This is a genomic window from Amycolatopsis sp. NPDC059021, from assembly GCF_042739895.1.
Lineage (GTDB): Bacteria > Actinomycetota > Actinomycetes > Mycobacteriales > Pseudonocardiaceae > Amycolatopsis.
Genome location: NZ_JBHYIQ010000048.1, coordinates 26,036 through 70,531 on the forward strand (window position 1 = coordinate 26,036; position 44,496 = coordinate 70,531).

Genomic DNA, 44,496 nt, shown 5'->3' on the forward strand with positions numbered 1-44,496 from the left:
TCTTTGCGGTGCACCCCGGGTGTAACATTCTTCGATTCAGACTAAATAACACCCAGTGCGCGCTGTGAAGGAGGCCTTCACGGCACGTCACCAGCCGGTGGGCAGCGGGCGGCCCTCGGCGAAACCGGCGGCCGACTGGACGCCGAGCACCGCGCGCTCGTGGAACTCTTCGAGCGTGCGCGCGCCCGCGTAGGTGCACGCGGACCGGACGCCGGAACCGATCGAGTCGAGCAGGTCCTCGACGCCGGGGCGAGCCGGGTCCAGCGCCATGCGCGAGGACGAGATGCCCTCCTCGAACAGGGCCTTGCGGGCGCGGTCGAAGACGTTGTCGGTGCGTGTCCGCGCACCCACCGCGCGCTTCGAGGCCATGCCGAACGACTCCTTGTACGGCTTGCCCTGCTCGTCGAACCGCAGGTCACCGGGCGATTCGTAGGTACCGGCGAACCAGGAGCCGACCATCGCCATCGACGCGCCGGCGGCGAGCGCCAGCGCGACGTCGCGGGGGTGGCGGACACCGCCGTCGGCCCAGACGTGCTTGCCCAGCTCGCGCGCGGCGGCCGCGCAGTCGGCGACGGCGGAGAACTGCGGGCGGCCCACGCCGGTCATCATCCGCGTCGTGCACATCGCGCCGGGGCCGACGCCGACCTTCACGACGTCCGCGCCCGCCTGGATGAGGTCACGGGTGCCCTCGGCGGTGACGACGTTCCCGGCCACGACCGGAACCCGCGGCGAGACCGAGCGGACGGCCTTGAGCGCGGCGATCATCTTCTCCTGGTGGCCGTGTGCCGTGTCCACCACGAGCACGTCGACGCCGGCCGCGAGGACCGCCTCGGCCTTCGCCGCGACGTCGCCGTTGACGCCGATCGCCGCGGCGACGCGCAGGCTGCCCGCGTCGTCGAGCGCGGGGGTGTAGATCTCGGAGCGCAGCGCGCCGACCTCGGTGAGCACCCCGGCGAGCTTGCCGTCGGAGTCGAGGCCGAGCGCGAGGCGGCCGCCGTGGTCGTGCAGCCGCTCGAAGACCTCGCGCGGGGACGTGTTCAGCGGGACGCTGACGACCGCGGGCTCCGCGACGTCGGCGAGACGCGCGAAGCGGTCGACACCGGCACAGGACGCCTCGTCGACGACGCCGACAGGGCGGCCGTCGTCGTCCACGACGACCACGGCGCCGTGGGCACGTTTGTGGACCAGGTTGAGGGCGTCCGCGACGGCGTCACCACCGGTCAGCACGAGCGGGGTGTCCCACACCGGGTGCCTGCTCTTCACCCAGGCGACGATGTCGGTCACGGCGGCGCTGTCGACGTCCTGCGGCAGCACCACGAGCCCGCCGCGGCGGGCGACGGTTTCGGCCATGCGGCGCCCGGCGACAGCGGTCATATTGGCCACCACGATGGGGATCGTCGCGCCCGTGCCGTCCACAGTGGACAGATCGACGTCGAACCGGGACTCCACGGCGGACCGGTTCGGCAGCAGGAACACGTCGTCGTAGGTCAGGTCGTGAGCGGGCTGATGCCCAGTGAGAAAGCGCACGAGTCGCCAGGATACCTGCATGCCACACTAAGGGCATGAGCAACCGGGATCGCGACGATGCAGGCCGCGCCCGCAACGCCCGCCCGCGCGACGGCCTCGGCAGGCCATTGCCCTACGGCGCCGAAGGGGTCGAGCGCCAGCCCGAGGGGATCGCCCGGACCCCCGCCGAGACCGTGATCGAGGCGCAGCGCCTGCTCGACGAAGGAAAACCGTTCCACGCGCACGAGGTGTTCGAGGACGCCTGGAAGGCCACGGACGGACCCACCCGGGAGCTCTGGCGAGGCCTCGCGCAACTCGCCGTCGGCCTGACGCACGCCGCGCGCGGCAACTGCGTCGGCGCGGCGGCGCTGCTGGAGCGGGGCGCGGCCAATATCGAACCGTTCCGTGCGGAGCCGCCGCACGGGATCGACGTCGCGGGGCTGCAGGAGTGGGCGCGCTCGCTCGCCGCGGAGGCGAAGGACCGGGTTCGGGTGGAGCCGGTCGTGCCGCGGCTGAGTCCCGGCGCGCAGCGATAGCAAAGGTCCCTCGCTACCCCGCGACGGTAGTAAAGGTCCCTTGCTCCGCCCCGGCGATAGCAAAGGTCCCTTGCTCTCTTTCCGCAGGTCAGGGCGTCGGCCATGTCGCTGATCGGGCCTTCTCGGCGCCGATCGTCGTGCTTTCACCATGGCCGGTGCGGACGGAGGTCGCGTCCGCCAGGGCGAACAGCTTGTCCCGGATCGAGCGCACGATCGTCGGGTAATCCGAGTACGACCGCCCTGTCGCGCCTGGCCCGCCGTGGAACAGCGTGTCGCCGGTGAAGACGATGCCGAGGTCCTCGGCGTGGAGGCAGACCGCGCCCGGCGCGTGGCCCGGTGTGTGCAGCACACGCAGTGTCGTGCCCGCGACGCTCAGCGTCTGCTCTTCGGCGAGGTCGCCATCGGGCGCGCGGTCGGGGTGGGTCAGGTTCCAGACGACGCGGTCCTCGGGGTGCAGGAGGATCGGTGCTCCCGTCTTCGCCGCCAGTTCGGGGGCCGCGTTGACATGGTCGTTGTGCGCGTGCGTGCAGACGATCGCCAGCACCTTCCGGCCGCCGACGGCGTCCGCGATGGCCGCGGCGTCGTGGGCCGCGTCGATCACGATCACCTCGGAGTCGTCGCCGACGAGCCAGACGTTGTTGTCGACGTCCCAGCTGCCGCCGTCGAGTTCGAAGACGCCGGAGGTCACCACGTTCTGCACCGTTGCCGTCATGGGGCGACCCTATCCAAGGTTGACATACCGACGGTATCTACCGGAAGGTATTCTTACTGCCAGTAAGAACCGGGTCAGGGAGCGTGTGATGACGGCCGTCCGAGAACTCCTGTCCGAACCGCTGAAGCTTCGCTGTGGCGCTGTTCTTCCGCATCGGATCGCGAAGTCGGCGCTGAGCGAGCAGCTCGGCGACCGCCGCAACCGCCCGACCCGTGAACTCGCCGAGCTGTACCGGACGTGGGCCGCCGGTGGTGCCGGAGTGCTGGTGACCGGCAACGTCATGGTCGACCCCACCGCGCTCGGCGAGCCACGCAACGTCGCCTTGCCCGAGGAGCCCGATCCGGCCGACTTCCGGCCGTGGGCGCGCTCGGTCGAGGGGACCGACGCGCAGTTGTGGGTCCAGCTCAACCATCCCGGCAGGCAGAGCCCGCGGTTTCTGTCCCGGCAACCGGTCGCGCCCTCGGCGGTGCCGTTCGGCGACCGTGGCATCCGGACCGCGTTCGCGGCGCCGCGCGCGCTGACCGGCGATGAGATCGAGGCGATCATCGATCGGTTCGCGCTCGCGGCACGGGTGTTCGTCGATGCCGGATTCAGCGGAATCCAGCTCCATGGGGCCCACGGCTACCTGATTTCGCAGTTCCTTTCGCCGCTGACGAACCTGCGGACCGACGAATGGGGTGGCGACGCGGCGCGCCGCCGCCGGTTTCTGCTGGAGTTGGTGCAGCGGGTCCGGGCGGAGATCGGCGACGGCGTCCCGTTGTCGGTCAAGCTCAACAGCGCGGACTTCCAGCGGGGCGGGTTCGACGAGGGCGAATCGCTCGAAGTGGTTCGTCTGCTGGGCGAGGCAGGACTCGACCTGCTGGAGATTTCCGGTGGCACGTATGAGAAAGCCGCGATGATGGGCGCAGGCCGGGCGAGTACGCGCAGGCGCGAGGCGTACTTCCTGGACTACGCGGCCAAGGCGCGCGAAGTCAGCGATGTCGCGTTGATGGTGACTGGCGGTTTCGCGACGGCCGAGGGGATGGCTGACGCGCTGGGCTCGGGCGCGCTCGACGTCATCGGTCTCGGCAGGCCGATGACCGTCGATGTCGGCCTCCCGGGACGTCTGCTCGCCGGCGAGGATGTCGAGGCCGAGCGGCTGTGCCCGAAGACGGGCATCCGGCTCGCCGACAGCCTGCTCGAAATCCAGTGGCACACGCAGCAGATGCACCGCGTCGCGGCGGGGAAGCTGGTCGATCGGCGGCGTGGGCCGCTCCGGACCCTGGTGCAGGGCGGGCTCGCCGACCCGCTCAACGCGTTCCGGCGGGTCCGCGGCTAACCCGCATCCGCGGCCTCGGGCTGCGCCGGGGTTTCCGCGACTGCCCTGGAATCGGCGCGGCGAGTGAACAGCCGGTCGAGCCACAGCGCCCCGATCGCGAGTGCGATGAAGAACAAGCCGATGATCGCGCAGTTCAGCGTGATCCGGCCGTAGCCGAGCTTGGTCGCGGCGATGAACGGGTATGGGTAGTAGCCGATGATCGCGCCGCGAATCAGCGTGAAGGTCACCCAGGCGAGTGGGTAGAGCAGCGACCACCAGACCGTGCGCCAGCGCATGAGGCCGTGCGGCCCGCACAACAGCCAGCCGAGCACGCACATGATCGGCGAGACCTTGTGCAGCATCGTGTCCGCGAACAGCGCGAGCCCGTGCAGGTCGTATAACCCGGCGAGCGCGACCTGGTAGACGACGCCGGTCACGGTGATGCCGACGAGCGCACACAGCCACAACACCGGGAACAGGCCGGTGGCGCGGGCGAGGCCGAGCGCGAGCAGTGCGGTCGTGATGGTGACCAGGACGTTCGAGTCGATGGTGAAGAAGCACAGCAGGTTCGCGACCCGGCCCGCCGCGGTGGCGAAGCGGCCCTCCGTGGCGTTCGAGGTGGCGATGACCTGGGTGACCAGTCCCGTCAGCGCGGCCAGCGCGGTGAGCGCGAACCAACCACGGGCGATCTTCGACTCCGGCATTCCTGGGACCGTACCGGGGGTACGCCCGGACACCCGTGGGCCTCACCCGATCGGCGCGGCAGCGGTCCAAAAGGGAGCAAGGGACCTTTGCTATCGTCCGTGAGCACACCAACGATTAGCGCGCTAACGAATGCGAGCAAAGGTCCCTTTGTGACCTGGGAGTTTTCCGGAGACACCTTCTCGCCTGCATGTTTTCGGTGTCAACCGCGAGCACTACCGCGCGTCGCTCTGCACTCCTGCGCGTGAACGCGCGGCCTGTTCCCACGAGTTCCCACGAGTTCCCACGTGGATCAGGTCTGTCCGCGGTTGGCGGTCATGGCGCCAGTCTCCCTGTTACGGCCCGGCTTGGCGGATCCGGCGGCCGGTTTGATCACCGGGTGGTGATCCTGGAAGTTGCTGGTGGCGTCGCCGCCGCGCAGGGAACGGCTTCCGCCGCCCCGTTCAGCGTGTGCGGGAGCTGCTGGTAAACCGAGAGCAACGCCTTCCTGAGGGGCCGCTGGGCCGGCTAGTGCCGCATCAAGCAACGTTGGGTAGGTAATCCGGTCGGCGGATCTTGGAGTTGACGGCGAAGTGGCGTTTGGGGTGGCAGCGGCGGTTGCGCCAGCGCAGGTAGCCGGCGATGGCGGCTTCCTGAGCGACGTGGCTGGGGTAGTCGCTGCCGTCGAGGGTGGTCAGGCTCCAGGCCGCGATGCGGCAGATCTGGTCACGGGCGACCGACCCGAACCTACGGGGTCGGCCGCCCTTCAATTTTGGGGACAGCGCCGCGAAGCCGGAGGTGTTGAACGCGTGGACCACCTCCCGCACATACCCCGCCGTCGCCGCGAACATCACCGCGATCTCTCCCACGTCCACGAACGCAGCCGACGTCGCCCCGCTTCCTTCGATTAAGCTCCCTTGCTCCTCATTGCGGCCGATGCGATGCCTGACCAGGGTGGGGGCGAAGACCGAAGTGCTCCAGTTCCCTCTCTACGACATGTCGGTGACCTCCGCCGGCCCTCCGCGCAACAGCCCTCGCACGGTGTCGATTGTGTCGGCCTCGCCAGGGTCCTTGTCCGGCCGATAGCGGACCACCCGCGCGAAGCGCAGTGCGAGCCCGCCCGGGTACCGGGTGCTCACCTGCGCGCCGTCGAGTTCGATTTCGACCACGACCTCCGGCCGCACATACACCGTCCAGTTGTCGCGGTGGGTCTCGATTTCCTGGAACTTCTCGGTCTGCCAGGCCAGCAACTCGTCGGTCATGCCCTTGAACGTCTTGCCCACCATGATCGGCGGACCGCCGTCGGGGTCGCGCGCGCCGAGATGCAGGTTCGACAACGTGCCGGTCCGCCTGCCGTGCCCCCATTCGGCCGCGAGCACCACGAGGTCGATGGTGTGCACCGGTTTCACCTTGAGCCAGGCGCGGCCTCGCCTGCCCGCGGCGTACGGCGAGGCGAGGTCCTTCACCATCACGCCCTCGTGCCCGGCCGTCATGGCCCTTTCCAGCACCGAGGCCGCGTCCGCCGGCGCCAGTTCGCCGGGGATGACATGGTCCCCGGCCACCTTCCGCAGTGCCGTGTTGCGTTCGGACAGTGGTGCGTCGAGCAGGTCGACCCCGTCGAGATGCAGACAGTCGAAGAAATACGGCCGCAGCAGCAATGCCCGCACCTGCTCCTCCCGCGTGCTGCCGAATCGGCTCATCGTCTCCTGGAACGGCCGCGGCCGCCCGTCGTCGGTCAGCGCGAGCGTTTCGCCGTCGAGGACCACCGATTCACACGGCAGCCCCCGCACCAGCTCGACCAGTTCCGCGACGCTGCCGGTGATCTCGCGCAAGGTTCTCGTGTAGACGTGGACCTCGTCGCCGATCCGGTGCACCTGTATCCGTGCACCGTCCATTTTGTACTCGACGAGCGCGTGCGTGTGCTCGGCGACGGCCTCGTCCAGCGATTCGGCGGGGGAAGCCAGCATCGGCCGGATCGGCCGTCCCAGTGCGAGCCGGAACTCCGCCAGCCGTGCCTCACCGCCGGTCAGCGCGGCCAGCCCGGTGACCGGCAGCCGCCCGGAAAGCATGAAGGCCCGCCGCACGTGCTCGATGCCGACATCGGCGGCGACCGCGATCGCCTCGACCATCACCCCCTCCAGCGCACCCTGTCGCAACTCGCCGGTGACCAGCCGGAACAGGAACTCCTGCTCGGCCTTCGTCAGCCGCGCGAACAACGCACGCAGAACGTCGGACCGGCGTTTCACCGAGCCCGCGCCTGACGCCGCGGCGACCTCGCCCAGCGCGACGTCCACCTCGGCGACCGTGACCGCTGGTTCGGCGGCGGGCGGGGTGGCGAGCTCGGCCAGCGTGCGCCAACCCGCGCCGAGCCGGTCCTGCGCTGTCTGGCCGGTGAGGTACGCGATCACCGCGGGCAGCTCGTCCTCGCCGGAGGCGCGCAGCAGCGCGGCCAGGACGGCGATCTTCGCCTTCCTGGACCTGGTCGCCGTCAGCTCGGCGGACGCGGTGACGATGTCGGTGAGCAGCACGTCCATCATCATGACCCGGACCACCGACATTTTCCGGCTGAAGTGCCTCGTCAGGTGTCTGGGCGCAGGCGGAGCTGGTCCGGCAGGGTTCAGCCGGTCGCGATCCGATCGACAGCGGCGCGGAGCCGGTCCGGTGGGAGCGCCGCGTAACCCAGCACGAGCCCGGGAAATGGTGGCCCCGCCGGGTTGTGCGTGAACTGCGACAACGCGGGTGCGTTGACACCGCGCTCGGCGAGCACGGCCTGCGTGGCGGTGTCGTCCGTGCCTTCCGGGAGACGGACGACGACGTGCAGACCCGCCGCGATGCCGACCGGCCGCCACTCCGGGCGCCGCTGGGCGAGCGCGCCGAGCAGCGCGTCCCGGCGCTGCCGGTAGAGCCGCCGGGTACGCCGCAGGTGCCGGTCGTAACCGCCGGAGCCGATGAGCCGCGCGAGCGCCGCTTGGGGCAACGGCGCGCAGCCGAGGTCGTGCATGTGCTTGGCGGCGACGATCGACTCCCGCAGCCGGGGCGGCGGAATCAGCCAGCCGATGCGTAGCGCCGGGGCGAGCACCTTGCTGACGCTGCCGACGTAGCAGACACGTTCCGGATCCAACGCCCGCACGGCACCCAGCGCGGGCCGGTCGTACCGGTGTTCGGCGTCGTAGTCGTCTTCCACGACCAGGCCGTCCACCTCGGCCGCCCAGCCGAGCAGCTCGCGCCTGCGGTCGGGATGCAGGGCGACGCCGAGCGGGAACTGGTGGGCCGCGCTGACCACGACCGCACGGCAGTCCGAAGTAGACAGACGGGTGACGTTGATTCCCTTGTCGTCCACGGGAATGCCCACCGGCTGAAGGGATTGTCGGCGGAACAGGTCCGCCTGCCCGGGATGGCTCGGGTCCTCGACGGCGATCCTGCGCGTCCCCTGTTCGCGCAAGGCGGCGCCGAACAGGGAAAGTGCTTCGGCGGCCCCGCTGGTGATCACCAGGTCGTCCGGCCGGGTGGGCAGCGCCCGGACGCGGCCGAGGTAGGCGGCGAGTTCGGCGCGCAGCGCCGGATGTCCCGCCGGATCGGGGTAGCCGAGTGCGGAATCCGGTGCCGTGGCCAGCACCTCACGTTCGGCGGCCAGCCATTCCGCGCGCGGGAACGCCGACAGCGCGGGCAACCCGGGTCGGAGGTCGAAATCCCAGCGGGCCCGTTCCGGCGGAGGCGCCGACGGCGGTGTCCCGGTGTCCCCGAGCGGGGCGACGTGGGTGCCGGAACCGCGTTTGCCGATCAGGTATCCCTCGGCGATCAGCTGCTCGTACAACGCGGTCACGGTGCCGCGGGCCAGTCCGAGCTGCCCGGCGAGATCCCGGCTGGAGGGCAGGCGGGTGCCGGTCGCCAGCGCGCGGGTGCGGATCGCCTCCCGCAGGGCCGCTTCGACCGCGCGGCCTCGCCGCCCGCCCGAGGCGGACACGGCGGGCAGGAGCAGCTCGCGCAGAGTGGTCCATTCGGCGTTCATCGCGAGGTAGCCTACGCATGGACCGCCTGAGTCAGGGGCGAATACGTTCCTCCTCGGGGGTCGTGGTGGAGTCGGTGATCCAGCTCGCGAGCAAGCCCAGCGCCCGCTCGGTCTCCGAACCGGGCTGCGCTGTGTAGACGACCAGCGCCAGGTCGGGATCGTCGGGCAGGCGCAGCGTCTCGTAGTACAGGTCGAGTTCCCCGACGATCGCGTTGCGGACGATCTTGCGGCCGCGTGCTTTCTCGTGCACTGCGTGTGTCGCCCACAGCTTGCGAAAGTGCTCGCTGCCCAAGGAAAGTTCGCCGATGAGCTGGGCGAGCCGGGGATCATCGGGATACTTCCCGCTCTCCGCGCGCAGGTTCGCGACGATCTCGCCCGCGACGGTGTTCCACTCGGGATGCAGATCCTTGGTGCTCTCGTCGAGGAAGAACATCTTGGGGATGTTGCGCTCGCCGGGCGGGATGGCGGGCAGGTCGAAGCTGAGCGCGCCACCGAGGGAGTTCCAAGCCAGGACGTCGAGGTAGCGGCCGAAGACGAACGCCGGCGTCTGGATGGCGTCCAGCATGAGCCGGAGTTCGGGCCGCACGTGCTGGGGCCGCTGCCGGACGGGACGGCGCCGTTTCGGGGCGACGAGGTTGCGGAGATAGGTCACCTCGTCGTCCTTCAGCCCCAGCACCCTGGTGAGCGCGTCGAGGATCGAATCCGAGACGTTGCGGGCACGGCCCTGTTCCAGCCGCGTGTAGTAGTCGACGCTGATCCCCGCGAGCTGCGCGATCTCCTCACGGCGCAGCCCGGCGACCCGTCGCTTGCCTGCCCCGTCAGGCAGGCCGAGGTCGACGGGGTCCAGCGCGGCGCGACGGGCCTTGAGGAAGGCGCCGAACTCAGCTGCGTCACTCATGGCACCGAGTATCCATGCCCGCCCGGCGCGCTGCCTGGTACTGCCAGACCTAGGTTGACCGTGACCTGGTCCGGCGCTTCCGTCGCGCCCACAGTGGAGCTTGCCAGACCGACGACGAGGAGGAACAAGGTGCGACGGCGAATTCTGGGTGGCACGGGTATCTCGGTGAGCGAGTACGCGTTCGGCGCGATGATGCTGGGGAAGTGGGGCAACCCGGACCACGAGGACGGGGTCCGGATGGTGCACGCCGCGCTCGACGCCGGCATCAACTTCGTTGACACCGCGGACATGTACTCCGACGGGGAGAACGAGCGGATCATCGGGAAGGCGCTCAAGGGGCGGCGCGACGAGGTGGTCCTCGCCACCAAGGGGTTCTTCCGGATGGGAAAGGACCCGAACACCGGCGGCGCGTCGCGCCGCTGGCTGACCAGGGCGCTCGAGGACAGCCTGCGCAGACTGGACACCGACTACATCGACCTCTACCAGGTCCATCGCCCCGATCCGACGACCGACATCGATGAGACGCTGTCCGCGCTGTCGGATTTCGTGCGCTCCGGGAAGGTGCGTGCGGTCGGTTCGTCCGATTTCCCGGCCGAACAGATCGTGGAAGCACAGTGGGTGTCCGAGAAACGGGGACATGTTCGGTTCCGCACCGAGCAGCCGCCGTACTCGATCCTCAGCAGGGCGATCGAAGCCGCGGTGCTGCCGACAGCGCAGAAGTACGGGATGGGGGTGCTCACGTGGAGCCCGCTCGCCAGTGGCTGGCTCTCCGGCCGGTACACCTCGGCGTCCGATGTGGACCTCAGCGAGGGGAGGAAAGTATTGCAGCAGCACAAGTTCGACCCGGCACTGCCCGCGAACGCCGCCAAGCTGGCAGCGGTGGCCGAGCTGACGAAGGTGGCCGCGGACCTGGGACGCCCGTTGACGCATCTCGCGCTGGCGTTCGTGCGGGCACACCCAGGGGTGACCTCGGCGATCATCGGACCGCGGACGCCGGAGCAACTCGGCGACCTGCTGGCAGGCGCGGACCTCGTGCTGGGCGACGACGTGCTGGACCGGATCGACGAGATCGTGCCACCGGGTACCGATCTCAACCGGCTCGACGCCGACTACGTGCCACCCGCGCTGGCCGACAAGACGCTGCGCCGCCTATGAGGTGGTCCATTTTGGTGAAAGGAGAGTGGACCTGGAAGCTGGACCACTGATGCGGCGAGGCTGTCGGCATGGCAGTACTGACCCGACCCAGGGGCGCTCGTGCCGGCGTGGCGTACGGGGTGTCGACCGCGGTGATCGTCGGTGGTTCGGTGCCGGTGACGGGCATGCTCGACGGCTATCCGGTGCTGACCGGCCAGGCCCTGCGTTACGCGCTAGCCGGCCTTTGCTCCTGAGCTGGGCGCGGCTCACGCGCAAGCCATTGCCGCTGCCGCGGCTTCGGGACGTTCCGACGTTGTTCGCGCTGGCCGCGACGGGAATGGTCGGTTTCCAGGCGTGTCTGTTGCTGGCTCAGCGTTATGCCGAACCGGGGCTGGTCGCGGCGTTTCTCGGCGGGAGTCCGCTGGTGCTGGCGATTGTCGCGCCCTTGCTGGCGCGGCGACGCCCGTCCGTGGCACCGATTGTCGGTGCGGTGCTGGCCGGGCTCGGTATCGCGGTGCTGTCGGGCGGGGGAGCGGCGCAAGGGCCGGGCCTGCTGCTCGCGGCGGCGGCGATGGTGTGCGAGGCCTTGTTCACGCTGCTGGCGGTCGGGCTCGTCGCGCGGCTCGGTCCGCTGGCGACCTCGACGTGGAGTTGCTGTGCCGCGGCGATCGGTGGCGCGGTGCTCGGCACGGTGGCAGACCCGGCCGGCGCCTGGCGGTGGCCGGACGGGCGTCAGTTCGCCGCGATGCTGGTCCTCGCCGTCCTGGTCACCGCGGTCGCGTTCGTGCTGTGGTACTCGGCGGTGGCGGCGCTCGGTGCCGACCGCGCCGGTGTGCTGATCGGGCTCATGCCGGTGGCCGGACTGATCGTGTCGCTGGTGCTGGGCGCGCAGGACTTCCGGTTCGGCCAGCTCGCCGGTGTCGCGCTGGTGTCACTGGGGGTGGTGGCCGGCCTTCGCCGTGGCAAGGCCGGTCAGCGCGGAGCACTTCCGGTCGAAGTTCCGGACGACGTCACCGGCGATGATCCACACCATGACGGTCCGCAGGGGCCCGTGGAGGGTGATGTGCTGGGTGAACTCGGTGTTCCCGTCACCATCGGCGGCGAGGGTGAAGCCGAGGTCCATGTGCCCGAGGGGGATGGGCTGGCGTACCGCGATCTCACTGCCCGGAGTGCAGGCCGTGACAGTGAAATCGTCCGCGAGCAGTGAGTGGCCGCGGCCACGTATCCGGCCGGTGGGGTGGAAGAAACCCCTCGAGCCCGTTGTGAGCGGTCCGCGGAGCACCACGCGTGCGAGGTCGGGATCCCAGCGCGGCCAGCTCTCGATGTCGGCGAGGACGTCCCAGAGCGCGGCTGTGTCCACGGGAAGGGTGCGGGTCGAGGTTCTGGTCCAGGTCATGGCCCGACGATATACGGAACCGACAGTCTCGTAAACTGTGACCCATGACGGACAACCGGCGTGGGCGGCCGCGGGAGCGGGGAATCGACGATGCCGTGCGATCGGCGGTGAACGACCTGCTCGGGGAAGTCGGCTATCAGCGGTGCACGGTCGACGCGATCGCCGCACGGGCCGGTGTCGGCAAGGCCGCGCTCTACCGGCGCTGGAAATCCAAGGCGGAACTGGTTTTCGCGGCCGCCATCCACGACGACGCGCTGGCTTCGCCGGCGGACACCGGGACGCTGCGGGGAGATGTGGGGGAAGTCCTGGCGGCCATTCAGTCCTCTTTGGATGGACCGCAGGTGCGCAGTGCCCTGCCGGGGCTGCTGGCCGATGTCCAGGCCGACCCCGGACTGGCGGCGCGGTTCGGCGAGGTGTTTCTGGCGCGAGAGCGGGCATATCTCGTCGAGATGCTCGACAGAGCTGTCGCGCGTGGCGAGCTCACGCGGCAACCCGACCTCGTGGCCATACACGCGATGCTGCTCGGGTCGGTTTTCGCCTGGCTCCACTTGTTGCAGGAGCCGACGCCTTCAGCGGGCCTGGCGGACGTGCTCGCGAAGCCGATTCATGCTGGGCTTCGCGCCCTCGCGGACGAGCCGGAATAGCAAGGGACTTTTGCTATCGCTCGGCGATAGCAAAGGTCCCTTGCTTCGTTTCCGGTCCCAGCTACTTCCCGCCGCGTGCCATGCGGAGGACGTCGAGTGCCTCGTCGAGCTGGGCCTCGGTGAGCTTGCCGTCCGCGACATAGCCGCGTTCCAGCACGACCTCGCGGATCGTCTTCAGCTCCTTCAACGCCTGCTTCGCGACGGCGGCGGCCTCTTCGTAACCGATGTACTTGTTCAGCGGCGTCACGATCGAGGGCGAGCCCTCGGCGTACTGCCGCGCGCGGTCGACGTTCGCGGTGACCCCGGCGAAGACCTTGTCCGCCAGCAGCCGCGACACCGCCGCGAGAAGTCGCGCGGACTCCAGCACATTGCGGGCGATCACCGGCAGGTTCACGTTGAGCTGGAAGTTCCCCGCCGCGCCCGCGAACGCCACCGCCGCGTCGTTCCCGATCACCTGCGCGACGACCTGCAGCGTCGCCTCCGGGATCACCGGGTTCACCTTGCCGGGCATGATCGACGAGCCCGGCTGCAGATCCGGCAGCGCCAATTCAGCGAGGCCCGTGCGCGGACCGGATCCCAGCCACCGCAGGTCGTTCGCGATCTTGTTCAACGACACCGCGACGGTACGCAGGTGCCCGGAGGTCTCGACCACGCTGTCCTGGGTCGCCTGTGCTTCGAAGTGGTCGCGGGCTTCGGTGAGCGGCAGGCCCGTCTCCTCCGCGAGTTGCGCCGCGACGGCCGCGCCGAAGCCGTCGGGCGCGTTGAGCCCGGAACCCACGGCGGTTCCGCCGATCGGCAGTTCACCCAGCCGTGGCAGGCCGGAGCGCAGCCGCTCGACGCCGAACCGCACCTGCGACGCCCACGCTCCCGCCTCCTGCCCGAGCGTGATGGGCACCGCGTCCATCAGGTGCGTGCGGCCGGACTTGACGACGTCCGCCCATTCCGCGGCGCGTCCCTCGATCGCGGCGGCGAGGTGCTCCAGCGACGGGATCACGTCGGTCAGCACGGCCTCGGTCGCGGCGACGTGGATCGTGGTCGGGAACGTGTCGTTGGACGACTGCGACGCGTTGACGTGGTCGTTCGGGTGCACGTCGCGGCCGAGCGCGCGGCTGGCCAGCGTCGCGATGACCTCGTTGGCGTTCATGTTCGACGAGGTGCCGGAACCGGTCTGGAACACGTCGATCGGGAAGTGCGCGTCGTGGGCGCCCCCGGCGACCTCGTCGGCGGCTTTCGCGATCGCTTCGGCGAGGTCGGCGTCGAGCACGCCGAGCTTGGCGTTGACCCGCGCGGCCGCCGCTTTCAGCAGGCCGAGCGCGCGGATCTGGGCGCGTTCCAGGCCACGGCCGGAGATCGGGAAGTTCTCGACGGCGCGCTGCGTCTGCGCGCGGTAGAGGGCGTCGGCCGGGACGCGGACCTCTCCCATGGTGTCGTGTTCGATCCGGTATTCCTGTTCAGCCATGGTCCCAGTCTCGCGCAGCGGCGACGGCCCCGCCTCGTGTCCTTGGGCACCCGGTCGGGAGTAGGGTCGGACGTGTTCTCGATCACTGCCATCCACCACTGGCTGGAGCGAGCCCATGACACTGCCTTCTGGGGAACCCTCTTACGACCTCGTGATCATCGGCGCGGGCCCGACCGGCCTGTTCGCCGCGTATTACGCCGGATTCCGTGGCCTTTCCATGGCCGTAGTCGATTCACTGCCGGAACCCGGGGGACAGGTCACCGCCATGTACCCCGAAAAGATGATCTACGACGTCGGCGGGTTCGCCGCCGTGCGCGGACGCGACCTCGTCCAAGGACTGGTCGACCAAGCCGCCCCGTGGAAACCGGACTATCTCCTCGGCCGCAAGGCGGAGAAGCTCGAAAACGCCGACGGCGGCGGGCTGATCCTGACCCTCGACGGTGGCGACACCCTGCGTGCCGGAGCGGTCCTCATCACCGCGGGCATCGGCGAGTTCACCCCGCGCCCGCTCCCCGCCGGGGACGGCTGGCTCGGCCGCGGCATGGTGCACTTCGTCCCGGCGCTGCAGGCCCACGCGGGCCAGCATGTCGTGGTCGTCGGCGGCGGTGACTCGGCGTTCGACTGGGTGCTCGCACTGCACCCGATCGCGGCCAGCGTGACCCTGGTGCACCGGCGCGCGAAGTTCCGCGCCGCCGAGTCGATCGTGCGGCAGGCGCGGGAACTGGGCGTGCGGATCATCACCGACGCGGAGGTCGCGCGGTTCGTGGAGACGCCGGACGGCGCGCTGACGGCGGTCGACGTCCAGATCAAGGGCGCCGATGACGAGCGGCTGGCCGCCGACACGGTCGTCGCCGCGCTCGGCTTCACCGCCGACCTCGGCCCGATCGAAAGCTGGGGGCTGGAGATCGACCACCGCGCGATCAGCGTCGACACGACCATGGCCACCGCTCGCGAGCGTGTCTACGCGGCGGGCGACGTGGCGGCGTACCCGGGGAAGGTGAAACTCATCGCCACCGGGTTCGGCGAGGCCGCGACGGCGGTCAACAACATCGCCGTCGCGCTCGACCCGGACGCGCACCTGTTCCCCGGTCACTCCAGCAACGCCGACTAAGCCCCGGAGCGGAGCAAGGGACCTTTGCTATCGTCCGTTAGCGTGCTAATCGTTGGCATGCTCACGAGCGTTAGCAAAGGTCCCTTGCTCTTCTTCCGCAGGTCAGGAGGCAGGTTTCGGGGGAGCCGGTGGCGGTTTCGGCGCGGTCTTCTCGGCGATCCACGACGTGTACGCGACCGCTGAGGTATAGATCGACGGCCCCGTCGCGCAGGTCGCGTCGCCGTTGCCGGGCCGGCTGGTCAGGCCGAGCAGCAGCCACCGGTCGCCGTCCTTCGCGATCTCCGGGCCACCGGAATCGCCGTAGCACGAACCGGCCTTGCCGCCGGGGTTCTCGGTGCACAGTTCCGTCTTGGCGTCGAACGGCGCGATACAGCCCTTCGCGTCGACGACGTGCGTGTCCAGCTGCTGGAGGGTGGCGGGCGGTTTCCCGCAGTCCAGCGTCGGGCAGGTCTGGCCCCAGCCGAGCAGCCGCGTCGCCGTGCCAGGGGCGGTGACCGTGCCGAGCGGGATCGGCGCCGTCTTGACCGGGGCGGAAAGCCGCACCAGCGCGATGTCGCCACCGGGGACGTCCGGCTTGTCCGGTTTGAATGCCGGATTGACCACGACCTCGGCGAGTTGGGCCGTTTCGCCGCCCTGGCCGCTGTCGTTGCTGCCGGCCCGCACGTTCAACACCGCCGGGTTCTTGCCGTCCACACAGTGCGCGGCGGTGACGAACCACGTCGGCGCGATCAGCGCGCCCGCGCAGAACAGCTTCCCGCCCGCGGTGTGCAGCGACACCGTGAACGGGTACGGCTGATCGGCGTCCTTGCCGCCGACGATGTCGTTGTCCGCCGCGGCGGTGCCGGTGACCAGTGCCAACGCGCCCACGAGCGCCAGGAGCAGCACGAGCGGGCGCGGCGGCTTCGCGCTCGTGGCGGGGGAACGTGCCTCGAGCTCGGTCACCGGGACTCCTTACGGCAGCGGGGGTACGACGTCGGCGTCGGGCGAGTCGCCGAGGTGACCGTCGAAGTCGACCGAGGCGTACGCCCGCAGCTTGTTCAGCCGGTGGTAGCCATCGATCATTCTGACCGTTCCGGACTTGGAGCGCATGACGATCGACTGCGTCGTCGCGCCGCCCGCCCGGTAGTGCACCCCGCGCAGCAGGTCGCCGTCGGTGACGCCGGTCGCGCAGAAGAACACGTTGTCACCGCGCACCAGGTCGTCGGTGGTGAGCACCCGGTCGAGATCGTGCCCCGCGCCGATCGCCTTCTCCCGCTCGGCGTCGTCCTTCGGCCACAGCCGACCCTGCAGCTCGCCGCCGAGGCATTTCATCGCGGCCGCCGCGATGATGCCCTCGGGGGTGCCGCCGATCCCGATCAACATGTCGACACCGGTGGTCGGCCGGGCCGCCGCGATCGCGCCCGCGACGTCACCGTCGGAGATGAAGCGGATCCGGGCGCCGGCCTCGCGGACTTCCTTGATGATCTGCTCGTGCCGCGGCCGGTCCAGGATGCACACGGTCACGTCGCTTTTGCTGCTGTTCTTCGCCTTCGCGACCCGGCGGATGTTCTCCGCGATCGGCGCGGACAGGTCGATCGTGCCCGCGGCCTCCGGGCCGACGGCCAGCTTCTCCATGTAGAACACCGCGGACGGGTCGAACATCGCGCCGCGCTCGGCGACGGCGAGCACGGCGAGCGCGTTCGGCATGCCCTTGGCCATCAGCGTCGTGCCGTCGATCGGGTCGACCGCGACGTCACAGGCGGGACCGTCGCCGTTGCCGACCTCCTCGCCGTTGTACAGCATCGGCGCTTCGTCCTTCTCGCCCTCGCCGATGACGACGACGCCGCGCATCGAGACGGTCGAGACGAGCTGGCGCATGGCGTCGACCGCGGCGCCGTCGCCGCCGATCTTGTCTCCTTTGCCCACCCAGCGTCCGGCCGCCATCGCGGCGGCTTCGGTTACTCGGACCAGCTCCATCGCGAGGTTGCGGTCGGGCGCTTCGCGACGGCGCGGGGCGCTGGCGGACTCGCTGACGGTGGACATGCGGGCCTCCCGGGTTCTGAGCAGGGCGGGTGCCCAGTCTCTCAGATCGCGAACCCGCTGCGGTCGCCCAGCGGCATGGTGAACGTCACTGGGAGTCGTCGCCGGTGTCCTCCACCGAGGCCAGCGCGGCCTCGATCCGCTCGCGCGCGCCCTCGAGATGCCGTTCGCAGAGCTTCGCCAGTTCCTCGCCCTTTTCCCACAAGGCAAGCGATTGCTCCAGGGACAGGCCACCCGCCTCGAGCTCGCGCACGACCTCGACCAGCCGGTCGCGGGCCTGCTCGTAGCCGAGTTCGGCGGTCTCGCTGCCAGGTTCGCTCACGCTCGAAGATCTCCCACCCTGCGGTGTTTCGCGGTGCCTGCCGCCTCCGCGTCGGCAGCGGCGGCGGTGTGAGCGCACACTACCGCGCTGGCCATCGCGTGGTCGTACCCCACGAAGGCGAGCGCGAACTCCTGGCCGTCACCGTCCGCGATGGCCTCCTCGATCTGCTCCTGCGCGCCCGCGACGCGGCGCCGGTGACCGGTACCCTCCGCGAACCACCATCGGGTGCCGACCTGCATCGACGTCGCCTCGGACAGCCTGCGCAACTGCGGGCCCAGCTCGCGTCGCGCGGCCGTGCCGCATCCCGCCAGCAACGCCGTCCAGCACGCGCTGGCCGCCTGATCGGTCGTGATCGCCTGCCGCAGCAGCGGTACCGCGTCGAGCCGGGCCGCGGCGTCCACGGTCAGCGGGAGAAACGCCGGTGACCGGTGGTTCACGACCGTTCTCCTTCCGCGGGCGGCGAGCTGTCGACGACGGCACCCACCGCTCCGTCGCCGACGCGAATGCGAAGCCGGGCACCGTCCTCGATGTCGGAGACGGAGCGCAGTACCTGGAGGTTGCCTTCGTCGTCGGTGAACTGCACGACGGCGTAGCCGCGGGCCAGCGTCGCGGCCGGGCCGAGCGCGGTGAGCCGGGCCCTGGCGCTCGCCAGTTCCGCTTGATCCTTCGCGAGCAGGCCGAGCACCGCGCGGCGCGCGCGTTCGCGGTGGACGTCGACGTCGTCGGCGCGACGCTCGATCGGGCCTAGTGGATCGGCCAGCGACGGACGGCTGCGCAGCTGGTTCAGCAGCCGCGTCTGGGTGTCGACCCAGCCGTGCAGCGCGCGGCGCCCGCGATCGCGCATCTGCCGCACCCGCTCGGTCTCCTCGCGTACGTCCGGGACGATCCGCTTGCTCGCGTCGGTGGGCGTCGAGCAGCGCAGGTCCGCGACGTGGTCGAGCAGCGGGGTGTCCGGCTCGTGCCCGATCGCGCTGACGACCGGCGTGCCGGCGGCCGACACCGCGCGGCACAGCGCCTCGTCGGAGAACGGGAGGAGATCTTCGACGCTGCCGCCGCCCCGCGCGATCACGATGACGTCGATCGCCGGGTCCCTGTCCAAAGTGGAGAGTGCGCGGATGATCTGCGGGACCGCCTGCGGTCCCTGCACCGCGGTGTTGACGACCTTGAACAGCACATGCGGCCAGCGTGCCTGCGCGTTGACGAGCACGTCGCGCTCGGCCGCGGACGCCCGGCCGGTGATGAGGCCGACCCCTTGCGGCAGAAAGGGAATCCTGCGTTTGCGCGCCGAGGAGAACAACCCTTCGGCGGCCAGCAGCTTACGCAGCCGTTCGATGCGGGCGAGGAGTTCGCCGATGCCCACCGCGCGGATTTCGTTGGCCCGCAAGCTCAATGTGCCGCGCCCGAGGAAGAATGACGGCTTCGCGTGCAGCACCACGCTCGCGCCTTCGCGCAGCGGCGGGTCGATCGAGCGCAACAGCCCGATCGGGCAGGTCACCGACATCGAGACGTCCGCGGACGGATCGCGCAGCGTCAGGAACGCCGTCGATGTGCCGGGGCGCGCCGAAATCTGGGTCACCTGGCCTTCGACCCACACCGCGCCGAGGCGGTGGATCCAGTCGCCGATCTTGCGTGCGACCGTGCGGACCGGCCAGGGGTGCTCCGCACTCGTCGAGGGAGCCGCCGATGCGGCGGCGGAGGATTCCGTGCTCACCGGCCTTCCGTGCCGTTCCCTTCTTCGCCGCCGTTGCCGTCGTCCTCGGCCTTGCGCGCGTTCCCGATGCGCCGCGCGAGCATTCCGACGAACGAGGGCCGGTCGGCGTTCGCCCGCTCGTAGGCGAGCAGTTCTTCGAGCTGCGGGACGGACAGCTTCCGCAGCCGGGCCCGCAGCTGGGGCAGCGTCAGCTGGTCGTAGTTGGACAGCCCGGCCGGGCCGGAGCCGGTCGATTCGCCGGTGCTGTCGAACTCGCCGTCGAGGTGCTCCGCGGCGAGCGCGCGCTCTTCTTCGGCCCACGGATCGCCGAGCTCCGCTTCGAGGTCAGCCGGTGACACAGGGTGACCGTTGACCTCCGCGCGTGGCTCCGGGACGTCCGCGACCGGCGTGAGCGTCGGCCGGGCGGGCGGAAGGTCCGGTTCGAGGTCTTCGTCGAAGGTCGCCCAGCTGGGCGTGTCCTCGATGGGGCGGAGCCCGGCCAGCGCGTCGTCGCCCTTGATGGCCAGCTCGGTGACGTGCTGCTGGACACGCATGGAGAACTGGAGCACCTGGCTGACCACGGTGACCGGGAGCCCGGTGAGCTGCTTCGGGAGTTCGCGAACCCGCTCGGCGGTGGTGACGGCGAGGCCCGCGGCGACCCGGAGGGGGAGCGGGAGAGGCTTCATGCGTCTAGCCTGCCGCATCTACGCCATCCTGCCCAACCGAACGGGTGGGTCCGGTATGTCGACGTGACGGTGGGCACAGCCCGGAAGAGGGACGAGGGTCACTCGAACGGGACTTCGAGTGGGCCCCGGGGCTGCCCGTACCCTGGGGGCATGAGTTCTGCGAGTCCCGGAATCGAGCAGGCGGACACCCCGACGATCAGTGACTCCGGCGCGACCGGCAAGCGAGTGCTGCTCGCCAAGCCCCGTGGTTATTGCGCCGGCGTCGACCGCGCGGTCATCGCCGTCGAGAAGGCACTCGAGGTGTATGGCGCGCCGGTGTACGTGCGCAAGGAGATCGTGCACAACAAGCACGTCGTGGAGACGCTGCGCGAGCGCGGCGCGATCTTCGTCGACGAGACCACCGAAGTGCCCGAGGGCGCGCTCGTGGTGTTCTCCGCGCACGGCGTTTCGCCCGCGGTGCACACCGAGGCCGCGGACCGGAACCTGCGCACCATCGACGCCACGTGCCCCTTGGTGACCAAGGTGCACAAGGAGGTCAACCGGTTCGCGAAGGACGACTACGACATCCTGCTGATCGGCCACGAAGGGCACGAAGAGGTCGAGGGCACCGCGGGCGAGGCCCCGGAGAAGGTGCAGCTCGTCGACACCGCCGAGGACGTCGACAAGGTCGAGGTCCGCGACCCGTCCAAGGTTGTGTGGCTGTCCCAGACGACGTTGAGCGTCGACGAGACGATGGAGCGCGTAGACCAGCTTCGCGAACGCTTCCCCGGCTTGGCCGACCCGCCGAGCGACGACATCTGTTACGCCACCACGAACCGTCAGGTCGCGGTCAAGGCGATGGCCGCCGAATGCGACCTCGTGCTGGTCGTCGGTTCGACGAACTCCTCGAACTCCAAGCGGCTGGTCGAGGTCGCGCTCAAGGCCGGTGCCCGCGACGCGCACCTCGTCGATTTCGCTCGCGAAGTCGACGAGAGCTGGCTCGAAGGCGTCACGACCGTCGGCGTCACCAGTGGTGCCTCGGTGCCCGACATCCTGGTGATGGACCTGCTGGCCTGGCTCGCCGAACGCGGCTGGGCCGACGTCGACGAGGTCACCACGGCCAACGAGAAGATCGCGTTCGCGCTTCCGCCGGAGTTGCGCAAGGCCCTGTAACAGGCGCTGAAGAAACAATTCAGCCGCAAGGTCTCCGACGAGACCTTGCGGCTGAATGCGTTTTCCGGGCTCGGTGTCCCCCGAGGACTCAGCGCTCGTCGTCCCACGGCCGCGGGCGCCGGGGCTGTGGACGGCCCTGGGTGCGACGCGGAGGCGGGGCGTCCCCACCGCGAGGATCTTCGCGCGGGATGCGGCGACGAGGTGGTTCGCCCCCTCGCGGCTCGCGGCGACGCGGGGGCTCACCGTCCATGGGCCGCGGAGCACGCGGCTGCCGGGCACCTCCTGGCGGCGGAGTGCGCGCGGCCCGCGTGCCCGGCTCGCGGTCGAGCGGTTCCCGGCCGCCACGCGGCGCGCGGCCACCACCCTCGACGGGCGGGCGGGGACGCCGCGGTGGTTCGCCGTCGCGACCGGCGCCCCGGCGCGCGTCCGGCGGCAGCGGTGTCTGCCCGGTCCTCGAGCCCGGCGGGCGCGGGCGGCCGGCGGCCGCGGCGCGCGAGGGCGGGCGCTCCTCGTCGTCGCCGCGGCGACGTTCCGGTTTGGCCTTGCCCTTGACGGCGATCGGCGCGTTCGGGTCGCGTTCGCGATAGATCCGGAAGAAGCCGAGTGCCAGGGTCAGCACGGTGGCGATCGCCATCACCGGGAAGCTGTTGATCAGCGGCTGGCCGATGTTGAAGATCCGCGAGAACATGTCGCCGCCGCCGTTCTCCGAACCGGAGGTGAGCAGCACGACGACGGGCACTGTCACGGCCAGCACCAGCGGCGGCTGCACCATCGGGCCGAACAACGCGCGGCGCTGCACCACGACGACCGCGGCCACGGCTCCCACGACGTAGCAGACCTGGAACAGGATGCCCAGGTCACCGGTGGCTTTCTTGGCGACGAAGGCGCTCACGACGGCCAGGCCGAGGCACACCAGTACCGCCCCCCACCAGGGGAGGCCTCGCCTCGCCCCCACGAGCGGACGCTCGTCCCATGGCACAGGTACGTCGTCGGCATCTGGATCGCTCTGGCGATCGCGTATCGCGGTCACAAGGCAACACCGTATCCGGTAGTTGTAAAGATCTTGCTACCCATCCGCGCACATGGCGGACTCACCACCCGGCGGCGTGACGCCTCGTGCGTACCGGGAGGCCGGCTGGTCTGGTGCCCGGTGTCAGCTCGCGGCCAGCTCGTCCCCCTTCCTGACCTGCGGGACTTCCGCGGGACTGCCTGCCGCGTCGGTGAGTGGCGCGACCGTGGCGCGGAAGTTCTCCAATGCCTCCAGTTCCCGGCGCCGGGCGGAGATGAAGCGCTGCAGATGTGTGCCCGAAAGGTTAAGAGCTTCGACCGCGTTGCCCGCCGCCCGGTGCGCCGCCGCGGCCCCAGCCCGGACCTGCTCGACGTCCTCCACCAGTGCCCGGTCGCTCCCGGCGAACAGCGCGGCCGAGGCCAGCACGCCGAACCCGGTCGGCCCGCACAGGAACACCCGGCGGTCGATGAGCCAGCGCAGCAGCTCGGGGTCGGTGTCGAGCGCCGCGACCACGGCCGCGTCCGACGGGACGAACATGATCGTGCCGTAGATCGCGTCCGCCCAGCGCTGGTAGCCCTTCCCGGCCAGCTCGGCGGCCCGTGACCGCAGCTGCCGGACGTGCACGCGCAGCGCGTCCAGCCGCTCCTCGGGGTCGTCGGTCTCCACCGCCTCGGCCCAGCACGCCATGCTCGCCTTGGCGTCCACCGGTACCGTGCGGCCGCCGCCGACGCGCAGCACCATGTCCGGTTTCGCCGCGCCGCCGCCCGCGAGGTCGGTTTGCAGGGTGAAGTGCAGTTCCTCGCGCAGCCCGAGCGCTCGCGCGGTTTCCACCAGTACCTGTTCGCCGAGCTCGCCCCGCCCGCTGATGGAGGCGAACGCGACCTCGTAGCGCCGCAGCGCCAGCTGCTGCTGATCGCTGCGCGCGCGCTCGGCCGCGACCAGCTTCGCCGCCGCGTCCGCCCGCCGCATGCCGTCGTTGTACAGCCGCCACAGCACGGCGATCGCGACGAGCAGCAGCAGTGCGAGCACCACGGCCGCGGTGGTGATCACCGTGCTCACCGATCCTCCTCATTCTTTCCGGGTCTTCCGGCTCGGCACCCGCCGAACGCGAGGGGGCCATCATGGCGGACGGCACCGACAAAACGCGGAACCGGCTGGTCGCACTGCGTAGCGGTGCCGGGAATCCGGCGCCTTGCCAGTGTGTCCGTCCCGGCCGGGTTCCCGGCGTTCGCCACGCCAGGCAAGGCCGCTCGAAGCAAGCGATTCGGACATTCGGCCGCTCACCAGGGGACCTGGACGAAGTAGCTCACACGTTCGAGTGGAGCAGGCGGCGTGCCTCCCCCTTCTTGTCGGCCTCAGGTCCTACCTTGGGCCGCGTGAGACTCCTCCACACCTCCGACTGGCACATCGGCCGCACCTTCCACGGGGCCGATCTGCTTGCCGAGCAACAAGCCGTGCTCGGGCACCTCGCCGACCTCGTGGTCGACGAGGCGGTCGACGCCGTGCTCGTGGCGGGGGACATCTACGACCGCGCGGTGCCGTCCGCGGAAGCGGTCCGGGTCGCCACTGCGGCGATCGGCCGGATCCGCGCGTCCGGTGCCCAGCTGGTGATCACACCGGGAAACCACGATTCGGCGCCACGGCTCGGCGCGTTCGCCGAATTCGCCGCGGCGGGCGGGCTGCACCTGCGAGCCACGGTCGCGGGGATCGCCGAGCCGGTGCTGCTGGCCGACGAACACGGCCCGGTGGCCTGCTACGGCATCCCGTACCTGGAGCCGGAACCCTCCCGGCACGCGCTCGGAGTGCCGGAGGCGCGCGGTCACACCGGCGTGCTCACCGAGGCGATGCGGCGGGTCTGCGCCGATCTCGCCGAGCGCGCCGGGACACGGTCGGTGGTGCTCGCGCACGCGTTCGTCACCGGTGGCGAGGCGAGCGAATCGGAGCGGCCGATCGCGGTCGGCGGGGTCGAGCAGGTACCGGGCTCGGTCTTCGACGGTGTCGACTACGTGGCGCTCGGCCATCTCCACGGCCCGCAGACGCTGGCCGAGCACCTGCGGTACTCGGGCAGCCCGCTGGCCTACTCGTTTTCCGAGGCACGGCAACGTAAATCGGTGTGGCTGGTCGATCTCGACGAGCACGGCCTCGCCGAGGTCCGCAGGCACGAACTGCCGGTGCCCCGGCCGCTGGGCACGTTGAAAGGCGAGCTGGAGGAACTGCTTTCGGCCCCGGAGCACGACGAATGGACCGAGCACTTCCTGTCGGTGACGGTGACCGACAGGGTGCGTCCGGTCGACGCCATGCGCAAACTGCGCGAACGGTTCCCGTACGCGGTGCACATGGATTGGGAGCCCGAAGGCGGCCATGCGGGCAAAGCGCTGAAGTACGCGGAAAACGTCCGTGGCCGGTCCGATATCGAGATCACCCGCAGCTTCCTCGAGGACTGCCGGGGCGCGGGGCCGAGCGAGCGGGAGGAGCGGCTGGTGTTCGCCGCGCTGGAAGCGGCCGATCGTGGGGCGATCGCGAAATGAGACTGCATCGCCTGGAGGTCGCGGCGTTCGGTCCGTACGCGGGGCGCGAGGAGGTCGACTTCGACGTTCTCGGTGCCGACGGCCTCTTCCTGCTGCACGGGGAAACCGGTGCCGGCAAGACCACGCTGCTCGACGCGATCGCCTTCGCGTTGTTCGGTGTGGTGCCCGGTGCGCGCGGCGAGGTCAAACGGCTGCGGTGCGATCTCGCCCAGCCGGACCAGCTGACCGAGGTCGCGCTCGAACTGACCGTGCAGGGCCAGCGTTTGCGGATCGTGCGCAGCCCGGAGTACCAGCGGCCGAAGCGCCGGGGCGAGGGCACGACGACGCAGCAGGCGAAGGTGTCGCTGACCTGGATCGGTGACCCGCCGCACGGGTTGCCGCCGGAAGGCCTGATCCGGATCGAGGAGGTGGCGCGGACCGTCGAGCGGCTCCTCGGCATGACGGCGCACCAGTTCTTCCAGGTCGTTTTGCTGCCACAGGGCGAGTTCGCGCGGTTCCTGCGTTCGGACACCACCGAGCGCGAGAAGCTGCTGGAGCGGTTGTTCGGCACCGAACGATTCTCCGACGTCGAACGCTGGTTCGCGGATCTGCGTGCCGAGCGAGGCCGGGCGTTGCAGGAGCGCCAGCAGTCGGTGCGCGAACTGGTGGCCCGGTACGCGCAGGCGGCACAGCAGGATCCGCCGGAGGAGGGGCACGCCGCGTGGGTCGACGACGTGCTGCGCGAGGTCACCGAGCGGGTCGAGTCGCACAAGGCCGGGCACGAGACGGCACGGAAGGCCGCGGAACGCGCGGAGTCCGTGCTCAAGGAGCGTGAGGCCGACGCGGAGCGGGTGCGCCAGGTCCGGCGGGCTCACACCCGGCTGGCCGAGCTCGAGGAGCAGGCGGGCCAGCGCGCGGAATGGGCGGAGGAGATCGCGGCCGCGCGGCGGGCCGCCGGGGTGATGCCCGAGGCCGAGGCGCTGGACCGGCGCACGGCCGAGCTGGAGGACGCCGAAGAGAAGGCGGAGGCCCGTCGCGGAGATCTCGCGAAGCTGGGATCCGACGCCGCCGGGCTGGACCACACCGGCCTGCGAACCAAGGCGGGCACGGTACGCGAGGAGGCCGGTGCGCTCGCCGAACTGGTCGCCGAGGCCGAGCAGCAACGCGCGGACGTCGCCCGCCGCGCGGAGCGGCAGCAGGTCGCGGAACGGGCGGCCGACGAGGCCGGGGAGCTGACCCGCGGGCAGGCCGAAATTCCGGCGAAGCTGGCCGAGCTGCGCGAGGCCGAGCAGGTCGCGGCCACCGCGGTGGCCACTGTGGACAGTGCGAAGGCGAGAGTCGAGGATCTCACGGCGGTGGCCCAGGACGTCGCGGAGCTGCCCGCGGCTGAACAGAAGGTCGGGCGCGGCGAGGCCAAGCTGCGGGAGGTCGTCGACGCGCATCAGGCGGCCCGGCAGCACCGGCTCGACCTGCGCGAGCGGCGGCTGGAGGGGATGGCGGCCGAACTGGCGGCGGGACTGGCCGAGGGTTCGGCTTGTCCGGTGTGCGGATCCGCGGACCACCCGGCGCCCGCGAACCATGAGGCGCCGCTGGTCGACCCGGCGGAGGAGCGTGCCGCCGAAGAGGCCGAGCAGCAGGCGGAAGCGTTCCGCCAGCGGGTGTTGTCCGCGCTGCACGAAGCCAAGGCGCGGCTGGAGGAGCTGCGGAAACGAGTGGGCGAGCGGACCGCCGAGTCGGTGGCCGCCGAACTCGCGCAGGCGCGGGAAGAGGTCGCCTCGCTGACCGGACAGGCGAGCCGCAAAGCCCGGCTCACCGAGCGAATCACCGTACTGGAGCGGGAGGCCGAGCAGCAGTCCGAACGGCTGCGGCTGGCCGAGCAGGCGAGGGCCACCGCGGTGGCCGAGGTCGGCGCGCTCGACGAGCGGATCGCCGAACGCGATCGGCGGCTGGCCGCCGGGCGTGGCGAGTTCCCCGACGTCACCGCGCGGCGGCGGCATCTGCTCGCGCTCGCCGGCGCGCTCGACGCCCTGGCCGAGGCCGAAGCGGCGGTCGAGGGAGCGGGCAAGCGGCTGAGCGAACAACGCATGATGGTCGAGGTCGCGTTGCAGGCCAAGGGGTTCGCGACCCTGGACGCGGCACGCACCGCGCACCGCACCGAGGAACAGATCAAGAAGCTGGAGCAGGGCCTCGCCGAAGCGGAGGCGTCCGCCGCCTGGGCGCGGGAGGTGCTCGCGCAGCCCGAGCTGTCCGGCGTTTCCCCGGATGACGTCATCGACGTCGCGTCGGCGGCCGAGGCCGCGCGGCAGACCCGGGCCACGGCCGAGTCGGCGTTCGCGACGCTGCGGGCGGTGATCGAGCAGCACGGCGAGCTGACCCGCCTGGCAGGCCGGATGAAGGCCGCGCTGGCCGAGCTGGCGCCGGTCGAAGAGGAGTACGCCGAGCTGAAGGCACTGGCCGAAGTGGTCAACGGCCGCGGGCAGAACAGCCGGAAGATGTCGCTGCGGTCCTACATCCTCGCGGCCAAGCTGGAGGAGGTCGCGATCGCCGCGACGGCCCGGCTGCGGACGATGAGCCAGGGCCGGTACTCCTTCGTGCATTCGGACGCGGTCGGCGCGCGCGGCACGCGGGGCGGGCTCGGGCTCGACGTGCTCGACGACTACTCGGGCTCGGTCCGCCCGGCGAAGACGTTGTCCGGCGGCGAATCGTTCCTCGCCTCGCTGGCGCTCGCCCTCGGCCTCGCCGACGTCGTGGCCGCCGAGACCGGGGGCGCGCTGCTCGACACGTTGTTCGTCGACGAGGGGTTCGGGACGCTCGACTCCGAAACCCTCGACATCGTGATGAACATCCTCGACGAGCTCCGCGCGGGCGGCCGGGTGGTCGGCCTGGTTTCGCACGTCGAGGAGCTGCGCCAGCGCATCCCGACCCGGCTCCGGGTCCGGAAGGCACGGGCGGGTTCGACGCTGGAGGTGGTCGCCTGCTGAAGATCAGGCCAAAATGGAGGCATGACTCAGCCACCGAACGGTGAGCCGCGCTATCGGCTGCTCACGGGACCTGACGACGCGCACTTCTGCCGCAGGGTCAGCGAAGCGCTGGACGCCGGATACATGCTCCACGGTTCACCGGCGGCCACGCACGACGGCAACCAGGTGATCGTCGCGCAGGCCGTGGTGTGGCAGGGGCCGGAGAGCACCCCGGTGCAGGCGGCGGTCGCGCACGAACTCGAGGCGATGGAAGACGAGCTCAAGAGCGGCGACTAACCGGTCGAGCCAGCGACCCCGCTCCGTCGTCAGGCGGCTTCGTGGTCGAGCAGCCAGCGCTTGGTGTCCACGCCCCAGCGGAAGTTGCCGATCGCTCCGCCGGTCTTCACGACGCGGTGGCACGGTACGAACAACGCGGCGGCGTTGCGTGCGCAGGCCGAGGCGGCCGCCCGGATCGCGGCCGGGTTCCCGGTCAGTTCCGCGTAGCCGGCGTAGCTGACCGGCTGCCCGGCGGGCACCGTCCGCAGCACGTCCCAGGCGTGCTGGCGGAAGGCGCCCGAACGCTGCCGGACCTCGATGCCGTCGACCGCGTCCAGTTCCCCGGCGTGGTAGCGGCGGATCGCGGTGGTGACGGGGCCGAGGTCGCGCCGTTCGGTCAGCTCACCGGGAGCCAGCGACGGTGAGATCAGCGGCGTCAGCTCGGCGACGTCGCCGGTCCAGCCGGAGGCGAGGACGGCCCCGTCCCCGGCCACGACCGCGCTGAACGGCCCGGCCTTGGTGTCCACAGTGGACCAATACGCGATGCTCACGAAAACTTCTCCTTGGCGGTGAAACAGAATCAGGTGAATCAGGCGGGACGAATCAGAGATCGGCTCGCCACAAGTACATACCGGCGTAGGAACACCACGGCTGCCAGCCCCGGGCCCGTTCCGCGAGCGTGGCGACGTCGATGCCGAGCGCTTCCGCGCCGCGCCGCAGCGCCAGGTCGCCCGCCAGAAGCACGTCGGGCGCGCCGAGTACGCGCATCAGCACGTAGCCGGCAGTCCACGGCCCGACGCCGGGGCAGGCGAGCAACTCGTCGCGCAGTTCCTCGGACTCACGGCCGATGTGCACGTCGAGGGTGCCTTCGGCGAGCGCGGCCGCTACCGAGGTGATCGCCTCGATACGCTGCTTCGGCCCGCGCAGGATGTCCGTGCCTTCGGCGGCGACGCGGGCGGCCGTCGGGAAGAGCCGCTCCAGCGGGGCGTCCCCGCCGGGCACCGGCTCGCCGAGCGCGTCCGCGAGCGAACCCGCCGCCGTCCGCGCGGCGGCGACCGAGACCTGCTGCCCGAGCATGGCGCGGATGACCAGCTCATCCCCGTCGACCGCGCCAGGGACCCGCATCCCGGGCACCGCGGCCACGAGCGGGGCGAGTGCCGGGTCGGCGCCCAGCACCCGGGTGACCGCCTCGGGGTCGGCGTCCAGGTCGAGCAGCCTGCGGACGCGGCTGACCGCACTGCTCAGATCACGCAGGTCGGTCAGGCGCAGTTCGCAGCGCACGTGATCCGGCCGCGGGCTCAGCCACACCGTGCCGCTCCCGTGCGCGAGCCGCAGTGTGCGGCCGTAGCCGGTGATGCCGTTGTCGTCGCTCACGACGTGCTCGACACCGGGAATCGCGCGATCGGCCAGGAATCGCAGGATGCCGTCCGCGTCGAACGGGGGACGGAACGGCAGGCGCAGGCTCAGCCGCGTGGCACCGCTGAGCCCCTCGGTGTCCTGACGGCCGCGACGCAGGCTGGCAGCGCGAAGCTGCGAAGGCGTCGTCGCGAACACTTCGCGGATGGTCTCGTTGAACTGGCGGACGCTGGAGAACCCGGCGGCGAAGGCGACGTCGGTCAGCGGCAGTTCGGACATCTCGATGAGCAGCCGCGCGGAGTGCGCGCGGTGGGCACGGGCCAGTGCCAGCGGCCCGGCGCCGAGTTCGGCGGTGAGCACCCGGCCGAGCTGCCGTTCCGAGTAGCCGAGCCGTCGCGCCAGGCCGGGGACGCCCTCGCGTTCGACCGTGCCGTCCGAGATCAGCCGCATCGCCCGTGCGGCGAGATCGGCGCGGATGTTCCAGTCCGGCGACCCGGGCACGGCGTCGGGCAGGCACCGGCGGCACGCGCGGTAGCCGTTCGCCTGCGCGGCCGCGGACGTCGGGTAGAAGCTGACGTTCTTCGCCTTCGGCGTCAGCGCCGGGCACGACGGACGGCAGTAGATGCCGGTCGTGCGCACGGCCATGATGAACTGGCCGTCGAAGCGGGAATCGCGGGCGGCCACCACCCGGTAGCAGCGCTCGGTGTCGCGCCAGATCGCCTCAGGCGTCGGCGTCCTGATCGACACGGTGGTGGTTCGCTGGGTCATGACTCCAATGATGCCAGCAGGTCAGGCGCGTGACTGGCGGAAATCCGACGGGACGTTCGCGGGCGCGGGGATACTGTGGCGGTATGACGATCGCCGGGCATCCATGGGAGTGGGACGAACCGGAGTGGCGTGGCCAGGTGGGCCGGGTGCGCGCGGGCAGGCGGCTGGTGCCCGAGCACTGGCCCGGCGGGGCCAAGGTCGCGGTGGCCCTGTCCTTCGACTCCGATCACGAGACGATTCCGTTGCGGGACAAGGAATTCAGTCCCTGTCAGTTGTCGCAGGGCGAGTACGGCAGCCGGGCCGGTGTGCCGCGAGTGCTGCGGCTGCTGGCCGAGCACGGCATCACCGCCACGTTCTTCGTCCCGGCGGTGTCGGCGCTCCTGCATCCCGGTGACATCGCGGCGTTCGTCGACGGCGGGCACGAGGTCGCGTTGCACGGCTGGATCCACGAGCGCAACACCGCCCTGCCGCCCGGCGTCGAACGTGAGCTGACCTTGCGCAGCGCGGACACGCTGGAGCGGCTGGCGGGCGCGCGGCCGGTCGGCCTTCGCACGCCGTCCTGGGACTTCAGCGCCGACACACTCGACGTGATCCGGGAGCTCGGCCTGCGCTACGACTCCTCGCTGATGGCCGACGACGAGCCGTACGAGGTGCTGGCCGACGGCGAACCGACCGGGCTGGTCGAGATCCCGGTCGAATGGATCCGGGACGACGCGCCGTTCTTCCCGCGCGACCCCACGCGGCCCGCCATGGCGCCGCGGCAGGTCCTCGAGATCTGGCGTGACGAGTTCGACGCGGCCTACGCCGAGGGTGGGGTGTTCCAGGTCACCATGCCCCCACACGTGATCGGCCACCGGTCACGGTTCGTGGCACTGCGAGCACTTGTCGAACACATCGCAGGTCACGACGGAGTCTGGTACGGCTCGCACGCGGAAGTCGCCGACTGGGTGCTGGGGCGCAGCGGCGGAGAGAGCGCCACGTACACTGCGGGGTCGTGAGCCTTACCCTCGGTATCGTCGGCCTGCCCAACGTCGGCAAGTCCACCCTCTTCAACGCGCTGACCCGCAACGACGTGCTCGCCGCGAACTACCCGTTCGCCACGATCGAGCCCAACGTCGGTGTCGTCCCGCTGCCCGACCCGCGGCTGGACAAGCTCGCCGAAGTGTTCGGCTCGGAGAAGATCGTGCCCGCCGTCGTGTCCTTTGTGGACATCGCGGGCATCGTGAAGGGCGCGTCCGAGGGCGCGGGGCTCGGGAACAAGTTCCTCGCGAACATCCGCGAGGCGAACGCGATCTGCCAGGTCATCCGCGTCTTCGACGACCCGGACGTGGTGCACGTCGACGGCCGGATCGACCCGTCGAGCGACATCGAGACGATCAACACCGAGCTGATCCTCGCCGACCTGCAGACGCTGGACAAGGCGCTGCCGCGGCTGGAGAAGGAAGCGCGGACGAAGAAGGAGAACAAGCCCGCGCTGGACAACGCGCAGAAGGCCAAGGAGATCCTCGACGCCGGGCGGACCCTGTTCCAGGCGCAGAAGGAGGTCGACTTCGAGGCGCTGCGGGAGCTGAGCCTGCTCACCACGAAGCCGTTCCTCTACGTCTTCAACGCCGACGAAGCCGTGCTCACCGACGAGGCCCGCCGCGAGGAACTGACCAAGCTGGTCGCCCCGGCCGACGCCGTGTTCCTCGACGCGAAGGTCGAGGCCGAGCTGCTGGAGCTGGACGACGAGGAGTCCGTCCGCGAGCTGCTGGAGTCCGTCGGCCAGAGCGAACCGGGCCTGTACTCGCTGGCCCGCGCGGGCTTCCACACCCTCGGCCTGCAGACCTACCTCACCGCGGGCCCGAAGGAGGCCCGCGCGTGGACCATCCCGCAGGGCGCGACCGCGCCGCAGGCCGCCGGGGTCATCCACACCGACTTCGAGCGCGGCTTCATCAAGGCCGAGGTCGTCTCCTACGCGGACCTGATCGAGGCCGGCTCCATGGCGGCCGCGCGCTCGGCCGGGAAGGTCCGCATGGAGGGCAAGGACTACGTCATGGCCGACGGCGACGTCGTCGAATTCCGCTTCAACGTCTGATTCGGCCAAAGGACGTAACCCGTGCTGGAAGCGTGCAGGCGGCTTCCAGCACATAGTGCACATCGCTGCGCGGTTCTGGCCGCGAATAGGGGCGACGACGTTGTCAAGCCTGTTCGTCCTGCTCCGTCGCCGAGTTGGAGGCGGTCTGTAGTAGTGAGATCAGCTGGTGACTCGACCCGAGCGATTTCCTGAGTTTCTTGACGAGTGGCGTGAAGTCAATGGCGATGACTACACGCCACTGAGCTATCTGGATAGCAGTCCGGACGGCTTGAGCTTCGTTGTTGCTGCGCAGTGGCTCTTTGTCCCGGATTTCGTCGAGTATCGCGGCGGTATCTTCCGGGCCGAGTTGCCCAGGGGGCTTGATGGCAAGGGTCGTAAAGTGCTCGATGATTGGTTCGCGCATTTTTCGGGCGACGTATCGAAAGTTGAAGAAAAGGGAAACCTGCTCATTCTCTGGGATCTCTCCTCCGAGGCTGATGCTCACGATGATGATCTTGTTCAGCTGGCTCGGACGTTGGAGCGTTTGTGGCGCTTGCAGTTAAAGGATCGGTTTCCGGATCGAGAATTCACCTTTGAGGTGCTCGACGGCGATGGTTCCTATGGGCCGCAGGTAACTTTCTACTCAACGCCGACCCGTGTCGATCAGGCGCCAGTTGTCGTTTATGAGGTGTGACCGGACTCTGTGGACCCTGCTGCTCACGGTATCCATGTCGACCTTCCCCGTTCGCTCCTCGATGAGCTCGCCAGTACCAGCTCGTCGAGCGGATTGACCTTCGAGATGTTCTCGCCGGCGAGGGTCAACCGCGACTCTCCGCACCGGTTTCGGTCTTCCGCTACTGGTAACGAGTCGCGATCTGGTGCGGCGCTACCGCCGCTGTTGACAGGTAGCCCGACGGCGGTTGCCCCAGCGGGATGGTGATCCTGCCGGGGCTCCCGGAATGACGACCTGACCTCGGGTCGAATCCTCTGGCTACTTCAGATCGGAGACGCTGGGGACGACCACGCCGTACAGGTCGGTGATGGTCGCCAAAGCGCCGTTGTGCAGCTGCTCGGCGCTCACTTCGGCGACCGGCGTCGTCAACGGCCGGGTGGCGCAGGCGTCGGCGACGACCGTCGGATGATTGCCGCGCAGGAACGCGCCCTCGGCGGTGAACGTGACGCACATGTTGGTCATGAACCCGGCGATGACCACGTTCTTGTGCCCGGCGGCGTCGACCTGCTCGCCAAGGTCGGTGTTCACGAAGGCGTTCGGCGTGCCCTTGACGACGACCGGCTCGCCCTCGGCCGGGGCGACGTCCGGGTGGATGCCGCCGATCTCGGCTCGCACGTCGTACGGCGTGCCCTCGCCGCCGTCGTTGACGACGTGGATCACCTTCGTCCCGGCGGCGCGGGCCTTGGTGAGCAGATCCTTGGCAGCGGTCAGCGCGGGCCGCCACCCCTCCAACTCCATCACGCCGCGGGTGTAGGTGTTCTGGTAGTCGACCATGATCAGCGTCGAGCCGGCCAGCGTCGCCGGGGTCTGGTCGAACCCGTTCAGCTCCCGCAGCGTCGTCCTCGCCATGTTCGGATGTCCTCTCGTTCGTCTTTGCCTGCCCTCTGACCAGGCACAACCGAAGCTAGACTCGAGGGAGGATGTCGGCAATGACACGCAAGGCGCAGAAACCGACATGGCGGAGCGGAGTGGGATGAAGAGACCGGAACGGCAGATGCCTGAGAGACTCATCGCCGTGGTCCTGTTCGACCGGATCGACCTGCTCGACGTGACCGGTCCCGCCGAGGTTTTCTCGTTGCTCCAGCGGGAAGTGGAGCGTCCGACGGGCTACCGCGTGGTCCTCGCCGCCGAGACGCTGGACCCGGTGACCACCTTCGCCGGGGTGCGCGTCCTGCCTGACGTGACCTTCGGGGAACTGTCCGGAAAGGCGATCGACACCCTGGTGGTGCCGGGGGCGGTGACAGTCGGGGAGAGCCGGGAGATCGTCGCCCGATGCGACCCCGCCGTGGTCGAGACGGTTCGCCTGCTGGCCGAGCGCACCCGCCGGGTGGCGTCCGTGTGCGTCGGGGCGCACATCCTCGCCGCGGCCGGGCTGCTCGACGGCAAGCGCGCCACGACGCATTGGTCCACCGCCCGGCAACTTGCCGCGGAGCATCCGGAGGTCACTGTCGACGCCGACCCGATCTTCATCCGCGACGGCACCGTGTGGACCGGGGCCGGGCTGAGCGCCTGTCTCGATCTGGCCCTGGCGTTGGTGGCCGACGACTTCGGTCAGGAACTGGCTTCCCGGGTCGCCCGCCAGCTCGTGATGTTCCTGCGGCGGCCGGGTGGGCAGAGCCAGTTCAGCGTGTCGCTCGAGCCGGCGTCCGCGACCCGGCGGGTCGACGAACTGCGCCACCACATCGCCGCTCACCTCGCGGAGCCGCTGACGGTCGCCGACCTCGCGGCGCATGCGCACGTCACGGATCGGCAGATCACGCGTGTGTTCAAGGCCGAGTTGGGGATGACTCCCGCCGCCTATGTCGAGCACGCCCGGGTCGAGGCGGCCCGGCACAGGCTGGAAACCACCGACGAGACGTTGTCGCGCATTGCCGGCGCCTGTGGTTTCGGCACCGTCTCGACGATGACACGGTCGTTCCGGCGGACGTTGAACACGACGCCGGGCGAGTACCGGGAGCGGTTCCGGATCGGGTAGCCGCTGTGCGCGGTCAGGAATTCCTGGCCTGGCGGAACAGTGCGGCTTGTTCGTCGGTCATCCAGTAGCGGGCGGTCTGGCCTTTCGGGTAGTCCCATCGCCACATCGGTTCGCGCCCGGCGAGCAGACATTGCTTGCCGGGCGTGCCGAGCCAGCCGGCAACGCTGTGCCTGCCATGCGGAGCGTTGAGAAGCTCGGCCAGTTCCTCTCCGCTGAACTTTCTGCCCGGGCTGTCCATGAGGATCGAGAACAGGCGTCTCGCACCGGCTCCGAAATCGCCCCACAAAGTCTTGGCCAAGTTTGCATCGGCAGCCTCCCATTCCTGGAGAGGCATGGTCTCGGGATTCTTCATCGTCACGTCAGTCATGGTGTGCTCCTGGCTCGGGTGGGTGCTCTCCGAACAGGAGCTTAGACCGAGGGAAGCCGCGTTTTTCTTGCTGCCACAAAGAAGTCGCTGCGGCTCAGGGCATGGCGGTAGGTTGATCGGATGGACATGACACTGCGGTTGACCGAGGAGCAGGCGCACGCGCTCAGGCAACTCGCCGAGGCCGACGGCGTCAGCGAGCAGGAGGCGGTCGTGCGCGCCATCACCGAGGCGGCCGTGCGTGTGCGGGCCGGGCGAATTGCGGCCCTGTCCCGAGAAGGACGAACCCGGTACGCATCGCTGCTCGATCGGCTGGCGCAATGATGGCCGAGTACCTGACGCTGGACGATCTCCTGACCCTCGCCGCGGACCTCCGGGTTCCTCAGGTGCGCGATCTCGGTCTGCTCGAGGCGGCGGCCGATCGGCCCCGGACCTCCGTCATGGGGGAGGACGCTTATCCGGAACCGGTCGAGAAAGCTGCTGTGCTGCTGGAGTCGATCGTCCGCAATCATCCGCTCGTGGACGGGAACAAGCGGCTGAGCTGGATGGCCGCCTTCGTGTTCTGCGGGCTGAACGGGCTCGACCTGGACGCACCGGAGGACGACGCCTACGACCTCGTGATCGCGGCCGCGACCGGCACCGAGGCTTACCGCGACGTCGCCGCTTCGCTGGCGAACTGGACTGTGCCCCGCGACGCGGGCTGAGCGAGGAAACCGCACTCCGGATCTGGTTACGGCCGGAGTTCCGGCGCTAGTCTGCGGACGTCAAGATCCTTCCACTGGGGAGATTCCACTGTGAACAAGCGAAGATTCGCCCTGCCCGGAATCGCGGTCGCGCTGACCATCGGACTGGCGGTACCGGCGTCGGCGGCCACTGCTTCGGCCGTCGAGCTCGCCCCGCTGCCGGGCGGGTATCAGGCCGCGGCCACGGGTATCAACGACAGCGGTGTGGTCGTCGGCTGGTCCTCCACCCGGACCGGGCCGACGCGGGCGGTGCGGTGGAACGCGGACGGCACGGCCGTAGCGTTGCCCGCGCTGGGCACCGGCACCTTCAGCAGCGCGCGGGCCATCAACGACTCCGGAGTCGTCGTCGGCCAGGCGGATGCGGGAAACGTGGGTGTGCACGCGGTGCGGTGGACGCCGGAAGGCGCCGCCGTCGACCTCGGCACCCTGCCCGGAAGCACCTACAGCGGCGCCAATGGCGTTAACAACTCCGGGGTCGCGGTCGGTTACGCCTACCTGAGCTTCAGCTCGATCAAGCACGCGGTGCGGTGGAACGCCGACGGGACGAGCACCGATCTGGGGGTGCCCGAAGGCTACGAACTCAGCGAAGCTCACGCGATCAACGACGACGGCACGATCGTCGGAGAAGCCATGGACAGCGACTACAAGCGCTGGCACGCCATCCGCTGGAACACCGACGGCACGGTCACCGACCTCGGCACCGCGCCCGGTACTGCCGTCAGCTGGGCACTGGCGATCAACGGCGGCGGGACCATCGCCGGGACGTCACAGACGGCGGCCAGGAAGAACCACGCGACGCGCTGGAACACCGACGGCACCATCACGACGTTGCCCACCCTGCCCGGCGGGGACAACAGCGGGGCCGGGGGCATCAACAGGGCCGGTGTGGTCGTCGGGTTCTCCAACTCGACGGGCGCGCCGTCGCACGCGGTGCGCTGGAATCTCGACGGCACCGTGACCGATCTCGGCGCGCTGCCCGACGGCGGGGACACCAACGCCGAAGGAATCACCACCGGCGGCACGATCGCCGGTAGCGGGCACACCGCGGGTGCCAGTCAGTTGCACGCGCTGCGCTGGCCCGCCGGCTGACCGGTAGTGCGCTGAATCCCTTGTCCGGCAAGGGATTCAGCGCACATCCGTCGAAAGGACGCGGGGCCGCTAGGCGCGCAGCAGGCTGTAGGCGGCGGCGCCGATCAGTTCCAGCGACACCTGGAGCCGTTCCAGGCTGACGTTGTCCGCGATGGTGTCCTCCGGGGTGTGGTAAGTCGGCTCCAACGCGGCGGGGCTGCTTTCGCCGCGCCAGCTGAAGTTCGCCGCCGCGATGCCGCGTTCGAAGAACGGGACGTGGTCGCTCGAGCCGCGGGCCACCGGGCCACGCACACGCGGGTCGTAGCCGAGGCGTTTGGCGGCGGACGCGACGGCCTGGGTGGTGGCGTTGTCGGCGCCGTCGACGGAAAGCAGCCAATACACCGTCGCGGGGTCGTAGCTGGTGGCGACCATGTCGTTCTGGAAACAGCCGCGGACGCGCCGAGCGTCCACATCGGACAGTTGGCTGACGTAGTGTTTGGAGCCGATCAGGCCGTACTCCTCGGCGCCCCACAAGGCGAATCGCACCGCGCGAGTGGTCGGCAGATGCCGCAGGACACGAGCGAGTTCGAGGCACAGCACGGTGCCGCTGCCGTCGTCGTTGGCGCCGGGGGAGCCGGGGACGCTGTCGTAGTGGGCGCTCACCATGACGACTCCGTCGTCGCGGCCGGGGAAGGTGGCCGGGCGCTCCGCGATCACGTTGTGGGAGGTCAGGTTCTTGTGGTGCACGGCGGACGCGCTCACCCGCACCGGGCCGCCGGCGAGACGTTTCCGCAGTCGTTCCACCTGGACCTGGGCGAGGCCGAGCACCGGAACGGCGACCGGCGTGGTGAGCGTGGGGGAGAAGGCGGACAGCTTGCGCGCGGGGTCCGCGCCGATCCGGCCGAGCAGCACGGCGACCGCGCCGCGCTCGGCCGCCAGGCGATAGGCCTCCGCGTTGTTCTGCACGGCCGCGATCAGGACGATCTTGCCGGTCAGATCGGCGGGCAGGGTGTCGCCCGCGCCGACGTCGATCACGGACGCCTCGCGCGTGACGTCCTGCAGAGCCTGCGGCGACGAGCCGGTCTGCCAGGTGTCGTGCCCCACGCGCAGCGAGCCGAGGAACTTGTCGGCGATGGGGAACGGCTGCACGGTGACCTGGTAACGCAGCTCGCGCAGCACGCGGGCGAGGTAGTCCTTGGCGCGTAGTTCCCCTTCGGTGCCCGCGACCCGGGTACCGATGTGGTCGCTGAGCACGCGAAGGTGCTCCAGCGCCCTTCGGGCCCGTACGCGGGCCACCACCGGGTAGTCGCCGAAGTCCAGCGAGGGGGCGTACGGCGTCCCGGGGCGTTGGCGGTTGGCGGCCGCCACGGCAGGCGGGTTCAGCCCGATCGTCGCCGCGCCCGCCAACGCCACCGCACCCGCGAGCACGTTCCGCCTGCGCAGACCAGCCATGGGACACCCCTCACCTCATCGACGTCGTGTCTGCGTAGCCAATAGCGGGACGGGCGGGAGAACAACCTCCGATCGGCCCTTTTTGTCCTCTTTGCGGTGTGCTCGGCCCGGCTGGTGGCGCGGATCCCGGTACCCGCCGCACCAGGTTCCGCGCCGGAAACGCGGCCATGATCGAGGCTATGAGCGCTTACGTGATTTCCGAATCCGAAGTCCTCGACGAAGCCGTGGCGCAGCGCTACCGCGAGCTGGCCGCGGCGTCGATCGCGCAGTACGGCGGTACCTATCTCGCGCGCGGGGTGAAGCCCGAAGCGGCCGAAGGGGAGTTTCCGGCGGCGCGCCGCGTGGTGGTTCTCGAATTCCCGGACATGGCCCGAGTGTGGGAGTGGTACGAATCGCCGGAGTACAGCGAGGCGCGGAAGCTCAGTGAAACGGCGCTGGACCGGCGGCTGCTGTTCGTCGACGGCGTGGTTGCCGCGCAGCCGGAGGCTGGCTAGCTTCGGCGGAATGGAGCCGTTGCAGCCGGACATGTTCGCGCCGGAGTGTCCCTCGGGCGTGACGCCGTTCCGGATCGGCGACAAATGGGGCGGGATGGTCGTGCTCTGCCTCAAGGACGGTCCGCGCCGGTTCTCTGAGCTGCGGGTGCCGCTGCGCCGGGTCAGCCCGAAGGTGCTGACCGAGACCCTGCGTTCGCTGGAGCGCGACGGCATGATCACGCGCCGCGCCTACGACGAGATCCCGCCGCGGGTCGAGTACGCGATCACCGACCTGGGACGCACCTTGCTGCCGGCGATCGAGGCCTGCCGGGAATGGGCCGCGCGGCATCTGCCGGAGCTGATGGCCGCGCGGGACGCCTTCGATCGGTCGGCGTCAGCCGAGCACGCCGAGCGCGATGATCGAGACCAGGGTGACCGCGGTCGCGAACACGGAGATCCACGCGCGCTGGGCGGCGTTGAGGGCGGGGGTGTTGTTCATGAGCTGTCCCTACGGAGCGAGGCCGGCACTTCCGCAGGAACAGCGCGCTGATCAAGGTCCGTGTTACCGGTGGACGGTCAGTGTGTCCAAGATCACTTTCCGGCTACTCTGACCAGGTGAGAGGGCCTCAGTTGTCGGACTGGCGATGCCGCGCGGTGAACCACAGCACCCCGGCCGCGGCCCCCACCATCGCCACGAACGCCATGCCACCCACGATGATCGCCTGAGTCATCCCGCATCCTTCCGTCTCGCGTTCTCGATGGGGAGACGCGCGAGGGGGACGATCATGTTGTCGCAGGTAGCGAAGGTCACAAGGCGGCGAGGACTCCGTCGATCTGGGTGGCGAGCGCGAAGTCCTTCACCGTCAGCCCGCCGGCCGAGTGCGTGCTCAGCCGGAAGACGAGGGTGCGCCAGCGGATGTCGATGTCAGGGTGATGATCGGCGGCCTCGGCCAGTACGGCGACCCGGTCCACCACCTCGATCGCCTGCGGGAAGCTCGCGAGCTCCACCTTGAGTTCGATCGTCGATCCGTCGCGCTGCCAGCCCGCGAGGTCGGTGAGCGCCATGTCGGCCTGTTCTTCGGTGAGGAGTTCCGCCATGTCTCCATGGTGATGCCTCCTCCGCTACGCTGCACGGTTGCCACGGGAGTCCGGTGCGGCCGGGCTGAGAGGCGGGCGTTCCGCCCGCGACCGTTCGCACCTGATTCCGGATCATGCCGGTCGGGGAGGCCCTGTCGATCAGGCCGCCTCTTGTCCGTCCGGCAGAGCACAGGAGGACCGATGAAACGCAGGGCCGTGCAGACGGCGGTCGCGCTCGGCACGGTGACCGTGCTCGCCGGTGCCTGCTCCCTGTCCGGCGGGTCGAGCCAGGCACCGCAGGCGGCGACCGTCACTTTGGTGACGCACAACTCGTGGGCGGCGCCCCACGAGGTGCTCGACGCCTTCGAGAAGCAGTCCGGCATCAAGATCTCCGTGCTCAAGCAGGGCGACGCCGGGGCGCTGACGAACAAGCTGGTGCTCACGAAGGCCAACCCGCTCGGTGACGTCGCGTACGGCGTCGACTCGACCTTCGCGTCGCGAGCGCTGTCCGAGGGGATCTTCGAGCCGTACACCAGCCCCGAGGCCGATCGCGGTCCGCAGCGCTACGCCGTCGACCAGGAGCACCGGATGTCCGCGGTCGACGTCGGCGACGTGTGCGTCAACATCGACACCGGCTACTTCCTTTCGAAGGGGTTGCCCGCGCCGGCGTCGTACGCCGATCTCGCGGATCCGAAATACAAGGACCTGATGGTCGCCGAGGACCCGGCGACGGCGTCGCCCGGCCTCGCGTTCCTGCTGGGCACGATCGCGCAGTTCGGCGAGAACGGCTGGCAGGAGTACTGGCAGAAGCTGAAGGCCAACGGGCTCAAAGTGGACAGTGGCTGGGAAGAGGCCTACACCAAGGACTTCTCCGGCTCGTCCGGCAAGGGGCCGCGGCCGATCGTCGTTTCCTACGCCTCGTCGCCCGCCGCCGAGCTCGGGCCGGACGGGAAGCCGCGCACCAAGGCGTTGCTCGACACCTGCTACCGCCAGGTCGAGTACGCCGGGGTGCTCGCGGGCGGCAAGCAGGTCGAACGCGCCCGCAAGGTCGTCGACTTCCTCTTGTCGCAGCAGTTCCAGGTGACGGTCGCGGCCAATATGTACGTCTACCCGGCGCGGCAGGGCGTCGATCTGCCCGCGGGCTGGGCGCAGGCCGCGCCGCTGCCGCAGAAACCGGCCCAGCTGCCCGCGGACAAGGTCCAGGCCGGCCGGGAGAAGTGGATCTCCGAGTGGCGCTCGCTCGTGCAGGGCTGATCTCGCGGACCGGCTGGACCGCTCGTGGCGCGGGGCTCGCGCTCCTCGGGGTCCTGCCGATCGCGTTCCTGGTGGTCTTCTTCGCCTGGCCGGTCGTGGCGATCGTCGGCCGCGGCTTCACCGCGGGCGGCGTCGGCACCGTGCTGGGCGACGCCCAGACGTGGCGGCTGGCCGGGTTCACCGTGGCGAGCGCGGCCGCGTCGACGGTGATCGCCGTCGTGGCCGGGTTGCCCGTCGCGTATCTGCTGGCGCGGGTACGCCTGCCCGGGGTGGGCCTGGTCCGCACGCTCGTGCTGGTGCCGTTCGTGCTCCCGACCGTCGTCGTCGGGCTGGCGTTCCGCACGATCTGGCCGGACGGCGGGGTGTTCCCGCTGGTGCTGGCGAACGCCTTCTTCAACGTTGCCGTCGTCGCGCGGACGGTCGGCGGCCTGTGGTCGCAAGTGGACACCCGGACCGCGGACGCCGCGCGGGCACTCGGCGCGTCACCGTGGCGGGCCTTCCGCTCGGTGACGCTCCCGGCGCTCGCGCCCGCGATCTCCTCGGCCGCCGCGGTCGTGTTCCTCTTCTGTGCCACCAGTTTCGGTGTGGTGCTGATCCTCGGCGGCCCGCGGTACCGGACTCTGGAGACCGAGATCTACCTGCGTACGGTCGATCTGCTCGATCTTTCGGGTGCGGCGGCGCTCTCGCTCGTCCAGTTCGCCGCCGTGGTCGCGGCGCTGGTGGCGGGTGCCGTCGCGCGCAGGCGTCGCGAGAGCGTGGCCCGTGTCCGGTCCGGTGTGGACGGTGCGCGACGGCCGCGTGGCGGTGAGTGGTGGGTGGTCGGCGCGGCGGTGGCCGTGGTCGTGCTGCTGCTCACGCCGATCGTCTCGCTGCTCGTCCAGTCGGTGTCCACACCGGACGGATGGAGCCTCGCGGGTTTCCGGGCGCTGACCGGGACCGGCGTGTCGGGCACCTTGCAGGTCACCGGCTGGGAAGCGGCGATGAACTCGCTGCGCGCCGCGACCGACGCGACCCTGCTCGCGATGACGATCGGGGTGCTCGCGTCGGTGGTGCTGGTCGCGCTGCGCCGGGCGCCGGGGCGGCTCGCGCGGGGGATGGGCGAGACGATGGACGCCGCGCTGATGCTGCCGCTCGGGGTGTCGGCGGTGACCGTCGGTTTCGGTTATCTCGTCACGCTCGACGCGCTTCCCGGCGACCTGCGGACGTCGCCGCTGCTCGTGCCGCTGGCGCAGGCGCTGGTGATCATCCCGCTGGTGGTGCGCATGGTGCTGCCGGTGCTGCGCGCGGTCGACGTCCGGCTGCGGCAGGCCGCGGCCACGCTCGGCGCGAGCCCGGCGCGGGTGTGGCGGGAGATCGACCTGCCGCTGACGCTGCGTTCCCTCGTCGCGGCGGCGGGGTTCGGCTATGTGGTGGCGCTGGGAGAGTTCGGCGCGACGAGTTTCCTGGCGCGGCCGGACGCGCCGACGTTGCCGGTGGCGATCGCGGGCCTGCTTTCCCGGCCGGGGGAACTGAACAACCAGATGGCGTACGCGGCGTGCGCGCTGCTGATGATCGTGACCGTGCTCGCGGTGGTGCTGATCGACCGGTTCGGCGCGGTGCGCGGCCGCAGTGCGGTGGGAGAGTTCTGATGGCGTTGTCGGTACGGGACCTCACCGTCCACTATGGATCGTTCGCCGCCGTGCGCGACGGGCGGCTCGACGTCGCCGACGGCGAGGTGCTCGCGTTGCTCGGCCCGTCGGGCTCCGGGAAGTCGACCTTGCTGCGCGCGATCGCCGGGCTGGAGCCGGTCACGCGGGGCACGGTGAACTGGGACGGCGAGGACCTCGCGGCGGTGCCGGTGCACCGGCGCGAATTCGGCCTGGTGTTCCAGGACGGGCAGTTGTTCGGACACCGCGACGTCGCCGCGAACATCGCGTTCGGGCTGCGGATGCACCGGGTGCCGCGCGCGGAGCACGCCGCGCGGGTCCGGCGGCTGCTGGACCTCGTCGGGCTCGCCGGGTACGAGCGGCGCCGGGTGACCGAGCTGTCCGGTGGCCAGGCGCAGCGCGTCGCGCTGGCCCGCGCGCTGGCGCCGGAACCGCGGCTGCTGCTGCTCGACGAGCCACTGTCCGGTTTGGACGCCGGACTTCGTGAGCAACTGGCCATCGATCTGGCTGCGCTGCTGCGGCGCAGCAAGATCACCGCGCTGCTGGTGACGCACGATCAGGAGGAGGCGTTCACCCTGGCGGACAGGGTGGCCGTGCTGCACGGCGGCGAGATCCGGCAGGAGGACGCGGTGCGGCGCGTGTGGCAGCAGCCCGCCGACGACGGTGTCGCGCGTTTCCTCGGCGTGACGACCTTTGTGGACGGTGTCGCTGCCGGTGGTTCCGTGCGGACTGCTCTCGGGGAGGTCGCGCTGCCGGAGGTCGGGGACGGCCCGGTGCGGCTCGGACTGCGGCCCCATGCCCTGCGGCTCACGGACTCCGAGCCTGCGAATTCCGGGCTTGCGGACTCCGAAGCGGCGGATTCCGGAGTGCCCGGCGAGGTCACGGCTGCGGTTCACCGGCGCGAGCACGTGCGGCTGGTGGTGGCGCTGGGGCTACCGGAGGTGTCCACTGTGGACGCCGTCGCCCCGGTGACAGCAGACCTCCGGCCTGGCGACGTCGTGCGCCTGACCCTGGACCCCGACGGCATCGCCGTGGTGGGCTGACAGCACCTCACCCGGCACAGCCACGCCGAGACCCCGCAAACTCCCTCCCCCACCGCACCCTTGGGGGGCGTCCCTCGAACAGCATATCGACCCTGGGCCTGGAAATGGGACCTCGCGGGGAATCTGTGGACAACCGGGACGACTGTGGACAACCCGGCGATGCGGGCAGCACGGCTTGCCGATGCGGGCAGCACCGCCTTGCCAAATGCCGTCAAGGCCACCTTACGGGCTCCAGACGCCCGTAAGGTGGCCTTAACAGCATCTCCCCGGGGATCCCGACCGCTGGCTTTTGCGTTGCCGCTCCCGACCGCAGGTGTTGCGCCGGCGCTGCCGACCGCCGGGTTTGTCGGACCCCTCGCGTAGGCTTTTTGGTAGGGGCGCTCAGAGCGTCCTGAATCTTCCGTTCATTCCTTCGCGGGTCCGTGAATGCCACATCGAGGGAATCAGCGTCCCCCAAAGTTGCATTAAAGGTCCAAACCCCCGG

Annotated in this window: 45 protein-coding genes and 1 pseudogene; 23 read left to right on the forward strand and 23 right to left on the reverse strand. The window is 70.2% G+C overall.

Annotated features, from left to right (window positions below):
* Positions 1-87 precede the first annotated feature (87 nt).
* A complete protein-coding gene (locus ACFWX1_RS26350; protein ID WP_378391631.1) occupies positions 88-1,527 on the reverse strand; it encodes a GuaB1 family IMP dehydrogenase-related protein in 1,440 nt (479 codons plus the stop codon).
* A gap of 35 nt (positions 1,528-1,562) precedes the next feature.
* Here ACFWX1_RS26350 and ACFWX1_RS26355 point away from each other — a divergent pair, with 35 nt between their 5' ends.
* Positions 1,563-2,042, forward strand: coding sequence for a DUF309 domain-containing protein (locus tag ACFWX1_RS26355; protein WP_378391633.1), 480 nt, complete (start codon positions 1,563-1,565; stop codon positions 2,040-2,042).
* 88 nt (positions 2,043-2,130) lie between these two features.
* On the opposite strand, the gene ACFWX1_RS26360 is transcribed toward ACFWX1_RS26355, so the two are convergent.
* Positions 2,131-2,754, reverse strand: a complete 624-nt coding sequence (locus ACFWX1_RS26360; RefSeq protein ID WP_378391635.1) for an MBL fold metallo-hydrolase — start codon at positions 2,752-2,754, stop codon at positions 2,131-2,133.
* Positions 2,755-2,842: 88 nt separating this feature from the next.
* On the opposite strand from ACFWX1_RS26360, the gene ACFWX1_RS26365 reads away from it, so the two are divergent.
* Entirely contained in the window at positions 2,843-4,072 is a 1,230-nt protein-coding gene (locus tag ACFWX1_RS26365) for an NADH:flavin oxidoreductase/NADH oxidase family protein (RefSeq protein ID WP_378391637.1), read from the forward strand.
* Here ACFWX1_RS26365 and ACFWX1_RS26370 read toward each other — a convergent pair.
* The 5 genes from ACFWX1_RS26370 to ACFWX1_RS26390 form a co-directional block, all read right to left on the reverse strand.
* Positions 4,069-4,755: a Pr6Pr family membrane protein gene (locus ACFWX1_RS26370; RefSeq protein WP_378391638.1), complete on the reverse strand. Its 687-nt coding sequence runs from the start codon at positions 4,753-4,755 to the stop codon at positions 4,069-4,071. The genes ACFWX1_RS26365 and ACFWX1_RS26370 overlap by 4 nt on opposite strands.
* Before the next feature lie 516 nt (positions 4,756-5,271).
* Positions 5,272-5,607 carry a helix-turn-helix domain-containing protein gene (locus tag ACFWX1_RS26375; RefSeq protein WP_378391640.1) on the reverse strand — a complete coding sequence of 112 codons (336 nt, stop codon included), beginning with the start codon at positions 5,605-5,607 and terminating at the stop codon, positions 5,272-5,274.
* 114 nt (positions 5,608-5,721) lie between these two features.
* A complete protein-coding gene (locus ACFWX1_RS26380) occupies positions 5,722-7,260 on the reverse strand; it encodes an ATP-dependent DNA ligase (RefSeq protein ID WP_378391712.1) in 1,539 nt (512 codons plus the stop codon).
* 89 nt (positions 7,261-7,349) lie between these two features.
* On the reverse strand, positions 7,350-8,741 hold the full coding sequence (locus ACFWX1_RS26385; protein ID WP_378391642.1) for a PLP-dependent aminotransferase family protein: 1,392 nt from the start codon (positions 8,739-8,741) through the stop codon (positions 7,350-7,352).
* A 31-nt stretch (positions 8,742-8,772) separates the two neighbouring features.
* Positions 8,773-9,639, reverse strand: a complete 867-nt coding sequence (locus ACFWX1_RS26390) for a helix-turn-helix transcriptional regulator (protein ID WP_378391644.1) — start codon at positions 9,637-9,639, stop codon at positions 8,773-8,775.
* Between the two features lie 129 nt (positions 9,640-9,768).
* Between ACFWX1_RS26390 and ACFWX1_RS26395 the strand changes: the two genes are divergently transcribed.
* The 3 genes and pseudogenes from ACFWX1_RS26395 to ACFWX1_RS26405 form a co-directional block, all read left to right on the forward strand.
* Positions 9,769-10,794, forward strand: a complete 1,026-nt coding sequence (locus tag ACFWX1_RS26395) for an aldo/keto reductase (protein ID WP_378391646.1) — start codon at positions 9,769-9,771, stop codon at positions 10,792-10,794.
* A 68-nt stretch (positions 10,795-10,862) separates the two neighbouring features.
* Positions 10,863-11,027 carry a hypothetical protein gene (locus ACFWX1_RS26400; RefSeq protein ID WP_378391648.1) on the forward strand — a complete coding sequence of 55 codons (165 nt, stop codon included), beginning with the start codon at positions 10,863-10,865 and terminating at the stop codon, positions 11,025-11,027.
* A gap of 26 nt (positions 11,028-11,053) precedes the next feature.
* Positions 11,054-11,659, forward strand: a pseudogene (locus ACFWX1_RS26405) (DMT family transporter); the annotation flags it as partial.
* Positions 11,660-11,704: 45 nt separating this feature from the next.
* On the opposite strand, the gene ACFWX1_RS26410 reads toward ACFWX1_RS26405, so the two are convergent.
* A complete protein-coding gene (locus ACFWX1_RS26410) occupies positions 11,705-12,169 on the reverse strand; it encodes an SRPBCC family protein (RefSeq protein ID WP_378391650.1) in 465 nt (154 codons plus the stop codon).
* Between the two features lie 44 nt (positions 12,170-12,213).
* Here ACFWX1_RS26410 and ACFWX1_RS26415 point away from each other — a divergent pair, with 44 nt between their 5' ends.
* Positions 12,214-12,813, forward strand: a complete 600-nt coding sequence (locus tag ACFWX1_RS26415) for a TetR/AcrR family transcriptional regulator (protein WP_378391652.1) — start codon at positions 12,214-12,216, stop codon at positions 12,811-12,813.
* Between the two features lie 61 nt (positions 12,814-12,874).
* Here the strand turns inward: ACFWX1_RS26415 and ACFWX1_RS26420 are convergent, their stop codons facing one another.
* Entirely contained in the window at positions 12,875-14,272 is a 1,398-nt protein-coding gene (locus ACFWX1_RS26420; RefSeq protein WP_378391654.1) for a class II fumarate hydratase, read from the reverse strand.
* Between the two features lie 115 nt (positions 14,273-14,387).
* Between ACFWX1_RS26420 and ACFWX1_RS26425 the strand changes: the two genes are divergently transcribed.
* The gene (locus ACFWX1_RS26425) at positions 14,388-15,383 is read left to right on the forward strand and encodes an NAD(P)/FAD-dependent oxidoreductase (protein ID WP_378391656.1); all 996 of its coding nucleotides are present in this window, start codon (positions 14,388-14,390) and stop codon (positions 15,381-15,383) included.
* Between the two features lie 102 nt (positions 15,384-15,485).
* Here ACFWX1_RS26425 and ACFWX1_RS26430 read toward each other — a convergent pair whose 3' ends face one another.
* From ACFWX1_RS26430 to ACFWX1_RS26455, 6 genes are all read right to left on the reverse strand, one after another.
* Positions 15,486-16,265 (reverse strand): S1 family peptidase, encoded by a 780-nt coding sequence (locus ACFWX1_RS26430; RefSeq protein WP_378391714.1) that lies wholly within the window; start codon positions 16,263-16,265, stop codon positions 15,486-15,488.
* A 69-nt stretch (positions 16,266-16,334) separates the two neighbouring features.
* The gene (gene glpX / locus ACFWX1_RS26435) at positions 16,335-17,405 is read right to left on the reverse strand and encodes a class II fructose-bisphosphatase (RefSeq protein ID WP_378391658.1); all 1,071 of its coding nucleotides are present in this window, start codon (positions 17,403-17,405) and stop codon (positions 16,335-16,337) included.
* Between the two features lie 85 nt (positions 17,406-17,490).
* Positions 17,491-17,724, reverse strand: a complete 234-nt coding sequence (locus ACFWX1_RS26440) for an exodeoxyribonuclease VII small subunit (protein ID WP_378329873.1) — start codon at positions 17,722-17,724, stop codon at positions 17,491-17,493.
* Positions 17,721-18,161 carry a hypothetical protein gene (locus ACFWX1_RS26445; protein WP_378391660.1) on the reverse strand — a complete coding sequence of 147 codons (441 nt, stop codon included), beginning with the start codon at positions 18,159-18,161 and terminating at the stop codon, positions 17,721-17,723. Before ACFWX1_RS26445 ends, ACFWX1_RS26440 begins: the two co-directional genes overlap by 4 nt.
* Complete coding sequence (gene xseA, locus ACFWX1_RS26450; RefSeq protein ID WP_378391662.1) at positions 18,158-19,435, reverse strand: exodeoxyribonuclease VII large subunit; 1,278 nt, start codon at positions 19,433-19,435, stop codon at positions 18,158-18,160. The genes ACFWX1_RS26445 and xseA overlap by 4 nt, the downstream gene beginning before the upstream one ends.
* Entirely contained in the window at positions 19,432-20,100 is a 669-nt protein-coding gene (locus ACFWX1_RS26455; protein WP_378391664.1) for a lipid droplet-associated protein, read from the reverse strand. The genes xseA and ACFWX1_RS26455 overlap by 4 nt, the downstream gene beginning before the upstream one ends.
* Before the next feature lie 150 nt (positions 20,101-20,250).
* Between ACFWX1_RS26455 and ACFWX1_RS26460 the strand changes: the two genes are divergently transcribed.
* Complete coding sequence (locus ACFWX1_RS26460) at positions 20,251-21,252, forward strand: 4-hydroxy-3-methylbut-2-enyl diphosphate reductase (protein ID WP_378391666.1); 1,002 nt, start codon at positions 20,251-20,253, stop codon at positions 21,250-21,252.
* An 88-nt stretch (positions 21,253-21,340) separates the two neighbouring features.
* Here the strand turns inward: ACFWX1_RS26460 and ACFWX1_RS26465 are convergent, their stop codons facing one another.
* Positions 21,341-22,282, reverse strand: coding sequence for a DUF6542 domain-containing protein (locus ACFWX1_RS26465; RefSeq protein ID WP_378391668.1), 942 nt, complete (start codon positions 22,280-22,282; stop codon positions 21,341-21,343).
* 123 nt (positions 22,283-22,405) lie between these two features.
* Positions 22,406-23,320 (reverse strand): DNA recombination protein RmuC, encoded by a 915-nt coding sequence (gene rmuC / locus ACFWX1_RS26470; RefSeq protein WP_378391670.1) that lies wholly within the window; start codon positions 23,318-23,320, stop codon positions 22,406-22,408.
* Between the two features lie 317 nt (positions 23,321-23,637).
* Here rmuC and ACFWX1_RS26475 point away from each other — a divergent pair, with 317 nt between their 5' ends.
* From ACFWX1_RS26475 to ACFWX1_RS26485, 3 genes are read left to right on the forward strand one after another with little or no spacing between them, the layout of a single operon-like run.
* Entirely contained in the window at positions 23,638-24,789 is a 1,152-nt protein-coding gene (locus ACFWX1_RS26475; RefSeq protein WP_378391672.1) for an exonuclease SbcCD subunit D, read from the forward strand.
* Complete coding sequence (locus tag ACFWX1_RS26480) at positions 24,786-27,749, forward strand: AAA family ATPase (protein ID WP_378391674.1); 2,964 nt, start codon at positions 24,786-24,788, stop codon at positions 27,747-27,749. The genes ACFWX1_RS26475 and ACFWX1_RS26480 overlap by 4 nt, the downstream gene beginning before the upstream one ends.
* A gap of 21 nt (positions 27,750-27,770) precedes the next feature.
* Entirely contained in the window at positions 27,771-28,025 is a 255-nt protein-coding gene (locus ACFWX1_RS26485) for a DUF1737 domain-containing protein (protein ID WP_378391676.1), read from the forward strand.
* A gap of 29 nt (positions 28,026-28,054) precedes the next feature.
* On the opposite strand, the gene ACFWX1_RS26490 is transcribed toward ACFWX1_RS26485, so the two are convergent.
* Together ACFWX1_RS26490 and ACFWX1_RS26495 are read right to left on the reverse strand one after the other, a co-directional pair.
* Positions 28,055-28,555, reverse strand: a complete 501-nt coding sequence (locus ACFWX1_RS26490) for a methylated-DNA--[protein]-cysteine S-methyltransferase (protein ID WP_378391678.1) — start codon at positions 28,553-28,555, stop codon at positions 28,055-28,057.
* Between the two features lie 52 nt (positions 28,556-28,607).
* The gene (locus ACFWX1_RS26495) at positions 28,608-30,128 is read right to left on the reverse strand and encodes an AlkA N-terminal domain-containing protein (RefSeq protein ID WP_378391680.1); all 1,521 of its coding nucleotides are present in this window, start codon (positions 30,126-30,128) and stop codon (positions 28,608-28,610) included.
* An 83-nt stretch (positions 30,129-30,211) separates the two neighbouring features.
* Here ACFWX1_RS26495 and ACFWX1_RS26500 point away from each other — a divergent pair, with 83 nt between their 5' ends.
* The 3 genes from ACFWX1_RS26500 to ACFWX1_RS26510 all read left to right on the forward strand — a co-directional run bounded on the left by ACFWX1_RS26500 (position 30,212) and on the right by ACFWX1_RS26510 (position 32,878).
* Entirely contained in the window at positions 30,212-31,126 is a 915-nt protein-coding gene (locus ACFWX1_RS26500; RefSeq protein ID WP_378391682.1) for a polysaccharide deacetylase, read from the forward strand.
* Positions 31,123-32,205 carry a redox-regulated ATPase YchF gene (gene ychF / locus ACFWX1_RS26505; RefSeq protein ID WP_378391684.1) on the forward strand — a complete coding sequence of 361 codons (1,083 nt, stop codon included), beginning with the start codon at positions 31,123-31,125 and terminating at the stop codon, positions 32,203-32,205. Before ACFWX1_RS26500 ends, ychF begins: the two co-directional genes overlap by 4 nt.
* A gap of 166 nt (positions 32,206-32,371) precedes the next feature.
* The gene (locus ACFWX1_RS26510; RefSeq protein WP_378391686.1) at positions 32,372-32,878 is read left to right on the forward strand and encodes a hypothetical protein; all 507 of its coding nucleotides are present in this window, start codon (positions 32,372-32,374) and stop codon (positions 32,876-32,878) included.
* A gap of 297 nt (positions 32,879-33,175) precedes the next feature.
* On the opposite strand, the gene ACFWX1_RS26515 is transcribed toward ACFWX1_RS26510, so the two are convergent.
* Positions 33,176-33,766 (reverse strand): cysteine hydrolase family protein, encoded by a 591-nt coding sequence (locus tag ACFWX1_RS26515; protein WP_378391687.1) that lies wholly within the window; start codon positions 33,764-33,766, stop codon positions 33,176-33,178.
* Between the two features lie 145 nt (positions 33,767-33,911).
* Here ACFWX1_RS26515 and ACFWX1_RS26520 point away from each other — a divergent pair, with 145 nt between their 5' ends.
* On the forward strand, positions 33,912-34,892 hold the full coding sequence (locus tag ACFWX1_RS26520) for a GlxA family transcriptional regulator (protein ID WP_378391689.1): 981 nt from the start codon (positions 33,912-33,914) through the stop codon (positions 34,890-34,892).
* Positions 34,893-34,905: 13 nt separating this feature from the next.
* On the opposite strand, the gene ACFWX1_RS26525 is transcribed toward ACFWX1_RS26520, so the two are convergent.
* The gene (locus ACFWX1_RS26525; RefSeq protein WP_378391691.1) at positions 34,906-35,259 is read right to left on the reverse strand and encodes a DUF6416 domain-containing protein; all 354 of its coding nucleotides are present in this window, start codon (positions 35,257-35,259) and stop codon (positions 34,906-34,908) included.
* Positions 35,260-35,379: 120 nt separating this feature from the next.
* On the opposite strand from ACFWX1_RS26525, the gene ACFWX1_RS26530 reads away from it, so the two are divergent.
* From ACFWX1_RS26530 to ACFWX1_RS26540, 3 genes are all read left to right on the forward strand, one after another.
* Complete coding sequence (locus ACFWX1_RS26530) at positions 35,380-35,580, forward strand: CopG family transcriptional regulator (RefSeq protein ID WP_378391693.1); 201 nt, start codon at positions 35,380-35,382, stop codon at positions 35,578-35,580.
* Complete coding sequence (locus tag ACFWX1_RS26535; RefSeq protein WP_378391716.1) at positions 35,580-35,960, forward strand: type II toxin-antitoxin system death-on-curing family toxin; 381 nt, start codon at positions 35,580-35,582, stop codon at positions 35,958-35,960. Before ACFWX1_RS26530 ends, ACFWX1_RS26535 begins: the two co-directional genes overlap by 1 nt.
* Positions 35,961-36,050: 90 nt before the next feature.
* On the forward strand, positions 36,051-37,088 hold the full coding sequence (locus tag ACFWX1_RS26540; RefSeq protein ID WP_378391695.1) for a hypothetical protein: 1,038 nt from the start codon (positions 36,051-36,053) through the stop codon (positions 37,086-37,088).
* Positions 37,089-37,157: 69 nt separating this feature from the next.
* On the opposite strand, the gene ACFWX1_RS26545 is transcribed toward ACFWX1_RS26540, so the two are convergent.
* Entirely contained in the window at positions 37,158-38,519 is a 1,362-nt protein-coding gene (locus ACFWX1_RS26545) for a M20/M25/M40 family metallo-hydrolase (protein WP_378391697.1), read from the reverse strand.
* A gap of 179 nt (positions 38,520-38,698) precedes the next feature.
* On the opposite strand from ACFWX1_RS26545, the gene ACFWX1_RS26550 reads away from it, so the two are divergent.
* Positions 38,699-39,013 (forward strand): DUF1330 domain-containing protein, encoded by a 315-nt coding sequence (locus ACFWX1_RS26550; protein ID WP_378391699.1) that lies wholly within the window; start codon positions 38,699-38,701, stop codon positions 39,011-39,013.
* A gap of 10 nt (positions 39,014-39,023) precedes the next feature.
* Positions 39,024-39,542 carry a winged helix-turn-helix transcriptional regulator gene (locus ACFWX1_RS26555; protein ID WP_378391701.1) on the forward strand — a complete coding sequence of 173 codons (519 nt, stop codon included), beginning with the start codon at positions 39,024-39,026 and terminating at the stop codon, positions 39,540-39,542.
* A gap of 257 nt (positions 39,543-39,799) precedes the next feature.
* Here ACFWX1_RS26555 and ACFWX1_RS26560 read toward each other — a convergent pair whose 3' ends face one another.
* Positions 39,800-40,090, reverse strand: a complete 291-nt coding sequence (locus ACFWX1_RS26560; RefSeq protein ID WP_378329351.1) for a 4a-hydroxytetrahydrobiopterin dehydratase — start codon at positions 40,088-40,090, stop codon at positions 39,800-39,802.
* Between the two features lie 180 nt (positions 40,091-40,270).
* On the opposite strand from ACFWX1_RS26560, the gene ACFWX1_RS26565 reads away from it, so the two are divergent.
* The 3 genes from ACFWX1_RS26565 to ACFWX1_RS26575 are packed head-to-tail and all read left to right on the forward strand — an operon-like array spanning position 40,271 to position 44,012.
* A complete protein-coding gene (locus tag ACFWX1_RS26565) occupies positions 40,271-41,323 on the forward strand; it encodes a thiamine ABC transporter substrate binding subunit (protein ID WP_378391703.1) in 1,053 nt (350 codons plus the stop codon).
* Positions 41,299-42,951, forward strand: a complete 1,653-nt coding sequence (locus ACFWX1_RS26570) for an ABC transporter permease (protein ID WP_378391705.1) — start codon at positions 41,299-41,301, stop codon at positions 42,949-42,951. Before ACFWX1_RS26565 ends, ACFWX1_RS26570 begins: the two co-directional genes overlap by 25 nt.
* On the forward strand, positions 42,951-44,012 hold the full coding sequence (locus tag ACFWX1_RS26575) for an ABC transporter ATP-binding protein (protein WP_378391707.1): 1,062 nt from the start codon (positions 42,951-42,953) through the stop codon (positions 44,010-44,012). Before ACFWX1_RS26570 ends, ACFWX1_RS26575 begins: the two co-directional genes overlap by 1 nt.
* Positions 44,013-44,496 lie beyond the last annotated feature (484 nt).

Excerpts from the sequence above, each read along its gene's own strand:
- ACFWX1_RS26355 (WP_378391633.1), top strand. The coding sequence starts at position 1,563 with ATGAGCAACCGGGATCGCGACGATGCAGGCCGCGCCCGCAACGCCCGC.
- ACFWX1_RS26360 (WP_378391635.1), bottom strand. The coding sequence starts at position 2,754 with ATGACGGCAACGGTGCAGAACGTGGTGACCTCCGGCGTCTTCGAACTC.
- ACFWX1_RS26365 (WP_378391637.1), top strand. The coding sequence starts at position 2,843 with ATGACGGCCGTCCGAGAACTCCTGTCCGAACCGCTGAAGCTTCGCTGT.
- ACFWX1_RS26370 (WP_378391638.1), bottom strand. The coding sequence starts at position 4,755 with ATGCCGGAGTCGAAGATCGCCCGTGGTTGGTTCGCGCTCACCGCGCTG.
- ACFWX1_RS26385 (WP_378391642.1), bottom strand. The coding sequence starts at position 8,741 with ATGAACGCCGAATGGACCACTCTGCGCGAGCTGCTCCTGCCCGCCGTG.
- ACFWX1_RS26390 (WP_378391644.1), bottom strand. The coding sequence starts at position 9,639 with ATGAGTGACGCAGCTGAGTTCGGCGCCTTCCTCAAGGCCCGTCGCGCC.
- ACFWX1_RS26400 (WP_378391648.1), top strand. The coding sequence starts at position 10,863 with ATGGCAGTACTGACCCGACCCAGGGGCGCTCGTGCCGGCGTGGCGTAC.
- ACFWX1_RS26410 (WP_378391650.1), bottom strand. The coding sequence starts at position 12,169 with ATGACCTGGACCAGAACCTCGACCCGCACCCTTCCCGTGGACACAGCC.
- ACFWX1_RS26415 (WP_378391652.1), top strand. The coding sequence starts at position 12,214 with ATGACGGACAACCGGCGTGGGCGGCCGCGGGAGCGGGGAATCGACGAT.
- ACFWX1_RS26420 (WP_378391654.1), bottom strand. The coding sequence starts at position 14,272 with ATGGCTGAACAGGAATACCGGATCGAACACGACACCATGGGAGAGGTC.
- ACFWX1_RS26425 (WP_378391656.1), top strand. The coding sequence starts at position 14,388 with ATGACACTGCCTTCTGGGGAACCCTCTTACGACCTCGTGATCATCGGC.
- glpX (WP_378391658.1), bottom strand. The coding sequence starts at position 17,405 with ATGTCCACCGTCAGCGAGTCCGCCAGCGCCCCGCGCCGTCGCGAAGCG.
- ACFWX1_RS26455 (WP_378391664.1), bottom strand. The coding sequence starts at position 20,100 with ATGAAGCCTCTCCCGCTCCCCCTCCGGGTCGCCGCGGGCCTCGCCGTC.
- ACFWX1_RS26460 (WP_378391666.1), top strand. The coding sequence starts at position 20,251 with ATGAGTTCTGCGAGTCCCGGAATCGAGCAGGCGGACACCCCGACGATC.
- ACFWX1_RS26480 (WP_378391674.1), top strand. The coding sequence starts at position 24,786 with ATGAGACTGCATCGCCTGGAGGTCGCGGCGTTCGGTCCGTACGCGGGG.
- ACFWX1_RS26485 (WP_378391676.1), top strand. The coding sequence starts at position 27,771 with ATGACTCAGCCACCGAACGGTGAGCCGCGCTATCGGCTGCTCACGGGA.
- ACFWX1_RS26495 (WP_378391680.1), bottom strand. The coding sequence starts at position 30,128 with ATGACCCAGCGAACCACCACCGTGTCGATCAGGACGCCGACGCCTGAG.
- ACFWX1_RS26500 (WP_378391682.1), top strand. The coding sequence starts at position 30,212 with ATGACGATCGCCGGGCATCCATGGGAGTGGGACGAACCGGAGTGGCGT.
- ACFWX1_RS26515 (WP_378391687.1), bottom strand. The coding sequence starts at position 33,766 with ATGGCGAGGACGACGCTGCGGGAGCTGAACGGGTTCGACCAGACCCCG.
- ACFWX1_RS26520 (WP_378391689.1), top strand. The coding sequence starts at position 33,912 with ATGCCTGAGAGACTCATCGCCGTGGTCCTGTTCGACCGGATCGACCTG.
- ACFWX1_RS26525 (WP_378391691.1), bottom strand. The coding sequence starts at position 35,259 with ATGACTGACGTGACGATGAAGAATCCCGAGACCATGCCTCTCCAGGAA.
- ACFWX1_RS26530 (WP_378391693.1), top strand. The coding sequence starts at position 35,380 with ATGGACATGACACTGCGGTTGACCGAGGAGCAGGCGCACGCGCTCAGG.
- ACFWX1_RS26535 (WP_378391716.1), top strand. The coding sequence starts at position 35,580 with ATGGCCGAGTACCTGACGCTGGACGATCTCCTGACCCTCGCCGCGGAC.
- ACFWX1_RS26545 (WP_378391697.1), bottom strand. The coding sequence starts at position 38,519 with ATGGCTGGTCTGCGCAGGCGGAACGTGCTCGCGGGTGCGGTGGCGTTG.
- ACFWX1_RS26550 (WP_378391699.1), top strand. The coding sequence starts at position 38,699 with ATGAGCGCTTACGTGATTTCCGAATCCGAAGTCCTCGACGAAGCCGTG.
- ACFWX1_RS26555 (WP_378391701.1), top strand. The coding sequence starts at position 39,024 with ATGGAGCCGTTGCAGCCGGACATGTTCGCGCCGGAGTGTCCCTCGGGC.
- ACFWX1_RS26560 (WP_378329351.1), bottom strand. The coding sequence starts at position 40,090 with ATGGCGGAACTCCTCACCGAAGAACAGGCCGACATGGCGCTCACCGAC.
- ACFWX1_RS26565 (WP_378391703.1), top strand. The coding sequence starts at position 40,271 with ATGAAACGCAGGGCCGTGCAGACGGCGGTCGCGCTCGGCACGGTGACC.
- ACFWX1_RS26575 (WP_378391707.1), top strand. The coding sequence starts at position 42,951 with ATGGCGTTGTCGGTACGGGACCTCACCGTCCACTATGGATCGTTCGCC.